Source organism: Symbiobacterium terraclitae (genome assembly GCF_017874315.1).
Classification (GTDB): Bacteria; Bacillota; Sulfobacillia; order Symbiobacteriales; family Symbiobacteriaceae; genus Symbiobacterium; species Symbiobacterium terraclitae.
Genome location: NZ_JAGGLG010000004.1, coordinates 1 through 56,689 on the forward strand (window position 1 = coordinate 1; position 56,689 = coordinate 56,689).

Annotated in this window: 53 protein-coding genes, 2 pseudogenes and 1 riboswitch; of the genes and pseudogenes, 11 read left to right on the forward strand and 44 right to left on the reverse strand. The window is 69.9% G+C overall.

The window, feature by feature from the left end; translation table 11 throughout:
• Positions 1-156: 156 nt before the first annotated feature.
• Positions 157-306: pseudogene (locus tag J2Z79_RS18260) on the forward strand (transposase); the annotation flags it as partial.
• Between the two features lie 150 nt (positions 307-456).
• Here J2Z79_RS18260 and glyS read toward each other — a convergent pair.
• The 6 genes from glyS to recO form a co-directional block, all read right to left on the reverse strand.
• Complete coding sequence (gene glyS, locus J2Z79_RS03295) at positions 457-2,559, reverse strand: glycine--tRNA ligase subunit beta (protein ID WP_209465434.1); 2,103 nt, start codon at positions 2,557-2,559, stop codon at positions 457-459.
• Positions 2,560-2,561: 2 nt separating this feature from the next.
• A complete protein-coding gene (gene glyQ, locus J2Z79_RS03300; RefSeq protein ID WP_209465435.1) occupies positions 2,562-3,503 on the reverse strand; it encodes a glycine--tRNA ligase subunit alpha in 942 nt (313 codons plus the stop codon).
• Positions 3,504-4,331: 828 nt separating this feature from the next.
• The gene (locus tag J2Z79_RS03305; RefSeq protein ID WP_209465436.1) at positions 4,332-5,228 is read right to left on the reverse strand and encodes an ABC transporter permease; all 897 of its coding nucleotides are present in this window, start codon (positions 5,226-5,228) and stop codon (positions 4,332-4,334) included.
• Complete coding sequence (locus J2Z79_RS03310; protein WP_209465437.1) at positions 5,225-6,217, reverse strand: ABC transporter permease subunit; 993 nt, start codon at positions 6,215-6,217, stop codon at positions 5,225-5,227. Before J2Z79_RS03310 ends, J2Z79_RS03305 begins: the two co-directional genes overlap by 4 nt.
• A 155-nt stretch (positions 6,218-6,372) precedes the next feature.
• Positions 6,373-6,666 carry a hypothetical protein gene (locus J2Z79_RS03315; protein ID WP_209465438.1) on the reverse strand — a complete coding sequence of 98 codons (294 nt, stop codon included), beginning with the start codon at positions 6,664-6,666 and terminating at the stop codon, positions 6,373-6,375.
• A gap of 45 nt (positions 6,667-6,711) precedes the next feature.
• Positions 6,712-7,467, reverse strand: a complete 756-nt coding sequence (gene recO / locus J2Z79_RS03320; RefSeq protein WP_209465439.1) for a DNA repair protein RecO — start codon at positions 7,465-7,467, stop codon at positions 6,712-6,714.
• A gap of 124 nt (positions 7,468-7,591) precedes the next feature.
• On the opposite strand from recO, the gene J2Z79_RS03325 reads away from it, so the two are divergent.
• A complete protein-coding gene (locus J2Z79_RS03325; RefSeq protein ID WP_209465440.1) occupies positions 7,592-8,686 on the forward strand; it encodes a hypothetical protein in 1,095 nt (364 codons plus the stop codon).
• A 141-nt stretch (positions 8,687-8,827) separates the two neighbouring features.
• Positions 8,828-9,889: a GGDEF domain-containing protein gene (locus J2Z79_RS19080; RefSeq protein ID WP_209465441.1), complete on the forward strand. Its 1,062-nt coding sequence runs from the start codon at positions 8,828-8,830 to the stop codon at positions 9,887-9,889.
• Between the two features lie 91 nt (positions 9,890-9,980).
• Here J2Z79_RS19080 and deoC read toward each other — a convergent pair whose 3' ends face one another.
• Positions 9,981-10,643, reverse strand: a complete 663-nt coding sequence (gene deoC, locus J2Z79_RS03335) for a deoxyribose-phosphate aldolase (RefSeq protein WP_209465580.1) — start codon at positions 10,641-10,643, stop codon at positions 9,981-9,983.
• Positions 10,644-10,884: 241 nt separating this feature from the next.
• Positions 10,885-11,029: riboswitch (cyclic di-AMP (ydaO/yuaA leader) on the forward strand.
• 52 nt (positions 11,030-11,081) lie between these two features.
• Between deoC and J2Z79_RS03340 the strand changes: the two genes are divergently transcribed.
• Positions 11,082-11,777, forward strand: coding sequence for a CAP domain-containing protein (locus tag J2Z79_RS03340; protein ID WP_209465442.1), 696 nt, complete (start codon positions 11,082-11,084; stop codon positions 11,775-11,777).
• A gap of 306 nt (positions 11,778-12,083) precedes the next feature.
• On the opposite strand, the gene lplA is transcribed toward J2Z79_RS03340, so the two are convergent.
• The 17 genes from lplA to J2Z79_RS03425 form a co-directional block, all read right to left on the reverse strand.
• The gene (gene lplA / locus J2Z79_RS03345; protein ID WP_209465443.1) at positions 12,084-13,067 is read right to left on the reverse strand and encodes a lipoate--protein ligase; all 984 of its coding nucleotides are present in this window, start codon (positions 13,065-13,067) and stop codon (positions 12,084-12,086) included.
• A gap of 106 nt (positions 13,068-13,173) precedes the next feature.
• On the reverse strand, positions 13,174-14,019 hold the full coding sequence (locus J2Z79_RS03350; RefSeq protein WP_209465444.1) for a protoheme IX farnesyltransferase: 846 nt from the start codon (positions 14,017-14,019) through the stop codon (positions 13,174-13,176).
• A gap of 6 nt (positions 14,020-14,025) precedes the next feature.
• A complete protein-coding gene (locus tag J2Z79_RS03355; RefSeq protein ID WP_209465445.1) occupies positions 14,026-14,940 on the reverse strand; it encodes a formylglycine-generating enzyme family protein in 915 nt (304 codons plus the stop codon).
• Positions 14,937-16,397, reverse strand: coding sequence for a hypothetical protein (locus J2Z79_RS03360; RefSeq protein ID WP_209465446.1), 1,461 nt, complete (start codon positions 16,395-16,397; stop codon positions 14,937-14,939). Before J2Z79_RS03360 ends, J2Z79_RS03355 begins: the two co-directional genes overlap by 4 nt.
• A gap of 4 nt (positions 16,398-16,401) precedes the next feature.
• Positions 16,402-17,034 (reverse strand): hypothetical protein, encoded by a 633-nt coding sequence (locus tag J2Z79_RS03365; protein ID WP_209465447.1) that lies wholly within the window; start codon positions 17,032-17,034, stop codon positions 16,402-16,404.
• Between the two features lie 108 nt (positions 17,035-17,142).
• Entirely contained in the window at positions 17,143-17,862 is a 720-nt protein-coding gene (locus tag J2Z79_RS03370) for a Crp/Fnr family transcriptional regulator (RefSeq protein ID WP_209465448.1), read from the reverse strand.
• Between the two features lie 135 nt (positions 17,863-17,997).
• Entirely contained in the window at positions 17,998-20,070 is a 2,073-nt protein-coding gene (locus J2Z79_RS03375) for an amylo-alpha-1,6-glucosidase (RefSeq protein ID WP_209465449.1), read from the reverse strand.
• Between the two features lie 78 nt (positions 20,071-20,148).
• Positions 20,149-22,314 carry a glucosidase family protein gene (locus tag J2Z79_RS03380; protein ID WP_209465450.1) on the reverse strand — a complete coding sequence of 722 codons (2,166 nt, stop codon included), beginning with the start codon at positions 22,312-22,314 and terminating at the stop codon, positions 20,149-20,151.
• Between the two features lie 20 nt (positions 22,315-22,334).
• Positions 22,335-23,165 carry a carbohydrate ABC transporter permease gene (locus J2Z79_RS03385; RefSeq protein ID WP_209465451.1) on the reverse strand — a complete coding sequence of 277 codons (831 nt, stop codon included), beginning with the start codon at positions 23,163-23,165 and terminating at the stop codon, positions 22,335-22,337.
• Positions 23,166-23,167: 2 nt separating this feature from the next.
• Positions 23,168-24,067: a carbohydrate ABC transporter permease gene (locus J2Z79_RS03390; RefSeq protein WP_342589407.1), complete on the reverse strand. Its 900-nt coding sequence runs from the start codon at positions 24,065-24,067 to the stop codon at positions 23,168-23,170.
• 66 nt (positions 24,068-24,133) lie between these two features.
• The gene (locus tag J2Z79_RS03395; RefSeq protein ID WP_209465582.1) at positions 24,134-25,351 is read right to left on the reverse strand and encodes an ABC transporter substrate-binding protein; all 1,218 of its coding nucleotides are present in this window, start codon (positions 25,349-25,351) and stop codon (positions 24,134-24,136) included.
• Positions 25,352-25,675: 324 nt separating this feature from the next.
• A complete protein-coding gene (locus tag J2Z79_RS03400; RefSeq protein WP_209465452.1) occupies positions 25,676-26,680 on the reverse strand; it encodes a LacI family DNA-binding transcriptional regulator in 1,005 nt (334 codons plus the stop codon).
• A 72-nt stretch (positions 26,681-26,752) separates the two neighbouring features.
• Positions 26,753-27,937, reverse strand: a complete 1,185-nt coding sequence (locus J2Z79_RS03405; protein WP_209465453.1) for an ROK family transcriptional regulator — start codon at positions 27,935-27,937, stop codon at positions 26,753-26,755.
• Between the two features lie 30 nt (positions 27,938-27,967).
• Entirely contained in the window at positions 27,968-28,915 is a 948-nt protein-coding gene (pfkB, locus tag J2Z79_RS03410) for a 1-phosphofructokinase (protein WP_209465454.1), read from the reverse strand.
• Positions 28,915-29,868 carry an ROK family protein gene (locus tag J2Z79_RS03415; protein ID WP_209465455.1) on the reverse strand — a complete coding sequence of 318 codons (954 nt, stop codon included), beginning with the start codon at positions 29,866-29,868 and terminating at the stop codon, positions 28,915-28,917. Before J2Z79_RS03415 ends, pfkB begins: the two co-directional genes overlap by 1 nt.
• Positions 29,868-30,941, reverse strand: coding sequence for a bifunctional phosphoglucose/phosphomannose isomerase (locus J2Z79_RS03420; protein WP_209465456.1), 1,074 nt, complete (start codon positions 30,939-30,941; stop codon positions 29,868-29,870). The genes J2Z79_RS03415 and J2Z79_RS03420 overlap by 1 nt, the downstream gene beginning before the upstream one ends.
• 39 nt (positions 30,942-30,980) lie before the next feature.
• Positions 30,981-31,826 (reverse strand): class II fructose-bisphosphate aldolase, encoded by an 846-nt coding sequence (locus tag J2Z79_RS03425; protein WP_425353530.1) that lies wholly within the window; start codon positions 31,824-31,826, stop codon positions 30,981-30,983.
• A 476-nt stretch (positions 31,827-32,302) separates the two neighbouring features.
• Here J2Z79_RS03425 and J2Z79_RS03430 point away from each other — a divergent pair, with 476 nt between their 5' ends.
• Positions 32,303-32,893, forward strand: a complete 591-nt coding sequence (locus J2Z79_RS03430) for a hypothetical protein (protein WP_209465458.1) — start codon at positions 32,303-32,305, stop codon at positions 32,891-32,893.
• Positions 32,894-32,948: 55 nt separating this feature from the next.
• Here the strand turns inward: J2Z79_RS03430 and J2Z79_RS03435 are convergent, their stop codons facing one another.
• Together J2Z79_RS03435 and J2Z79_RS03440 are read right to left on the reverse strand one after the other, a co-directional pair.
• Entirely contained in the window at positions 32,949-34,004 is a 1,056-nt protein-coding gene (locus J2Z79_RS03435) for an LLM class flavin-dependent oxidoreductase (protein WP_209465459.1), read from the reverse strand.
• Between the two features lie 34 nt (positions 34,005-34,038).
• Positions 34,039-34,365 carry a thioredoxin family protein gene (locus J2Z79_RS03440; protein ID WP_209465460.1) on the reverse strand — a complete coding sequence of 109 codons (327 nt, stop codon included), beginning with the start codon at positions 34,363-34,365 and terminating at the stop codon, positions 34,039-34,041.
• A 140-nt stretch (positions 34,366-34,505) separates the two neighbouring features.
• On the opposite strand from J2Z79_RS03440, the gene J2Z79_RS03445 reads away from it, so the two are divergent.
• From J2Z79_RS03445 to J2Z79_RS03460, 4 genes are all read left to right on the forward strand, one after another.
• Complete coding sequence (locus J2Z79_RS03445; protein ID WP_209465461.1) at positions 34,506-35,549, forward strand: LytTR family transcriptional regulator DNA-binding domain-containing protein; 1,044 nt, start codon at positions 34,506-34,508, stop codon at positions 35,547-35,549.
• Between the two features lie 165 nt (positions 35,550-35,714).
• Entirely contained in the window at positions 35,715-36,422 is a 708-nt protein-coding gene (locus J2Z79_RS03450; protein WP_209465462.1) for an ABC transporter ATP-binding protein, read from the forward strand.
• Entirely contained in the window at positions 36,422-37,114 is a 693-nt protein-coding gene (locus J2Z79_RS03455; protein WP_209465463.1) for an ABC transporter permease, read from the forward strand. The genes J2Z79_RS03450 and J2Z79_RS03455 overlap by 1 nt, the downstream gene beginning before the upstream one ends.
• A 27-nt stretch (positions 37,115-37,141) precedes the next feature.
• Positions 37,142-38,065, forward strand: a complete 924-nt coding sequence (locus J2Z79_RS03460; protein ID WP_209465464.1) for a hypothetical protein — start codon at positions 37,142-37,144, stop codon at positions 38,063-38,065.
• 80 nt (positions 38,066-38,145) lie between these two features.
• On the opposite strand, the gene J2Z79_RS03465 is transcribed toward J2Z79_RS03460, so the two are convergent.
• The 8 genes from J2Z79_RS03465 to J2Z79_RS03500 all read right to left on the reverse strand — a co-directional run bounded on the left by J2Z79_RS03465 (position 38,146) and on the right by J2Z79_RS03500 (position 46,086).
• A complete protein-coding gene (locus tag J2Z79_RS03465; protein WP_209465465.1) occupies positions 38,146-38,631 on the reverse strand; it encodes a ferritin in 486 nt (161 codons plus the stop codon).
• 104 nt (positions 38,632-38,735) lie between these two features.
• Positions 38,736-40,208 (reverse strand): hypothetical protein, encoded by a 1,473-nt coding sequence (locus J2Z79_RS03470; RefSeq protein WP_209465466.1) that lies wholly within the window; start codon positions 40,206-40,208, stop codon positions 38,736-38,738.
• Positions 40,209-40,342: 134 nt separating this feature from the next.
• Positions 40,343-40,738 (reverse strand): fluoride efflux transporter CrcB, encoded by a 396-nt coding sequence (crcB, locus tag J2Z79_RS03475; protein ID WP_209465467.1) that lies wholly within the window; start codon positions 40,736-40,738, stop codon positions 40,343-40,345.
• 41 nt (positions 40,739-40,779) lie between these two features.
• A complete protein-coding gene (locus J2Z79_RS03480) occupies positions 40,780-41,109 on the reverse strand; it encodes a fluoride efflux transporter FluC (RefSeq protein ID WP_209465468.1) in 330 nt (109 codons plus the stop codon).
• A gap of 16 nt (positions 41,110-41,125) precedes the next feature.
• Positions 41,126-42,175: an NADPH dehydrogenase NamA gene (gene namA, locus J2Z79_RS03485; protein WP_209465469.1), complete on the reverse strand. Its 1,050-nt coding sequence runs from the start codon at positions 42,173-42,175 to the stop codon at positions 41,126-41,128.
• Positions 42,176-42,263: 88 nt separating this feature from the next.
• Positions 42,264-43,625: a magnesium transporter gene (gene mgtE / locus J2Z79_RS03490; protein WP_209465470.1), complete on the reverse strand. Its 1,362-nt coding sequence runs from the start codon at positions 43,623-43,625 to the stop codon at positions 42,264-42,266.
• Between the two features lie 354 nt (positions 43,626-43,979).
• Positions 43,980-44,723: an alpha/beta fold hydrolase gene (locus J2Z79_RS03495; RefSeq protein WP_209465471.1), complete on the reverse strand. Its 744-nt coding sequence runs from the start codon at positions 44,721-44,723 to the stop codon at positions 43,980-43,982.
• A 67-nt stretch (positions 44,724-44,790) separates the two neighbouring features.
• Positions 44,791-46,086: a glycoside hydrolase family 18 protein gene (locus J2Z79_RS03500; RefSeq protein WP_209465472.1), complete on the reverse strand. Its 1,296-nt coding sequence runs from the start codon at positions 46,084-46,086 to the stop codon at positions 44,791-44,793.
• A 130-nt stretch (positions 46,087-46,216) separates the two neighbouring features.
• Between J2Z79_RS03500 and J2Z79_RS03505 the strand changes: the two genes are divergently transcribed.
• The gene (locus J2Z79_RS03505; RefSeq protein ID WP_209465473.1) at positions 46,217-46,732 is read left to right on the forward strand and encodes a hypothetical protein; all 516 of its coding nucleotides are present in this window, start codon (positions 46,217-46,219) and stop codon (positions 46,730-46,732) included.
• A gap of 41 nt (positions 46,733-46,773) precedes the next feature.
• Here the strand turns inward: J2Z79_RS03505 and era are convergent, their stop codons facing one another.
• The 8 genes from era to yqfC form a co-directional block, all read right to left on the reverse strand.
• A complete protein-coding gene (gene era, locus J2Z79_RS03510) occupies positions 46,774-47,724 on the reverse strand; it encodes a GTPase Era (RefSeq protein WP_209465474.1) in 951 nt (316 codons plus the stop codon).
• The gene (locus J2Z79_RS03515; protein WP_209465475.1) at positions 47,721-48,134 is read right to left on the reverse strand and encodes a cytidine deaminase; all 414 of its coding nucleotides are present in this window, start codon (positions 48,132-48,134) and stop codon (positions 47,721-47,723) included. The genes era and J2Z79_RS03515 overlap by 4 nt, the downstream gene beginning before the upstream one ends.
• A complete protein-coding gene (locus tag J2Z79_RS03520; protein WP_209465476.1) occupies positions 48,131-48,634 on the reverse strand; it encodes a diacylglycerol kinase family protein in 504 nt (167 codons plus the stop codon). The genes J2Z79_RS03515 and J2Z79_RS03520 overlap by 4 nt, the downstream gene beginning before the upstream one ends.
• The gene (gene ybeY / locus J2Z79_RS03525) at positions 48,631-49,101 is read right to left on the reverse strand and encodes an rRNA maturation RNase YbeY (protein ID WP_209465477.1); all 471 of its coding nucleotides are present in this window, start codon (positions 49,099-49,101) and stop codon (positions 48,631-48,633) included. Before ybeY ends, J2Z79_RS03520 begins: the two co-directional genes overlap by 4 nt.
• Complete coding sequence (locus J2Z79_RS03530) at positions 49,052-51,214, reverse strand: HD family phosphohydrolase (RefSeq protein ID WP_209465478.1); 2,163 nt, start codon at positions 51,212-51,214, stop codon at positions 49,052-49,054. The genes ybeY and J2Z79_RS03530 overlap by 50 nt, the downstream gene beginning before the upstream one ends.
• 134 nt (positions 51,215-51,348) lie before the next feature.
• Positions 51,349-52,368 (reverse strand): PhoH family protein, encoded by a 1,020-nt coding sequence (locus J2Z79_RS03535; RefSeq protein WP_209465479.1) that lies wholly within the window; start codon positions 52,366-52,368, stop codon positions 51,349-51,351.
• Between the two features lie 5 nt (positions 52,369-52,373).
• A complete protein-coding gene (yqfD, locus tag J2Z79_RS03540) occupies positions 52,374-53,627 on the reverse strand; it encodes a sporulation protein YqfD (protein WP_209465480.1) in 1,254 nt (417 codons plus the stop codon).
• A 1-nt stretch (position 53,628) separates the two neighbouring features.
• Entirely contained in the window at positions 53,629-53,925 is a 297-nt protein-coding gene (gene yqfC / locus J2Z79_RS03545) for a sporulation protein YqfC (RefSeq protein WP_209465481.1), read from the reverse strand.
• 242 nt (positions 53,926-54,167) lie between these two features.
• On the opposite strand from yqfC, the gene J2Z79_RS03550 reads away from it, so the two are divergent.
• On the forward strand, positions 54,168-55,757 hold the full coding sequence (locus J2Z79_RS03550; protein WP_209465482.1) for a CapA family protein: 1,590 nt from the start codon (positions 54,168-54,170) through the stop codon (positions 55,755-55,757).
• A 40-nt stretch (positions 55,758-55,797) separates the two neighbouring features.
• Here the strand turns inward: J2Z79_RS03550 and J2Z79_RS19250 are convergent.
• Together J2Z79_RS19250 and J2Z79_RS19255 are read right to left on the reverse strand one after the other, a co-directional pair.
• A pseudogene (locus J2Z79_RS19250) lies at positions 55,798-56,202 on the reverse strand (amino acid--tRNA ligase-related protein); the annotation flags it as partial.
• Complete coding sequence (locus tag J2Z79_RS19255; RefSeq protein WP_280953566.1) at positions 56,145-56,585, reverse strand: OB-fold nucleic acid binding domain-containing protein; 441 nt, start codon at positions 56,583-56,585, stop codon at positions 56,145-56,147. The gene J2Z79_RS19255 and the pseudogene J2Z79_RS19250, both read right to left, overlap by 58 nt.
• Positions 56,586-56,689 lie beyond the last annotated feature (104 nt).

Sequence of the window (56,689 nt, forward strand, 5' to 3'; positions counted from 1 at the left end):
ATACGCTCTACATGAGCCATCTCGATCTTCAATCCTTTCACCCCTGCAAACTGGAAATGCGGCACATCCCAGTTTACAGGTTTGGAAGTTCGAGGTGGCTCACTTTTGCGTGATCAAATGGCCCCCGAATGGCTCCCTTTTAGGTTATCAAACACAGTCGAGAGCGTGTTTGGACAGATCAAACAGAATCGGGGTTTCCGCCGTTTCCTCCTAAGGGGTCTGTCGAAGGTCACCCTTGAGGTGGGCTGGCTTGCCCTTGCCCACAATCTGCTCAAGAAGGCAGCCCTGGTTGCCCAGGCGAGCTAGAACAGCCAGCAGACCTCGTCAAACCAGCCAAAAACCTCGCAAGATGGTCGATTGACTACCTGAAAAACCCAATTCGAACGAAAAGGAACGGGGCCGTCCCAGCAGAGCAACCTGCTTTTGGGACGGCCCCTTCAGCGTCATCAGTTGGAATCAACCCGCCAGCTTGCTCAGGTCCGCCGGGGCGGAGAGCAGGCCGCCCAGGGCCTGGAGCAGGGCGTAGCGGTTGGCCCGCACCTTCTCGTCCTCCACGTTTACCCGCACGCTGTCGAGGAAGGCGTCCACCGGGGCCTTCAGGCGGGTGGCCAGGCGGTAGAACGCCCGGTACTCGCCCGCGTCCAGCGCCTGCTTCATCTCGGGCCTGAGGTCGACGAAGGCGCCGTAGAGGTCGCGCTCGGCGGCCTCGCTGAAGAGCCCGGGATCGATCTCGGCGCTTGCGGCCCCCGCCTCGCCGGCCTTGCCGGCCAGGTTGGCGACCCGCTTGAACGCCCCCGTGACGGCGGCGAACTCGGGCTCACCCATGACGGCCGCCAGCGCCTCTGCTCGGTTGACGGCGTCCGTCACGTCCCGGAAGCCGGCGGCCAGCACGGCGTCGATCACGTCGTAGCGCACCGCGCGCTGCTCCAGCAACACCTTCAGCCGGGCCCGGAAGAACTCCATCAGCTCGCCGTGGGTCTTCAGCGCCTCTTCACCGGAGAGGGCGTACTGCTCCACGGCCTGTGAGGCCAGCGCGGCCAGGTCGACCCTGATGCGGTTCTCCACCAGCGTCTGCACCACGCCCTGGGCGGCGCGCCGCAGAGCGAAGGGGTCCTGCGAGCCGGTGGGGATCATGCCGATGGAGAAGTAGCCCGCAAGGGTGTCCAGTTTGTCGGCCAGGGCGACCACGATGCCCGGCCGGGACCGGGGCAGGTCGTCGCCGGCGCCCCGGGGCAGGTAGTGCTCGTAGATCGCCTCGGCCACCGCGGGGTCGCCGCCCTCCTTGAGCAGGTACTGCTTGCCCATGTAGCCCTGCAGCTCGGGGAACTCGAAGACCATCCGGGTGGCCAGGTCGGCCTTGCAGAGCCAGGCCGCCCGCGCCGCCTGCTCCTGCTCGGTGGGCGTGAGTTCCAGCGCCTTGCCGATCGCCCGGGCCAGGGCGACCAGCCGCTCCACGCGCTGGAACTGCGTGCCGAGCTTCTCCTGGAAGACGGCCTCCTTCAGCTTGGCGTTGTAAGCCTCCAGCGGCTGCTTGCGGTCCTCGTCCCAGAAGAAGCGGGCATCCGACAGCCGGGCCGCCAGCACCTTCTCGTTGCCGGCCCGCACGATGTCGATATGGTCGAGCCCGCCGTTGCGCACGCCGATGAACCAGGGCAGGAGCTCCTCGGAGCCCTCTGCCTTGTAGACCGGGAAGTAGCGCTGGTTCTCCTTCATGGTGGTCACCAGCACCTCGGAGGGAACCTCCAGGTAGGCCGGCGCGAAGGAGCCGGTGAAGGCGGTGGGCTGCTCCACCAGCCAGGTGAGCTCCTCCAGCAGGTCCTCGTCGCGCCGCACGAAGCCGCCCACCCGGGCCGCCTCGGCCGTCACCTGCTGCCAGATCACCTGCTTGCGCACATGCTGGTCCACCATGACGTAAGCCCCGCCGACCTTGGCGAAGTAGTCGTCGGCGTCGTTCACCTTGACCGGCTCGGCCGGGCCCAGTACCCGGTGGCCCCGGGTGGTGTCCACGGTCTCGATGCCGTCCACGACAAAGGGCACGCGCCGGTCACCCAGCATGGCCAGGATCCACTTGATCGGCCGGGCGTAGCGGATCTCCCGGTCGGCCCAGCGCATCGCCTTGGGCCAGTGGATCGAGGTGACGAGCCCGGCCAGCAGCGGGGGCAGCACGGCGGTGACCGACTCGCCCTTGATCAGCTTGCGGGCGTAGAGGTACTCGCCGCCCTTCTCGTCGGGCCGGACTTGCAGGTCCTCCACCGCCACCCCCTGCCCCTCGGCGAACTTCCGGGCGGCGACGGTGGGATTGCCCTCGGCGTCGAAGGCGGCCTTCCTGGGCGGCCCCTTCACCTCCATCTCCACGTCGCGCTGCATGAGCGCCAGGTTCCTCACGTAGAGCACCAGGCGGCGCGGGGTGCCGAACACGTCGACGACTTCGTAGTCGAGGCGGGCCTCATCCAGGGCCTTAACGGCGTTTGCCTTCAGCTGCTCCAGCGCCGGCGCGCAGAAGCGGGCGGGAATCTCCTCGGTACCGATCTCAAGAATGAGGTTGCGGGTATCGGCCATGGCTACTTCACCCCCTCCGCGGACTGCTTTCCGGCGCCGTAGCGGGACTCCCAGGTAGGCCGCTCCCCCAGCGGCTTGAGCAGCGGGAAGCCCAGCGACTCCCGCATCTCGATGTAGGCCTTGGCGGCGGCCCGGGAGAGGTTGCGCACGCGGAGGATGTATCCCTGCCGCTCGCTGACGGCGATCGCGCCGCGGGCGTCCAGCAGGTTGAAGGTGTGCGAGCACTTCAGGATGTGGTCGTAGGCCGGGTAGACCAGCGGCGGATCGAGCGCGAGGAGCCGCTTGGCCTCGGCCTCGTGCATGCCGTAGAGCTGGAACAGCATCTGGGTGTCGGACTGCTCGAAGTTGTAGACCGAGTGCTCCCACTCCGACCGCTCGTACACGTCGCCGTAGCGGAGATCCTTGTTGTACATGATGTCCCAGACGTTGTCCACGCCCTGGATGTACGAGGCCAGCCGCTCCAAGCCCAGCGTGATCTCCACGGAGACCGGCTTGCACTCGAAGCCGCCCACCTGCTGGAAGTAGGTGAACTGGGTGATCTCCATGCCGTCGCACCAGACCTCCCAGCCCAGGCCCCAGGCGCCCTGGCTGGGAGCCTCCCAGTTGTCCTCGACGAACCGGATGTCGTGCTTCTTGGGGTCGATGCCGATGCGCTCGAGCATCTCCAGGTAGATCTCCTGGATGTTCTCCGGCGAGGGCTTCATGATCACCTGGTACTGGAAGTAGTGCTGCATGCGGTTGGGGTTCTGCGCGTACCGGCCGTCGGCCGGGCGGCGGCAGGGCTCGATGTAGGCCACGTTCCAGGGCTCAGGCCCCAGCGCCCGGAAGAAGGTGTTGGGGTTGAAGGTGCCCGCACCCTTCTCCACGTCGTAGGGATGCTGAATGATGCACCCCTGCTCGGCCCAGAACTTGTCGAGGGTCAGAACCAGGTCCTGAAAGTACATGCGCGATCCTCCTTCGAAGCGGGCGTCCGATGCGAAAAGGCTCTCGCCCCGGGCCACCCTTGATGTGGCCAGGGACGAGAGCCTCTGCGTGCTCCCGCGGTTCCACCCTGATTGGCGCCCCCACAGGGACACCCACCTCTGCCGTGATTCGCTTTCGCTCCCGGGCGCCGTTCCCCGCAGCCTGCCCACCCTGCTCGCACCAGACGCAGGGCTCTCTGCAGGAGCCCGCTGGCGGGTACTCCTCCCGTTCCTCGCTAGGACAAAACTCTAGCAACTCGGCGGGGTGGTGTCAAGGGGCGCCGGGCCCCCTGCCCGTAACAGCCTGAGCTGCGGCCCCGGGCAGGGCGGGCAAAGGCGCATTGCTGGCGCCCGTTCAAAGCTCCGCAGGAGGCTGGCGCGAGCGCAGCGGAGCGAGCACGCCCGGCCGACGAGGAGCATTACCGCTGCCGAGCGCCAGGGGCGCCGAGCCGCCCTGCCCGTAACAGCCTGAGCCGCGGCCCCGGGCAGGGCGGGCAAAGGCGCATTGCTGGCGCCAGTTCAAAGCTCCGCAGGAGGCCGGCGCGAGCGCAGCGGAGCGAGCACGCCCGGCCGACGAGGAGCATTACCGCTGCCGAGCGCCAGCGGCGCCGAGCCGCCCTGCCCGTAACAGCCTGAGCCGCGGCCCCGGGCAGGGCGGGCAAAGGCGCATTGCTGGCGCCAGTTCAAGGCTCCGCAGGAGGCCGGCGCGAGCGCAGCGGAGCGAGCACGCCCGGCCGACGAGGAGCATTACCGCTGGCGAGCGCCAGCGGCGCCGAGCCCCCTTGCCCCTGGAGGTCGCGCACGAGCCTCTCACCCCTGCCGCAGACCCCGCAGGCGGAAGCCCTCGGCCAGCAGGTGGAAGGCTGCGGCGGAGAGCCCCAGCGCCAGGCCGGGGTAGAAGGGAATCCAGGGCGTCCCCAGGATGTTGTACCGGTTCGCCCCCAGCATCTGCCCCCACTCGGGCAGGTACTCGATGATCCGCACCCAGCCGTCGCCGCGGACGGCCACCGTGCCGCCCACGTAGATGCCGAAGACCGCCAGCTGCCCCATCAGCAGGAGCACCCATGCCATCTCCGAGGAGATCATCACGGCCAGGTCGGCCCGCATCAGCGGCAGCACGTGGCGCAGCAGGATGCGCCCGGGCGTGGCACCCAGGGCGCGGGCCGCCTCCACGTGGGGCATGATCATGATCTCCTCGACCCGGCGGCGCACCTGTTCGGCCATGCGCGGGGCGCCGGAGAGGACCAGCATCGCCACGTAGGCCGCGAGCCAGCCCGCCTGCCCGGGGATCAGCCAGCGCAGGCCGCCCAGGGTCATGGCCACCAGCGCCAGCGCCGGAATGGAGCCGAAGCCGACCGCCAGGGTCTGCACCAGCCGGCCCGCCCGACCGCCGGCCCAGCCCGCCCGGAGCCCCGCCGGCAGGGCCACCGCCAGCCGCAGGAGGATCACGCCGGCCGCCAGCCCCAGCGTGTACCGGGCGCCGTAGACCACGCGCGCGAGCATGTCCCGCCCCACCATGTCTGAACCGAGCACGTAGCCGAACTCGCCGGGGGCGAAGGGCGCCAGGCGCAGCCGGCGGCCTTCCACCTGCATGTAGACGCCCACGTGCGGGTCCTCCAGGGTCACCAGCTCCGGCAGCACCAGCAGAAAGAGCAGCCCGGCGGTCAGCATGAGTCCCAGGATCAGGGGGAAGTTCAGCCGCCTCACGGCGTCCCCCCTCCCTTCAGCTGCGGGTTGGCCAGCGCCCGCAGGGTGACCGCCAGCCCGTCCATCACCAGGAACCAGGTGCAGAAGATCAGCCCGATGGTCGCGACCACGTGGGGCTGGCTGTAGCTGAGCCCTCGCATCAGCCCCGACCCGAGGCCGTAGTGGTTGGTGAGCACCTCCACGACCAGCTGGCTGGAGAGCGTGACGTTCAGCATGGCCGGCATGCCGTTCAGGGCCCGGGGCAGGGCGTTGCGCAGCGCGTGTTTCAGCACCACCCACACCTCGGGCACCCCCTTGGCCCGGGCGGTGCGGATGTACTCCTGGCGCATCGCTTCGTCCAGTGCGGTGGAGATCAGCCGCGCCGTATAGGCCATGGGGATGATGGAGAGCGCCACCAGCGGCAGCAGCCATCCCCGCTCGCCCCCCTGCACCCCGAGCACAGACCAGAGCCGCACGCCGAAGGTGCGGTAGGACCAGATGGTGAGCAGCTGCCCCAGGAGGATCAGGAGGAAGTCCGGCACCGAGACGCCCAGCACCGAGAGGCCCAGTGAGAAGGCGCGCCCGGCGCGGCTCCCCAGGACCAGGCAGCCCAGCAGCAGCCCGAGGACCACGCCCACGACGAGCGCCGCGGCGAACAGCTGGAAGGAGAGCCACCAGGTCTCCCGCAGCAGGGGCAGCAGCGGCAGGACGCGCTGGGCCGTGCCGTACCACTGGTCCACCGTCAGGGTGCCGCCCGCGAGGCCGGCCATGTAGTCCCTCAGCCCCTCGCCGTACGCTGCCAGGGACCACGAGTAGGCGAAGCCGCCGGCGTCGCCTTCAAGGGGTTCAATGCGGAACTTCTGGGTGGCGTCCGTGCGCACCTCGCCCAGGCTCCCGGGCGGGGAAGACGCCTCCGTCGCCACCACGCCCCGGGGCAGCATGGCCACCAGCACCACGATCGCGGCGGAGAGCAGCAGCAGCCCGAGGCGCAGGGCCCATCCCTTGAGCAAGTCAAACCATCTTCCCGACACTCAGATTCACCTGACTTCGCAGTCTCGGCAGGCCGAGAGGCCGCGTGCGTGGCCGCACGCGGCCGCCCCTCGTCCCGTTTGCGAATAGGACGAGGGGCGGAAGAATCTCGTTCGTGTCAACTTTACACCTGTGTTTAGATCGACTCGAGGTAGCGCACTACCCGCTGCACGACCGGTAGGTGCTCCTGGCGGCCGAACCGCCAGCCGCGGTCGAAGGCCGCCACCTTGCGCATGAGCCGGGTCCCGGGGATGGGGGCGTAGAGCACGAGCCGGGCGATGCGACCCCGCCCCTTGTAGAGCGTGTCGGGGTCGATGCCGTAGCTGACCGGCCCCCGCGTGAGGCGAACCTCCCAGCGGTACGGGCCGCACTCCCCCCGCAGCAGCCCGTCGCGCGTCCCCGCGTCCAGCAGCCGAACCCGTGCGAACATGACAGAATCCCTCCTGGGAGGGATTCTTGTCAACTGCGCAATGAATTAAACGCGCAGGGTATCGAGAAATTCCTTCGACTTCAGCCGCCGCTCGGTTCGCACCAGGATGTAGGCCGAGAGCGCCTGGTCGACCTCGGCGGCCACCTCGCCGCCGAGGCGCACCACATGGGCCCGGCGGATGTCGCCGTCCAGCAGCCGCTTCATGCTCTCCAGGGCGCCCAGCGAGAGCCGGACGGCCCCCTCGCCCTCGGCCGAGCAGGCGGGGCAGAGCACGCCGCCCAGCACCGGCGAGAAGCGCACGCTGCCGTTCTGCTGCACGGCCTCGGTGCCGCAGCCCACACAGGCGGTGAGGCTGGGCCGGAAGCCGAGCATGGAGAGCAGCTTCAGCTCGTAGGCCCGCAGGAGCGGTTCAGGGGGCAGGTCGGGCTCGTTGAAAAGGTGGAGGCTGGTCAGCAGCAGGAGGAAGGGCGCCTCGTGCCGCTGCCGCTCGGGCAGCAGGGCGTCCATCAGCTCGCAGGCGTAGGTGGCATAGGCCATGCGCACCAGGTCCTCCCGCAGCTGGCGAAAGGACTCCACGATCTCCGCCTGGCTCAGCGTGTCGAGGCTCCTGCCGGAGAAGAGCTGGGCCCGCAGCCGGGAGAAGAGCTGGGTCGCCGCCGCGAGGCGGCTGCGGGGCCGCCGGGCTCCCCGGGCCACCGCCTCCACCTTCCCCTCCTCGCGGGTGAGCAGGACGACGATCTTGTCCGCCTCCTGGAAGTTCCGTACCCGAATGACGATCCCGTCGACGTTGTAGAGTGCCAAGTCGCCACCTCCGCCGTTCTGCCCTCATCATAACACAGGGCGGCCGTGTGACACCTGTCACTTCGCACGCTGGTTCAGGTGGGGATACTGAGAACAGGTCTCAATGCGATCGGAGGCGATTTCCATGTCCTCATCCCCGCGCCTCAACCCCGGCCGCTACCCGCTGCTGATGCTGGGCATCCTCACCCTGCTGGCCGCCATGTGGGCCGGCATCCTGCGCATCGGGCTGACGCTGCCGCCCCTCACCCCCACGCTCTCGGGCGCCCACGGCCCGCTGATGATCGCCGGCTTCCTCGGCACCGTGATCGGGCTGGAGCGGGCCGTGGCGATGGGCCGGCCCTGGATGTTCGCCGCCCCCGCCCTGGCGCTCGCCGGCGGCCTCCTCCTCATCTTCGGTGCGCCCCCGTGGGTCGGCGCCCTGAGCATCGTGCTCAGCAGCGCCGTGCTGATCCTGCTCTTCACCCAGATCCTGCGGGTGCAGCCCACGCTGTTTAACTACGTGCTCACCTTGGCGGCGGTGGTCTGGCTGGGCGGGAACCTGCTCTGGCTCCTCGGCCGCCCCATCCCGCAGGTGGTGCCCGCCTGGGCGGGCTTCCTCATCCTGACCATCGCCGGCGAGCGGCTGGAACTGACGCGGCTGCTGCAGATCTCGCGCGCCGGCACCGTCGCCTTCTTCGGCGTGCTCGCCGTGCTCGTGGCCGGCATCTTCACCGCCCCCTGGGACTACGGCCTCGGCTGGCGCATCGCCGGGCTCGGCATGGCGGCCCTCTCGCTCTGGCTGCTGCAGAACGACATCGCCCGCAGGACCGTCAGGACCCAGGGGCTGACCCGCTTCATCGCCATCTGCATGCTGCTGGGCTACTTCTGGCTGATGGCGGGCGGGGCGATTGCCGTGTGGCGCGGCTTCCTCTACGGCGGACCCTACGACGCGGCGCTGCACGCGGTCTTCCTCGGATTCGTGTTCAGCATGATCTTCGGGCACGCACCGGTGATCTTCCCCGCGGTGCTGGGGGTGCGCATGAACTTCTCCCCCTGGTTCTACAGCCATCTCGTGCTCCTGCACGTCTCCGTGGTGCTCCGGGTCGGCGGCGGGCTCGTGGAGTGGCTGCCGGTGCGGCAGTGGGCGGTCATCCTCAACGTCGCGACGCTGCTGCTGTTCCTGGCCAACACGGTGCGCTCGCTCCGCCGGCGGGCGGACGGGGCCATCCGGCCCTCCTGACCCCGCCATTTTGTCGAATCCTGCGTACACAGGTGGTTGCGGATTGAGTAACGTCGTGCTATAAGAAAAGATGAAGAAAATCGTGCGGAGGTGGGTGAACCACCTCCCAAGCGCGTCGCGGCTGCCGAGGGGGGTGCCAACGTGGAGCGCGACACCCGGTTGGACGGGCTGAGGCGGCAGTTCCTGCTGCTCACCCTCCCCATCGCCGCAGTGGCCGGGTTTTCGGAATGGCTGCTCCTCCGGCGGAACGGCGAACCCGCTCCCCCTCTGCTGCTGGTGGCCGCGATCGCGTCGCTGGCGCTGGCCCTGCTGCTCTGGCGGCGGCGGCGCAGCCTGCGCTTTGTCGAGGCCGCCGTGGCGACGGGCGTCGCTGCGGCGCTATTTGTATTGCTCTACAACGCCCTGTTCGCCCCGGAGGACGTGGCCGCCGGGCGTTTCGCCCGCCTCGCCCCATGGGGCTCGGTCTCCCTGGCCGCAGTCCTCCTCCCGCTGGGCAGCCACCGGGCCACCTGGGCGGCCAGCGGCATCTACACCGGCCTGCTGGTCATCGGCGCGGCCTACCTCGTGCGGACGGGGCAGAGCGGCGTCCGGCCCGCCCTGCTGGAGCCGCTGATCCAGTTCTACCTCTCCAACGCGGTACTCCTCTGCCTGCTCTACTCCTGGGCGGAGATGCGCAAGCAGTACGACCGCACGCGCCACCTCGCCCGGTCCATGGCCGACCTGGCCCACACCGACCCGCTCCTGGGCATCCCCAACCGGCGGCAGATGCAGGCCTACATCCAGCGGGAGATCCGGGAGGCCGAGGAGGGCATGGAGCCGGCCACCATGATCATGTTCGACGTGGACCGGTTCAAGCAGGTCAACGACACGTACGGCCACGAGACGGGCGACCTGGTGCTGCGCGCGGTCACCGCCGCGGTGCGCCAGACCCTGCGGTCGACCGACCGGGTGGGCCGCTGGGGCGGCGACGAGTTCATCGTGCTGGTACACGTGAGCGAGCTCTCCCAGGCCTACCAGTTGGCGCAGCGGCTCGGCGACGCGGTGCACCAGAAGCTGAGCGACCGCTTCCTGCAGGTGACCATCAGCCTGGGCGTGGCCCCGTACCACCCGGGCGACACCGTGGCGTCCTGGGTCCGCCGGGCGGACCAGGCGCTGCTGGGCGCCAAGGAGTCCGGGCGCAACCGGGTCGTGGTGGGCTCCTGAGGCGGTCCTGCGGCAGACAGGCGAAAGAAGAAAGCCATCGCGGCGGCGGAGCGCTGCTCCCCACGCCCGATGGCTTTTCCGCGTTGGAAGGCTACTCCGCGAGCCCGGCCAGGATGGCGACCCCGGCGCTGGCACCGATTCGGTTGGCCCCCGCCTCCACCATGGCCAGCGCCGTGGCCAGGTCGCGCACGCCGCCCGAGGCCTTCACGCCCATCGCCGGGCCGACGGTTCGCCGCATCAGGGCGACGTCCGCCACCGTGGCGCCGCCGTGGCCGAAGCCGGTCGACGTCTTGACGAAGTCTGCCCCCGCCTCCTGCGCCAGGCGGCAGGCCGTCACCTTCTCCTCGTCGGTCAGCAGCCCGGTCTCGATGATCACCTTTACGCGCGCCTCTCCGGAGACGGCCTCCACCACCGCGCGGATGTCGCTGAGCACCACGTCGTGCTGGCCGGACTTCAGCGCGCCGATGTTGATCACCATGTCGACCTCGCGGGCGCCGCGGGCCACGGCGTCCTCTGCCTCCACAGCCTTGATCTCGCTGCGGTTGGCCCCCAGCGGAAAGCCGATGACGGTGCAGACCAGCACGTCGGTACCGCTGAGCAGGTCCCGGCAGAGCGGGACCCAGTGCGGGTTGACGCAGACGGACATGAAGCCGTGCTCCCGGGCCTCGGCGCAGAGCGTGCGAATCTGCGCCTCAGTGGCGTCGGGTCTCAGCATCGTGTGATCGATCAGCTTGGCCAGTTGCGCGCGCGTCATGCGCGTGACGTCCATGACAACAACCTCCTCGTGGCGGGGCCGCAGAGCTCGTCGGTAGTCTTCCCGCGCTCATGGCGGGGTGGCTCCGGGTGTAGCATTCGGTGACGACTGGATGTTCACCTGCCAGTGCGCTGGAAGCGGCGTCGCCCTCTGCCCGGCCTGGCAACCGGCTGGCGCTGCTGCCACAGATTATACATGGACGTATACACTTATAGACGTTAAGCTTAGACACGCATCGCGATTGCCACACGCGCTGAATTCCGCAGTGCGGAAGCGGGGGACCCAATTTTCCTTGGGGCTAAGCGCAGCCAGTCAACGGCTGCCCGGGCGACACTCCTGCCGTCCGCGTCCGTCAGCTAACCCCGCAAGCGTAGCAGGGGGAGACATCCTCCTCCGTGTCTGTGGCAGTCAGACACACTCAGCAAGGAGGAGTTACGCATGAAGTTCTTCAAGGGCCTTGCCATCGCGCTGGCCGTCGCCGCAGCCTCGCTCACGATGGCCGCGCCGGCCTCGGCCGCGACCACCTACACCTATACCTACACCATCAAGGTGCCCGCCCGCACCGACCTGGCCAGCGTGCTGAGCTGGTACTTCCCGAAGCTGAACGTGAAGTGGTACACGCCGAAGACCACCGCCCAGACGACCCAGGCGAAGCAGCCGCAGACGACGGTCAGCCAGCCCACGCAGCAGCAGCCCAAGCAGCAGATGCAGCAGCAGACCCAGCCGCAGACCACCGCTGCCGTGAGCGGCCTCACCGCCACCGAGCAGCAGATGCTGAACCTGGTCAACCAGGAGCGGGCCAAGGCCGGCCTGAAGCCGCTGCAGGCCGACCTGCAGCTGACCAAGCTGGCCCGGATGAAGAGCCAGGACATGATCAACCGCAACTACTTCAGCCACAACTCGCCGACCTACGGCTCGCCGTTTGACATGATGAAGGCGTATGGCGTGACCTACCGGACCGCTGGCGAGAACATCGCCGGCAACCAGTCGGTCCAGGCGGCGCACAACGCCCTGATGAACTCGCCGGGCCACCGGGCCAACATCCTGAACGCCCAGTACACCCACATCGGCATCGGCATCGTCGAGGGCGGCCCGTACGGCATGATGTTCACGCAGATGTTCGTGGGCCGGTAACACGAATGCCAAGGAGGCACTTCAACGCGAAGTGCCTCCTTCTTGCTGTGGGCAGGCAGGGCTTTTCGGCGCGCCCCATCTGCGTGCGGCGCCCCTCGCAAGGTGGGGCGACGCCTATTTCAAGAGACAGAGGCAAGCGCTCGCTGTATGGGTGATCCCGAACATGAGGCCCGGGACGACCGAGACATCGTTCCCCAGCCAGAGTCCCACGGTGACGAAGAACACAGAGGGCAACACGGCCATCATGCCGCCGGCCTCGGCCCAGGGCACGGCGCTGGTCCCGTCGCAGTCGTTGATGCCCTTGCGTCAGCCCTTGAGCAGCCCGGCCAGGTCCCGGGCGGTGAGCCCCTGGATGTACCAGCCGACGTTCAGCCGTTCGAGAGCTTCCTCCAGGTTGTCGTCCAGCGGCAGGCCCACCAGGGCGGCCTCCAGCTCGGACAGCTCCCCGCTGCCGAAGAAGTCGCCGTAGATCTTCACGGCCTTGATCCGCCCCGCCTCCGCCTGGAGGTGGACGGTAACCGTCCCGGCGTCGAACCGCTGCTCCCGCCGCATGTCGTAGGCGGGCGAGGCGCCGTAGTTCCACTCCCAGGTGGCGTACTTCGCATCCCGGAGGCGCCGCACCTCCGCCAGCTGCTCCGGCGTCAGTTCCATCGGCTCCAGCCCCTCGGCCTGCAGGATGTACCCCTTGAGCAGGCGCTTGAACTCCTCCATGGTGACGGGCCGGGGAGCGTGGGCGTTGATGGTGGTGACGCGGCTGCGCACGGACTTCACGCCCTTGGACTGGAACTTGGCCTCCTTCACCCTGAGGGCGTTCGACACCACCTCGATGTTGGAGTCCAGCATGATGCAGCCGTGGTGCAGGATGCGCCCGTGCCGCACGTACTGGGCGTTGCCGGAGAACTTCTTCCCGTCGATGGTGAGGTCGTTTCGACCGGTGAACTCGGCCTTCACGCCGATCTGCTCCAGCGTCTTGATCACCGGCACGGTGAAGACGGCGAAATTGAAGTCCGGCGCGGCGTCCTTATCCACGATGAAGGTGTAGTTCAGGTTCCCGGAGTCGTGGTAGACGGCCCCGCCGCCCGACAGCCGCCGGACGACGCGGATGCCGTGCTCCTCCACGTACTGCTGGTTGATCTCCTCGTAGGTGTTCTGGTGCCGGCCCACCACGATGGTGTTCTCGTTCTGCCAGAGGATGAAGTACGACCGGGAACGGTCCAGTTTCTCAAACACGTACTCCTCGAAGGCCAGGTTGAAGTAGGGGTCGGTGCTGCCCGTCTCCAGGTAGATCATGCCGCTGAGCTCCTCTCACGTCAGTGACGCCGATTTCAGCCCATCCTTTCAGACGCCCAGGCCGCCGCGGGCGATGCTGCCCGCCGAGGGCCTGCCCAAAGCGAGCCTACAGCAGCATCAGGGCCATGGCCGACACCATGTAGACCGAGGCGAACTTGAACAGCCGCAGGTTCACCTGCACCGACGGCCGGATCAGGGCGTTGGCGCCCAGCCCCACCAGGACCATCGCCAGCGCCGAGGCCACAGCCACGGCCCCGAGGTGCTCGGCCAGCTGCCAGGTGACGCCCGTCATGACGGCGGCAGCCAGCACGGTGGAGAGGCTGATGGCCACCTGCGTCGTCCTGAGGCCGTAGACGTTGGGGAAGACCGGCACGCCCGCCGCGGCGTAGTCCGCGGCGTACTTGATGCTGAAGGTCATGATGTGCGTGGGGATCCAGAGCAGCACCGCCAGGGCCAGCAGCAGGCCGATGACCTCCACCTGCCCGGTGGCCAGCGCGCGGCCCGCCAGGACGGGCATGCCGCCGGAGAGCCCGCCCCAGATCACCGACCAGGGCGTGCGCCGCTTCAGCCAGACGGTGTAGACTACGAGGTCCAGCAGCCACCCGGCCAGCACCACGAGGCCGTAGCGCAGGTCCAGCGCGAGGGCCCAGCCGAGGCCGGCGGCGCTCATGGCGCCGCCCAGCAGCACGGCCTCCCAGGGGCGCAGCCGTCCGGCGGCCAGCGGGCGGTGGCGGGTGCGGGGCATCACGGCGTCGATATCCCGGTCGTAGACCATGTTGAGCACGGTGGTGCCGGAAATCGCGAGGAAGAGGCTGCCCAGCAGCCCGCCGTACAGGGCAGGGCCCCCGCCCCCCTTCAGGCCGCTGGCGTAGCCCACCAGGCCGGTGAAGAGCAGGAGGAACGTCTGCTTGCACTTGATCAGCGACCAGAGATCACGCACCTTCTGGAGCATGCCGCCTCAACTCCCTTCCGGAGAGCGCACGCAGCGGAAGCCTACGCTGGGGCTGACGTACTCCGGCTCCGCGCTGTTGCGGCTCCAGACGCGCAGGTCGTAGCCGTAGCTCGCCTTACTGCCGCCGCGCAGGAAGCGGTAGTGCGTCATGGGGTAGACGTCCGCCGTCCACTGGGCCACGTTGCCGGCCATGTCGTAGAGGCCGTACGGGCTGGCGGAGTCCTCCGTCTGGAACTCCCCGTAGCGCCGGCCGTTGTAGAACCCGACCGGCGTGGTGTCGCTGTACCCCTCGCGGGTCTCGAACGGGTCGCGGCTGTGGTCGTAGTTGGCCCGCTCCGGGGCGATGCCGTCGCCCCAGGGGTAGGGCCGGCCGTCCGTGCCGCGGGCGGCCTTCTCCCACTCCGCCTCGGTGGGCAGCCGGCCGCCGGCGGCCTCGCAGTAGGCCCTCGCGCCGAACCAGCTGACCATCGTCGCGGGGTGGTTCTCATACCCGGCCTTCACGACCAGGGTGCCGCCCTCCAGCCTGATGCGGCTGGCCGGGTCGTCCAGGACGATGTGAAGGTAGTCGCCCGCCGGGTACTCCTTCTCGTGCTTGGCACCCGAGAAGGCATCTCCGGGGTAGGGTCCCATCACGGCGCCGCCCTCCAGCCGGACCGTGCCGGCCTTCAGCGCCTCCTCCAGGTAGCGGGCGTACTGGGCGTTGGTCACGGGGGTCACCATGATCTCGTACTCGGCGACGTCGACCCCGGCCTCGTCCCGCCCCATCCCGAAGGGACCGGCGGGAATGCGAACCCAGGCCTCGGGGTCAGCGCCGGCGTCGACGTAGAGGGCGAGCCCGGGCGGTGCGGAGGGCTCGCTGTCGCAGGCCGCCAGCAGCGCCGCCGCCAGCAGCAGGGCCACCCATCCGGCTTGCCGTCTCATCGCTGCACCACCTCCTCATCGGCCTCAGCCGCCCAGCGTCCGTTCCGGCGGAACAGGTCCGCCAGGCGCCAGATCAGGAAGAGCGCCAGCGCAACCAGCACGGCCCCGAGGCCGAAGTCGATGGCCAGCATGAGCCAGTTCACCATCACCTGCTGCCCGTACTCGGTGACGAACAGCCGCTTGATCGCGAAGAGGGTGGCACCGGCAAAGGCCACGTCGGAGGCCAGGATCAGCACCCAGCCGAACCACCGGCGGGCCCGGCCCTGCAGCCCCATCATGTCGGCGAAGTAGCAGAGCAGGATCGTGGCCGTGAGGGCCGACAGGGAGTGCCAGTGGCCGGTGAGGGCGATCCGCTCCTCCCGGTGCGGCCACACCCGGAAGATCTCGTCGAGCTTGACGGCCATGAAGATGCCCACGCCGCTGACGACGAAGTTCATGTAGACCATCTGCCAGAGGGAGCCGAACCGGAGCGGGTCGCGGAGCAGGGCTGCCAGCTTCTGACCGAAGGTGGGCCGCCTCGACCCGGCCGTGCCCTCCCGGATCAGGCGGCCCCAGCCGTAGATCACCAGGAAGAGCGCCGCGAGCATTACGAAGACCGAGCCGACGTAGATGATCGTGTGCGCGTGCGGCGTGGCCACCACCGACCAGGCGCCCAGGGTGATCACCGCAGTGCCGAGGATCATCAGCGGCATGGCGATCTTGTGCAGGATGCCCCTGAAGTCGAACCACCGGCCGATGAGCAGCGCCGTGGCGATGCAGATCAGGGTGAGCATGATGTGCAGGTGGCCGATGACCGCCTTCTGCAGCAGGTCCTTGACCGGCTCCCGCACCAGGTCCTCGGCCAGGAACGACTGGAAGCCGTTGCCGAAGAAGGCCCCGGAGATGCCGCCCAGCGCCGCCGACCCCAGGGTGGAGACCGTCATCACGAAGAAGGCGACCCGCTCCAGGTCCACGCCGCCCGGGGTGCGGGCGTAGGCCGGGTCCGGCTGCCGCCAGGACCGGCCCCAGGGCCACAGCGCCACCGCCAGCATGCACCCCGCCCAGAAGATCAGCCCCTGCCCCACCAGGAACAGGCCGTGGAACACCCAGTTCTGCCCGAAGTAGCCGAAGATGAGCCCGGAGAACATGGCGAGCATGTAGCCCGCCGTGATCGTGGCGTTGATGTTCGCCCGCTGCTGCACCCGCATGGGAATGGCGTGCGTCATCAGGTAGACCAGCACGGCCACCACGGCGAAGGCGATGGCGTGGTAGAGGCTGATGATCCGCCCCTCCCGCTCCGCCTCCACAAGCTTCATCCCCAGCGTGCGCACCACGAAGTCCTTCACGCCCCATTCGACCATCGGACCGGACAGGCTGCTCCAGATGGCCGTGACCAGGGCGACCAGGCCGATGGCCAGAAGCACCAGCCCCCGCGTGGAGGTGAACAGGTAGCGGAACCGGTCCGCGATCGACCGCATGGCCTCAGCTCCTCCCGGAAGGCGTACCGCTGCCCAGGAAGCCGGCGGCGAAACTGGCCGTCATCGCCAGCAGCAGCGGCGCCAGGATGAGGAAGATGGTGTCGGCGGACAGGATCGGCTTGCCGGCCTTCAGGAAGGCGAGGGCGATGCCGCCGACGCCGATCAGGGCCCCGCCGACGCCGACCCAGGCGAACCGGCCGGGGGCCCGGCGCTGCGCGGCGAGCCAGAGGGGCAGACCGAAGATGATGAGTCCGGCCACGCCGTGGACGACGATCAGGGTGGCGATGGCCAGCGGACGGGGGCCGGCAAAGCGGGTGACGGCCAGGGCCAGCAAGCCGACCACGGCGAAGAGGTCGTAGGTGCGGGCCTGGACGGGGGCGTACTCGGCGACCAGTCCCGCCGACAGGGTGACGGGGATCAGGCTCGCCACCACCACGACCAGGGGATGCGACAGGACCCCGTAACCGAGGGCGATGAGCAGAAGGCCCGAGACGAGGAGCACGGCGAAGGACGTGATGTAGGAGAGAGCGGATCGGGACGGACGAGTGCCTGAACGCAGGTCCTGCGTGAACCGCCAGATCATGTAGAGGGCGGTGAGGCCGGTCACGAGCAGCGTGGCCTTGTCAAACCAGGTCATCGCGATCCCTCCTGCTGAAGAACTGGTCGGCAGACAGCAGAGCCGGCTGCCACCTCCAGTGTGGCAGCCGGCTCTCGGCAGATTGTTGATCGAAGTCAGTTCGGGTAACTATTTTGAATCTAGACCTTCGGCGATGGCGTGTAGTCCACAAGGATCACAGAGGGCGATGCGATTCCGGCCGTGGTCTGCGATCAGCCCTTCCGTGCGGAACTCGCCCAGCACCCGCACCACCGTCTCCGTGGCCAGGCCCACCATCGAGGCGATCTCGCTGCGGGAGAGCGTAATGACGGACTCGCCTTCGGCCGTGCACTCCGTGGCGGAGAGCAGGACCTGCGCGATGGCGCTGCGGGCCGGGAGCATGGAGAGGCCGTGGAGCCTGTTGTAGGCCAGGCGGACCTCCTCGGCCATGCCCGTCAGCAGGGCGTAGAGGATGGCGGGGTCCTGCTCGGCCAGCCGCTGGCCGTGCTGGCGGGGCACGAAGCAGACGTCCGCGCCGCGCCGGCCCGCCCGGGCCGTTGCCCAGTGCACCGCCCTGGCGCCGAGGCCCGACATGCCGCAGACACTGCCCGCAGGCGCCAGCCGCACGATCTGCTCCCGCCCGGCCAGGTCGACCACGTACTCGAGCACCTGCCCGCGGCCCACCAGCCACCAGCCCTGAGCCGAGTCCCCCTGGCGGTAGAGGATCTCCCCCGGCGCCAGGCGCCGCGCCACCCCGTGCTCGCGCAGCAGGGCGATCTGGGCCTGGAGCGCGCGCCAGCACATGGGGGCGCCGCGCTCGCGCACCGGGCACGTGGCGCACTGCCGAACCGGAGCCCGTTCCGTGCTCACTGCCATATCACCTGCGACTTTCCCGGGCCACCACCTTTACTTCCCTTGTAGCCAAGCGCGGGGATGACGTCAATCCGCCCACCGTACGGGGCCATTCGGCCTATGTGCGGGCCGGGAAGGCCCGGTCCGGCGGGGCTACCGGGAGGCGGAGACGACCCGGACGGGCCGCTCGCCCGACACGTCGGCCCGGACTCCCTCCGGAGTCACCTCCAGGTTGACCCGGGCACCGCCGACGCGCAGCCCCCGCACCGTCACCCGTCCCAGCCACGGGGGCAGGGTCGGGCGCAGCCGCAGCAGCCCGGCCCCGGCGTCGGGGTCGAGGCCGAGGATCGCCTGCATCAGCGCCACGGGCGCCGCTGCCGCCCAGGCCTGGGGCGAGCAGGCCACGGGGTAGTCGACGGGGACGCCCACGTCCCGGGAGTACCCGCAGAACAGCTCGGGCAGGCGGTAGTGGGCGAAGTGCGAGGCCGCGTCCACCAGGCCGGTGATCACCTGGTTGGCCTCCCGGTCGAACCCGTACCGCTTCAGCCCCAGCACGCAGAGCGAGTTGTCGTGGGGCCAGACCGAGCCGTTGTGGTAGCTCATGGGGCTGTAGGTCGGCTCCGCGGCGCTCAGCGTGCGGATGCCCCACCCGCTGAACATGTCCGGGGCCACGAGCCGCGCGGCCACGGACGCGGCGCGGGCTTCGTCCACGATGCCCGACCAGAGGCAGTGGCCGATGTCGGACGAGACGGTGGCCACCTGCCGCTTCTCCCCGTCCAAAGCGATGGCGTAGTACTGCCTCTCCGGCATCCAGAAGGCGCTGTTGAACCGCGCCTTCAGGTCCGCCGCATCCCGGGCCAGCCGGCGGGCGAGATCAGCCTCGCCCAGCGCCTGCAGGACCGGCGCCAGCCGGCGCTTGGCGTCGAAGACGTAGCCCTGCACCTCGGAGACCGCGACGGGGCTGGCCGCCGGCTTGCCGTCCGGGTGGCACAGGGAGTCCGGCGAGTCCTTCCAGGACTGGACCTGGAGGCCCCGTCCGGGGTCGGCCCGGAACTCGAGGAAGCCGTCGCCGTCCACGTCGCCGTACCGGTCGAGCCAGTTGAGAGCCTCCCGCACGCTGGGCAGCAGCTCCCGCACCAGGTCCAGGTCCCCGGTCCAGGCGTGGTAGTCGCAGAGCAGCACCAGGAAGAGGGCGGTGGCGTCCACCGAGCCGTAGTAGCGGCCGTAGGGGACCTCCCCCAGGTTCGCCATCTCGCCGTGGCGCATCTCGTGCAGGATCTTGCCCGGCTCCTCGGCCCGGAACGGGTCGACCTGCCGCCCCTGCAGGGCGGCCAGGGTCCGGAGCGTGCCACGGGCGAACTCGGGGTTCAGCGGGAGGGCCTGGATGGCCGTGATGATCGAGTCGCGCCCGAACGGCACCGCGTACCACGGGATGCCCGCGACCGGGAACAGCCCCTGCCCCTGGTCGGCCGCCAGTAGCCGCAGGTCGCTCACCGAGCGGGCCAGGATCCGGTTGAGAAGGGGGTTGTCCGTGTCGATGGCCGTGCAGGCCTCCGCCCAGTCGGCGTACTCCTGCCGCAGGGCCTCGAGGGCCTGGTCGAACCCGCGGCAGGCCGGAAACGCCCCGTTCTCCGCGGGCAGGACGGCGACGTCGAGCGCGGCCGTCCCCCGCGGCGGCAGGGAGAGGTCCCACGAGGCCTGCGAGACGGCCAGGGCGTCGGGGGGCGTCAGGAAGAGCACCCGGGTCTGGCGCAGGACGCCGTCGCGGCCCCGGTAGCCCAGGGTGACGGAGCCCCCCTCCCGCCGCGGCTCCTCAGGCACGCCCCGGTCGGCCGGCGGAACCCCCCGAACCTGGAACAGGTCGGCGAAGTCGGCCTCGAAGCGCAGGTCGAGCCGCACGGAAACGGGCGCGAACTCCAAGTTGGTGACGGTGATCCGCTCGTACAGCACGCCCGCGCGGATGACCCGCTGCCGCTCCAGCCCCAGCCCGGCCCGGCTGAAGATCTGGCGGCTGACGCCGGCCTGGAGGAAGACCCGCTGGACGTAGTTCTCCGCGGCGGTCCCCCCCAGCAGTCCGGGCCGCTGGCCGTCCACGCGCAGCTCGAAGCGGCTCAGGTAGCGGGTGTCGCGGAAGAACAGCCCCAGCGGCCCGTCTTCTGGCGCGATGTCTCCCCATCGGTTTGATACTTGGAAGAGGTCGCCCTCACGGGTGACAAGGTACTCCATGAACCGTTTCCTCCTTGTGGATCCGGGGACCCGCCGGCCGGCGGATCCCCGGGCTCCGTCTCTCACGCGCTGCGGTGGTCAGGGCGCCGCATGCCGGACGCGGACGCCCTCGGCCTCCACGGCCCACCCCTCCTCCTGGGAGGCCACCGTGAGGACCGCGCCGTCCCAGGACAGGTCGAACCGGTTGGTGCCCACCCGCACGCCCTTGAGGCTCGCCCGCGTCCAGCCCGCGGGGAAGCAGGGCCTGAGCAGCAGCCTCCGCTCGTGGGCCCGGGGGCGCAGGCCGAAGACCTGGGACACCACCGGCCAGGCGATGCCGTAGCCGGACCACGCCTGGACGAAGCAGCCGCCGTCGGGCAGGATCTCCGGGACCGCCCCGGGCATGTGCCGCTCCAGGGTCTCCGCCAGCGACCGCACGCGGGCCAGCGCCTGGTCGGGGCGGCCGTAGTTCAGCTCCGCCACCGCCAGGACTCCCGTGTTGATGCTCATGGCGGCGGCCTGTTCGATTCCGTTCAGGTACATGCCCCAGGGGCCGGTGAACTCGTCCGACTCCGCGCGCGCAAGCAGCCGGGCCGCCCGGTGGGGCGGCGTCAGTCCGGCCTCCAGCGGCGTGATGACGATCCAGTTCTTCAGGAGCCAGGGCCGCCGGACGTCCTGCTCCGGGTCCGCCTCGGCCCGGGCGAGCAAGTGGCCGTACGCCTCCCGGACGCCGGGGCGCGCGTGGTCGACGTACTGGGACCGGGTGGAGAGGTCCAGCAGCTCGCGCAGCCTGGAGGCGATCTCCCTGGGCGTCGCCAGCAGATCGCCGTACATGCCCTCCTCCTCGATCCAGAAGGCGGCCTCCAGGCGGCGGCAGACGGCGCCGGCCAGCTGGCGGCTGCGGGCGGCCACGTCAAGGTCCCCCAGCACGTCCGCCATGCCGGCCAGGGCCTCCAGCGCCTCCGCCGTGTACGCGGCGACGTCGATCATCTGCAGGTCGAGCCCCGCGACCTCCATGATGCCGCTGCCGTGGGGCAGCACCTCCCCCGGGGCGCACCGCTCCCCCATCACCCAGCCCAGCAGGCCCTGCCGGCAGAACGGGTAGTTTCGCCGGAGGAACTCGGTGTCGCCGGTCCAGAGGAAGGTCTGCCACACGGCCTTCACGAACTGCGGCGTCTCCTGGGTGTTGCCGGGGTGGAACACGTGGCCCCGGGTAGTCGCCTCGTGGATCACCCGGCCGCTTTCGCCATTGGCCTGCTGGCTGATCCGCCGCAGGGCGTCCAGGGTCTCGGCGGCGACCTCGTGCTGGCCCAGCGCCAGGCACCCGAGCACGGCGTAGGCGCTGTCGCAGCCGAAGAGCCAGACGTAATCGGGCGCGCCCGCGCCCAGGGCACGCCCCAGCCCGGGCATGTCGCGCACCATCCAGTCGTAGTTGCACTTAATCCAGTCCCAGGCGCGCGCGATCGCAGCGTCGGGGACCTCCAGCGCGCTGCTGGCGAGCAGCCGCTCGTACCGCTCCGCCTTGCTGGCCCAGAGCGCGTCCGGGTCGGCCGAGGCGCGGCCGAAGGCGGCCCGGGCCGTCGCCTCCCCGGCGTCGGACCCGGCGACCACGAACTCGATCACGGCCTCGGCCTCGGCCGTCAGGGGCAGTTCGTAGTCCAGCGCCACGGAGACGCCCTGCCCCCGGGTCTGCTCCGGCCCCCACAGGTCGGCGCCGCACGCGGAGCCCACCGGCACGAGGCCCCTGGCCCCCACGACGACGGACCACGGGTTGTGCTCGTCCCGGATCACCCAGGCCTGCAGCTCCGGGTCAAACTCGGCCTGGTCGCCGCCGTCCTGCAGCCCCGACCGCTCCGACAGCCAGACGCCCTGCAGGTCGCTGCGGGCGAGGAAGCGGAGCTGCACCGTGCGGTCGCTGGCCGCCCGCAGCGTGTAGCGCACGATCAGCGCAGGCTCGCCGTCGGGCACGAACTGCCGCCGCACGATTTGCAGGTCGCCGAGCTCGTAGTCGTGCGCGCTCCAGAAGGCCCCGCTGGAGAACCGGGCGGCGTCGGTCAGCCAGACGCCGTCCACGCGGAGCCAGAAGCCGTCCAGCAGCTTAACGGGGTGGGCCCAGAGCCCGCCCATCTCCCCGGGGACGTGCCACCCCAGGTCGGGGAAGGCGCCGTTCTGCGCCCCGATCAGGTAGGCGCGGTCGCCGGCGGTGATATAGCCGTGGGTCAGGTCCGTCTGCTTCGTCAGCGAGAGCGACTCGCTCCGCGCCATGCCGCAATGCCTCCCGCGCCCTATCCCTTCATGCCGGTGATGGTGATGCCCTTGATGAACCACCGGTTCAGGATGAGGTAGATGATGATGACGGGGATGGTGAGGAACATCGATCCGGCAAGCACCTGGTTCCAGAAGCTGTAGTACTCGTTCTTGAAGGTCTGCAGGCCAACGGTGAGGGTGTACATCTCCCGGCTGCGGGCGATCAGGTTCGGCCAGAGGAAGTTGTTCCAGTCGCCCAGGAAGTTGAAGATGATCTGGGCCGCCAGCGCCGGCTTGGTGAGCGGCAGGACGACCCGCCAGAAGATGCCGAACCGGCTCAGCCCGTCGATCTGCGCGGCCTCCTCCAGCTCGACCGGGATGGTCGAGAAGAACTGCCGCATCAGGAAGATGCCGAAGGCGCTGACGGTGAAGGGCACGATCAGACCGTAGTAGCTGTCCAGCCAGCCCAGCTTGCTGAGGATCAGGTACTGCGGGATCAGGATGACGGCGGCCGGGATCATCATCGTGGCCAGGATGGCCCAGAAGACGAGTTCCCGCCCCGGGAACCGGATGCGCGCCAGCGCATAGCCCGCCAGGGAGTTGAAGAAGACCTTGGCCAGCGTGCCCAACCCGGCCACAACCACGCTGTTGAAGACCCACCGGCCGAAGTCCCCGCTCTTCAGGATGTACTTGAAGTTCTCCAGGGTCGGCTCCGGCGGGAGGCCCCAGTTCTTGAAGAGGAGGTGCACGTGCTGGGTCTTGGTGAGCGCGGTGGAAACCGACAGGAGGAACGGCCCTACCGTGATCAGGGCGTACCCGATCAGGAGCACGTACAGCACCGCACGCACGGACCGGCTTGAGATCTCCATGGCTAGTACTGCACCTCCTCGCCGAACCACCGCTTCTGGATGTACGTCAGCGCCAGAATCACCACGAAGAGGATCGTCGCCAGGGCGGAGGCGTAGCCCATGCGGAAGTACCCGCCGAAGGCGTTCTTATACACGTAGAGCACCACCGTCATGGTCGCGTCGGCGGGCCCGCCCTGCCCGTTGGTCATGAGGTAGGGCTGGTCGAACAGCTGCAGCGTGCCGATGACGGACATGATGGAGACGAAGAGCGTCGTGGGACGGAGCAGCGGCAGGGTGATGTAGCGGAGCCGCTGCCAGTAGGTCGCGCCGTCGACCATCGCCGCCTCGTAGTAAGAGTCCGGGATGTCGTTCAGGCCGGCTGTGAAGAGCACCATGTACTGCCCCACCGTGGACCAGACGTTCATCATCATGATAGAGAGCAGAGCGGTCCTGGCGTTCTCCATCCAGCTGACCGGCGGAATGCCGAACCAGCCCAGGATGTGGTTCAGGAGGCCCGTTTTGGAGTAGATGTAGAGGAACATGATGGAGACGACGACGGACGAGGTCACCGTGGGGATGAAATACGCCACCCGGAAGAAGTTCTGGCCGCGGACGCCGGTGGTCACCATCAGCGCCAGGATCAGCGCGATCACCATCTGGGTCGGCACCACCCCGGCCGCGTAGATGACGACGTTGGTGAACGCCTTCTTGAACACGGGATCCCGGAACGCCTCGAGGTAATTGCCGAGCCCGATGAACCGCGCCGTCTCGGGCGACAGGATGTCGTAGTCGAAGAAGCTCAGGTAGATGGCGTACAGCACGGGACCGATGACGAACGTTCCCAGGATCACGATCGCCGGCACCAGGAACAGGTAGGCCGTGGCGATCTCCTGCACCTTCTGGGACCTCAGCCGGCTGAGCACAGGCTCCCCCCCTGTACCGCGAATGGGGCCGACACGAGCGCCGGCCCCATTCGCTCCCGTACGCGTTTACTTCTTGATGACCTCTTCGAACTTGGCCTGTACCCGATCCAGTTCGGACTTCGGATCCTTGCCGTTGAGGATCATGTTCTCCAGCGCCTTGCCGAACTCGTCGACGTAGGGCGCCTGGTTGGCCGTGTACTGGAAGGGCTGGGCGTACTTGACGCCGGCGATCAGGGCAGCGCGGTCATCCTTGCCCTCGAAGAAGGGATCGCTGGCCACGGCCGTGCGGGAGGGCAGCTCGAGGCCGAGCTGGACCATCTGCCGCTGCGCCTCGTCGCTGGTGAGGTAGTCGACCAGCTTGAAGGCCTCAGCCGGATGCTTGGAACTCTTGGACACGGCGTAGGCCACGGTGAAGACGAAGTTGGACTTGCCCGCGGGGCCCGCCGGCAGCTCGGCCACGCCGTACTCCACGTTCGGGTACTCGGCGAGGAACGGGATCATCCAGTGGCCCTCCAGGACCATGGCCGCCTTCTCCTGGGCGAAGGCGTCGCCCGCCCAGCCGGCGCCCAGGCCCGCCGGGGTGTCGGCCACCTTGTCCTTGGTGATCAGGCCGGTATAGAACTCGGCTGCCGCGACGGCCTCCGGGCTGTTGAAGTAAGCCTCGGTCTTCGCCTCGTTGAACAGCTGGCCGCCGGCCATGTAGATGAACGGCACGAAGCGGGCGTGGTCGGCGGAGAGCGACAGGCCCTTCACGTCGCCCTTGGTGAGCGCCCGGGCGGCCTCACGGAGCTCATCCCAGGTGGTGGGAACCGCGACGCCGGCCTCGTCCAGCATCTTCTTGTTGTAGAACAGGCCGAGGGTGCTGTAGCCCTTGGGCAGGCCGTAGGTCTTCCCATCCCACTGGAAGCCCTTCAGCAGCGACGGCTCGAACTCGGCCAGGTTCACGCCTTCCGCCTTGATGTACTCGTCGAGCGGGATGGCCAGACCCTTGTTGATCCAGTCAGGCGCCCAGAACACGTCCACGTAGAACACGTCGGCGATGGTATTGGCCACGGCGTCGGCCTGGATCTTCTTGTCGTAGTCAGCGTTGACGACCTCGTACTTGACGGTGAGTTGGGATACTTCTCGGAGAAGCCCTCCAACAGCTTGTTGACGATCTCGGTCTCGGCAGGCGAGGACGCCCAGCCGGTCAGCCGCAGCGTCACCTGCTCTGCGGGAGCGGGGGCCTGGGCGCTCGTGTCGGAGCTGGAACTGGAGCTGGAGCTGGTGCTGCTGCCGCCCGATTGCTGCTCAGGCCCAGAGGAGGGCTGCTTGGCCCCGCCGCAGGCGGAAAGCGCCAGAGCGGCCGTCAGCAGGACAGACAGGATTCCGAGCAATCTCTTCTTCATGCTCTCTCCCCCTGTGATGGTGGTAATTTAACCGTTTCAAGAGGAGCCCGCATAAAAGACCCGCGTACGCGGACCCTTGTGAACCGGTTAAATTCAGACAACAAGTCATTCGCCGTCCTGGTCGATCCTTCCTGCCGGCGCGGCACAGGTTAGGCAAAAAAAGTGCGCGCCACACCCGAAGAACCTCCCCCCCATGGCACGAAAGTCGGGCGCGGCCGGTTCACTCCGCCCCGCGTGCGGCGCTGGAGCCGCGCACGAGCAGCGTGGGCTGGATCAGCTCGCCATGGCTCCCGGTTTCCGGGTTGGCGACGACCTTCAGCAGCAGCTCCGCCACCTTGCGCCCGATGTCGTACACGGGCTGTCGGACGGTGGTCAGCGGCGGGTCCGTGTAAGCCGAGAGGGGCGTGCCGTCGAAGCCCACCAGGGCGACGTCGTCGGGCACCCGCAGCCCCCGCTCCTTGATGGCGCGCAGGGCGCCGGTGGCCATGATGTCCGACGCGGCCATGATGGCAGTCGGCGGCTCCGGCTGACCGAGCAGCGCGGCAGCGGCCGTGTAGCCGCTCTCCTCGGATAGGTCGCCCGCGTGCACCAGCGCGGGGTCGAAGGGCAGGTCGTGCAGATCCAGGGCCTCCCGGTACCCCGCCATCCGGAACTGGGCGAACATGTACTTGAGCGGGGCACTGATGAAGCCGATGCGCCTGTGGCCGAGGCCGACCAGGTGCTCGACGGCCATGCGCACCCCGGCCGCGTTGTCCACGTCGATCCAGTAGTCCACCGGCTGGTGACAGCGTCCGAACAGCACGAAGGGGATGGACCGCTTCTGGAGCCACTCCACCCGGGGATCCAGCGCCTGGGACTCGAGCACGACCACCCCGCCGAGGCGCCTGCGCAGGAGTTCGCGGGGGAGGTCGTCCGCGTTGTTGCCCGGGTGGAGCAGCAGAAGCCCGACGTGGTGCTCTGCGGTCACGTCCATCACGCCGCTGATCAACTCCAGCAGGAACGGGTCCGCGTGACGGGGAGCGGGCATCAGCAGCCCGACGATGTCCGCCTGCCGGCGCGCGAGGCCCTGTGCCCAGCTGTTCGGATGGTAGTCCAGCTCGCGGATGGATGCGAGCACCCTCTCCCGCGTCTCGGGCGAAACCCGCGGGTCGTTGTTCAGCACGTAGGAGACGGTGGCCACCGACACCCCCGCGTGACGTGCAACTTGCCTGATGGTGACAGCCAAGGCCTCACCCCCTGAGTCGTTTTTCCCCCGATACTTCACCATCCGGGCGCGCAGACCCTCCCGCCGCGCGGTCTAGTGCCGCCCCATCCAGCCGAGCACCGCCGGCACGGCGCCGCCCCGGAAGAAGCGCTCCAGCACCAGCGCCGCCGCGCCGACGGCTGCGGCATCATCCCCCAGGGCCACGGGGTGCACCGGCACCACAGCTCGCTGGTCCAGCGCATGCGCGGCGATGGCCCGGCGCAGCGGGGCCAGCAGGTGCTCGCCCGCCCGGGCCACGCCGCCGCCGATCAGCACCAGCTCCGGATCAAGGGTCTTGGCCAGATTGGCGATCGCCACCCCCACGTGCGTGCCGGCGTCGGCGAGGGCCTGCAGCGCCCGCGCGTCGCCGGCCTCCGCCGCCCGCGCCACGGCGGTGGCGCTCTCCATCCCCGCCCGCCGCGCGATGGCCGGCCCGGAGGCCACGGTCTCGAGGCAGCCCCGGCTGCCGCAGTGGCACAGGGGCCCGTTCAGGTCGACGGTGAAGTGGCCGATCTCGCCCGCCAGCGCCCGCCCGCCCCGAAAGAGGCTGCCGTCCAGGACGATGCCGGCGCCGATGCCCGTGCCGACCCGCACGCAGACGAAGTTCTGCACGCCCCGGCCCGCCCCGAACCAGAGCTCGCCCAGCGCCATGCAGCGCACGTCGTTGTCGGCCACGACCGGCAGCTCCAGCCGCTCTGCCAGCATGGCGGCGAACGGCACGTCCCGCCAGCCGAAGTGGGGGGCGAACCGCATGACGCCCCCGGCGTGGTCCACCAAGCCGTGGAGCGCCGCGCCCGCGCCGATCACCCGCCGGGGCCGCACCTCCGCCACGACGCGCTGCACTGCGGCCGCGATCCCGTCGGCCACCTCGCCCGGCTGCGCGCCGGACCGCACGGCGAACTCCGCCCGCCCGCGCACGGCCCCGCCCAGGTCCACCGCCAGCACCTGTGCGCGGGTAATGGAGAGCAGGACGCCGATCGCCACGCCCCATTCCGCGTTGAGGGAGAGCGGCACCGCACGGCGGCCGGCGGAGGCCGCGGGCAGGCCCTCCCCCTCCAGCAGCAGCCCGTCGGCCAGGAGCGCCGCCGTGATGGCCCCGACGGTGGGGGGCGTCAGGCCGGTGATCCGGGCGAGCTCGCTGCGGGCGAGGCTGCCGTGGCGGCGCAGGGCGTCGAGGATCTGGTACTGGTTCAGCTCCTTCAGCAGGCGCGCGTTGCCGGGCACGAACCGCCGCTCCACGTCACCACCTCCTCGGGAAAGCCGGTTCCGTCACAGCCGCTCCACCCGGATCTCCGCCGCCAGCCGCTCCACGTCGGCCGGGTGGACCTCCGCCACGCCCGGCGTCAGGGCGTTGGCGGTGCCGCAGGCCACGGCCAGTCGCAGCGCCCCCTCCGGCGCGTCGCCCCGCACCAGGGCGCAGGCCAGCCCGGCCACCGCTGAGTCGCCTGAACCGACACTGTTATCCGCCCGCACCTGCGGCGGCACGGCCCGCCAGGCGCCGCCCGAGCCCTCCGGCCCGACCAGGAGCGCCCCGTCTGCCCCCAGGGAGACCAGCACCCATTCCGGCCCGGCCTCCCGCATGCGGCGGGCCGCCGCCAGCACGTCGGCCTCCGCCGCGAGCGCCTGGCCCGCCCAGTCGGCCAGCTCGGCCCGGTTGGGCTTCACCAGGTATGGCCGGGCGGACAGGGCCTCGCGCAGGGGCTGCCCGCTGCTGTCCAGGATCACCCTGACCTGCCGGGTGCGGGCCCGCTCGATGAGGTAGCGGTAGATCCCCGCATCGACGCCAGGGGGCACGGAGCCCGAGATGACAACGAGGTCGGCCCCGCCCAGCAGGCGGTCGAAGCGCGCCTTGAAGCGGTCCGCGTCCTCGGGCCCCAGCTCCGGCCCCCGCTCCCGGAGCTCGGTGACGACGCCGCTCCCGGGGTCGGTGATGGCGAAGCAGGTCCGGCTCTCGCCGGCCACCTCCACGTACTCGGGCACCACGCCGCAGCGGCGGAGCTCGTCCTGGATGAACCGGCCGGCCGCGCCGCCGGCGAAGCCCGTCGCCACGGTGCGCCTGCCGAGGCGCGCCAGCACTCGGGCCACGTTGTTCCCCTTCCCGCCGGCCACGCGCCGCACCGCCGTCGCCACGTTGATCGCGCCGGCGGCAAAGCCGGGCACGGTGTAGGCCACGTCCACGGCCGCATTCAGGGTCACCGTCAGCACGTAGCGCTCCATCAGGCGACCACCAGCCCTTCCACCAGGGTTGCGGCGCCCACGACCGCGGCCTCGTCGCCCAGCTCGGCCGGCACCAGCTCCACGTGGTCCCGGATGGGCGACATCAGACGCTCCCGGGCCGCCCGGCGGGCGGGCTCCAGCAGCAGGTCGCCGGCGAGCGAGACCCCGCCGCCCACGATCACCGCCTCCGGGCCCAGCAGGTTGTAGTAGGCCGCGACGCCCAGCCCGAAGTCCGCGCCGATCTCCTCCCACAGCTGCTGTGCCAGCCGGTCCCCCGCCCGGGCCGCCTCGGCCAGGGTCCGGGCGGAGACCTCCTCCGCCGGCAGCGACCGCAGGACCGAGGGCTCACTCCGGTCCGCCAGGGCCTCCAGCGCCCGCCGGCGGATGGCCGGGCCCGAGCAGAGGGCCTCCAGGCAGCCGGTGGCCCCGCAGCCACAGCGGGGGCCGCCGTCCGCCCGGATGGGGATGTGGCCGAACTCGCCCGCGGTGCCGTAGGGGCCCCGGTACAGCTGCCGGTCGAAGACGATGCCGCCGCCGATGCCGGTGCCGATGGCCGTGAAAAGGAACGAGCGGTACCGGCGGCCGGCGCCGAAGTGGAGCTCGCCGAGTGCGCCCACCCGCACGTCGTTGTCCATCACCACCGGCAGGCCGAAGCGCTGCCGGAAGGGGGTCAGCACGTCGACGTTCCGCCAGCCTTCGAAATTGGGCGAGATGATGGAGATCCCGGCCTCCCGGTCCATGGTGCCGGTGATGCCGAGGCCGATGCCCAGCACCGGGCCGGGCGACCTGGCCAGGAGCTCGGCCACCATCTCCTGCATGGCCGCGAGGACCACAGTGGGCCCTTCACTGGCCGGCGTCGGCCGCCTGAGGATGGCCAGCTTGCGCCCCGCGCTGTCCACCACGGCGCCGGCGATCGAGGTGCCGCCCAGGTCGATGCCGATGGCCAGCCGCATCACTGGCCGACCTTCTTCTTGAACAGGTCGATGATCGCCACCGGGGTGGGGTCGACCCCCTTGGCGATGGCCATGTAGCAGGAGACGAAGTCGCCCAGCACCACCAGCGAGAGCATCCGGGCCAGCAGCGACTCGCCGCGGCTCTCCACCTCCACGCAGGCGCCGGCCCGCTCGGCCAGGATCTCGCGAGTGGCGGTCCAGCGCTTCACCATCTGCGCCGACTCGCCGGCCTGGTCCCGCAGCAGCACGAACGCCAGCTGCCGCATCAGCTCCGGCTGCATGTCCCAGCCCACCGCCTCGTCGTGGTGCAGGTGGGGAATGGTGTTCCAGAACGCCATGTACTTGGAGTTCTCGCCCAGCTGGTTCTTCCAGCGCCAGGCCACGGCGTCGAAGTGGTCGGCGAAGCCGTAGACCACCGGGATCCGGTCGGCGATCCGCTGCGTCACCTGCTTGGCCAGGTTCCGCTCCACCGGCGATTCGGGCCCGTACTCCCGGGCGAGCTCGGCCATCAGGGCGATGGACTCATCCAGGGCCTGCGACTGGTCGCCGCAGAGCCCCCAGCGCTCCAGCATGACCAGGATGGGCGCGAAGATGTAGCCGATGGCCACCCGCGGCATCAGGCCGCCGGGCACATCGAGGTACGGTGCCCCGAGCCGGGTGGCAGTCTCCTTCAGGCGGCCGCCGGCGCCCATGGCCACCAGCGTCGCCCCGGTGCGGGCGGCCTGTTCGAACGACGAGTTGATCTCCTCCGTCTTGCCGGAGTGGCTCACGGCGATGACCACGGAGTGTTCGTCCACGAAGCCGGGGCAGTTGTAGCCCTGCACCACGTGGATCGGGACCCTGCCCTCCCCGAACAGGTAGCTGCGCAGCAGGTTGCCGCTGGCGGCCGAGCCGCCGCCGGTGCCGAGGATGACGACCTCATGCGTGTCGGCGGGCAGGGGCGGCAGGTTGAACGCGCGGGCCAGTGCGATGCCCTCCCGGAACTGCTCCGGGTAACCCATCTGGAGTGCGAGCATGGAAAGGGTGTCGGCAGCCGTGATGGCAGCCGCGTCCTGCAGATCGATCCTGGCCATTCGGGTCTCCTCCTTCGCGATTTGCGTCCTGCAGACTGGTTACGCCTTGCCGTTTGCGCCCACCATGCGGATCTTGGCCCGCACGACCTCCTGCACCGCCTGCATGACGGGCGTCAGGAGCGCCCTGGGGTCGAACTCGTCGGGCCGGTCGGCCAAAGACTGACGCAGGGCCTGCGCCCACGCCCACTTGGCCTCGGTGGAGATGTTCACCTTGCGGATGCCCAGCTGGATGGCCCGCTGCACCTCCTCGTCGGGCACGCCGGACCCGCCGTGCAGCACCAGCGGCACGCCCGCGGCCTGCCGGATCGCGGCGATCCGGTCGTGGGCGAGCTTCGGCTCCCACCGGTAGAACCCGTGGACCGTGCCCACGGCGACGGCGAGGGCGTCCACCCCCGTCTCGGCGACGAACCGGGCGGCCTCCGCGGGGTCCGTCAGCGCGGCCTCAGCCTCCGAGACGGCGATCTCCTCCTCCTGGCCGGCCACCCGTCCCAACTCGGCCTCCACCGAGACGCCGCAGGCGTGTGCCAGCTCCACGACCTTGCGGGTCGCGGCGATGTTCTCCTCGAGGGGGAGGCGGGAGGCGTCGATCATCACGGACGTGAACCCGGCCTGGATCGCCCGCACGGCCACCGCGTAGGAGGCGCCGTGGTCCTGGTGGAGCACGACGGGCACAGGCGACACCCGCGCCAGGTGGCCGGCGAAGACCCGCACGTTGTCGTAGCCGCAGAACTTCAGGGTGCCCTCGGTGAACTGCAGAATGATGGGCGACCGCTCCTCCGCGGCCACCTGGAGCACCGCCGGCAGGACCTCCAGCGTGTGCACGTTGATCGCCGGAACAGCGTAGCCCCCGGCCTCGGCCTGGGCCAGAACCTCTCTCAGCGTCACGAGCGCCAAGGTGATCATCCTCTCTCCGGGCTGCGACCCATTAGTAAGTTAGTCTAATTAATTTGCTGCGACGAGGCGGATTCCTTCCGCCGTCCCCGTGCGGTGCGCGCACCAGTATCGCCGAGCCGCCCTGCCCGCAGCAGCCTGAGCCGCGGCCGGGGCAGGGCGGGCGAAAGCGCGTGGCTGGCCCAGCGGCGCCGAGCCGCCCTACCCGCAGCACGCTGGCGCATAAGCGTCTGGGCGGTGGCCTCGGGCAGGGCGAGCGAAGGCGCGTTGCTGGCGCCAGCGGCGCCGAGCCGCCCTGCCCGCAGCACGCTGGCGCATAAGCGTCTGGGCAGTGGCCTCGGGCAGGGCGAGCGAAGGCGCATTGCTGGCGCCAGCGGCGCCGAGCCGCCCCGCCCGAGAGCTGGCGCCAGCAGCACGCCGGGCGATTTTGGGGAAACTGCACTGTAGCACGAACCCCGAGGAGGTTGCCAATGCACAGGAAAGTTGTCGTCGCCCTGCTTCTCGCACTGGCCCTCGCCGCCGCCGGCCACCGGCCGGCACTCGCCGGGGGAGGCGCCGCGGCCGTACCCGACCATCCGTCCTCCCACGGCCGCCGCGGGGCACCCGCCGACCGGTACACCGACCCCTTCGCCTACTGCGCGGCGGTGGGCACCGTCGACCAGCCGGACGGGCGGTGGGCCGGTCCCCCGGTGCCGGATGCGGTGGTCGAGGGGCTGATCCGCGCCGCCGGAATCCCGGCGGACACGTCCCGGGAGCAGCTCGCCCGCACGACCTTCTGGCGCTGCATGGGGGGCAGGGTCTACGCCTGCTTCGTGGGTGCAAACCTGCCCTGCCAGGCGAAGGCCGACACCCGCCGGACCCCCTCCCCCGCCATGCGGCAGTACTGCCGGCAGAACCCCGGCGCCGACGCGATCCCGGCCGTGGTCACCGGGAGGGAGACGGTCTACGCCTGGCGCTGCACCGGCAAACGGCCCACGATCGTACGCCAGGTCGCCTACCCCGACGCCCGGGGCTTCCTGCGGAACATCTGGTACGAGATCCGGCCCGGGCAGCGCGGCTGACGCGTCAGGCACCGGCCAGCCCCCGCTGCGCCGGTGCCTCATCGTCTTGTGATCCCTATTGTCCGCCGCCCGGCTTGCCCTGCCTCCGGGCGACCTCCCGCCGCACCACCGGCGCCACCTGCGTGCCGAAGAGCTCGATCGCCCGCAGGACCCGGTCGTGGGGCAGGCTGCCGACGGTCAGCTGCAGCAGGAACCGCTGGTGGCCGAAGATCTCGTGCTGGAAGAGGATCTTCTCCGCCACCTCCTGCGGGCTGCCGACGAAGTCCGCACCCCTCAGGCTGCGCGCCTGCTCGAACTGGGCGCGGGTCATCGGCGGCCAGCCCCGCTCCCGGCCGAGCTGGTCCATCACGGCCTTGAAGGCCGGGAAGGCGAGGTCGGCGGCGTCCTGCGACCGGTCGGCGATGAAGCCGTGGGAGTTGATGCTCAGTGCCGGAGGCACGTGCCCGTTGGCCTCCGCAGCCCTGCGGTGCAGCTCGGCCAGCGGCTTGAACCGCTCCGGAAGCCCGCCGATGATCGCCAGGGCCATCGGCAGGCCAAGCGCCCCGGCCCTGACGGCGGAGTACTGCGTCCCGCCCACGGCCACCCAGATCGGCAGCCGCTCCTGCACCGGGCGCGGATAGACGCCCTGCCCCTGCAGGCTCGGCCGGAACTGGCCCTCCCACGTCACCCGCTCCGACTCCCGCAGCCTGAGCAGCAGGTCCAGCTTCTCGGCGAAGAGGGCGTCGTAGTGGTCCAGGTCGTAGCCGAAGAGCGGGAACGACTCGATGAAGGAGCCCCGCCCCACCATGATCTCGGCCCGGCCGCCGGAGAGGAGGTCAACCGTGGCGAACTGCTGGAAGACCCGGACCGGGTCGTCGGAGCTGAGCACCGTGACCGCGCTGGTGAGGCGGATCCGCTTCGTCCTGAGCGCTGCCGCGGCCAGGATCGTAGCCGGCGACGAGGCCACGTACTCGGGCCGGTGGTGCTCGCCGATGCCGAACACGTCGAGCCCCACCTGATCGGCCAGCTCGATCTCCTCCATCAGGTTGCGCATCCGCTCCTCGGGGCTGATGCGCACGCCGGTTACCGGGTCGGGCGTCGTCTCCACGAAGGTGTAGATTCCCAGTTCCAAGCCCTCATCCCCTGTCCATGCCCCGTCTGCCCGGTCAGGGCGCCACAGCCACCTGCTTCGCCACGAAGTCCTCCACCTGCTTCACCGTCTTGGCGTCCCGGCTGTAGAGCCTGTCGGCCAGCTCGCCGTTCCGGAAGACCAGGAGCGACGGGATGCCCCGCACGTCGAAGCGCTCGGCCAGGTCGGGGCTGACCTCGGTATCGACCACGGCGAAGGCGAACTGCGGAAAGCGCTCGGGGAACGCCGCGTAGGCGTCCTTGATCCGCCTGCAGTCGGGGCACCAGTCGGCGGTGAAGTTGACGATCAGGTTCGCGTGCTCGCGGAGGGCCGCATCGAAGGAGTCCCAGGTCAGTCTCTGCATGGGTATGTACCTCCTGCACCCGTAGTATGACCGGCCACGGGGATGTTGTCCTGCTCTAGAGACGCATGCATACCCCGGTGCGGTATGGGTGTCTGCACACGCAGGAAACGGGAAGGGGAGGGCGAACAGTTGGGCTGGTGATGACATTGACCATTCTGCTGGAGATCTCCGACCTCCACCACCCGCACGGACTGCACGGCATCTCGCTGACCCTGGCAGCCGGCGAGGCGGTGGCCCTGGTAGGCAGCCAGGGAAACGGGAAGGCGCCCCTGCTTCAGCTGCTCACAGGCGTCGGGCGCCCCTCCCGCGGGCACCTCCGCATATGCGGGCATGCGCCGGGCTCCCCCGCGGCGTCAGCCCGGCTGGGCGTGGCCGGACCTGCATGGGGGCTCAACCCGGCGCACACCGTGTCTGAGACGCTGGCGTTGTATGCGAGCCTCTGGTCGCTGCCCCCGGAGAGGGCCGCTGAAGCGGTTGCCAGCCTGGAGCTGACCGCGCTGCGGAACCGCCTTGTGGCCGACCTGACGCCCGGTGAGGCTGCGCGGCTCCGCCTGGCCCGTGCCCTGCTCCACGATCCGGCGCTGCTCGTTCTCGATGAACCGATGGGCGACGTCGATCTGGAGAGTGCGGAGATCATCGAGGGCGCCATCAGCGCCGCTGCCGATCGGGGAATGGGTGTGCTGATCACCACCTTCGGGCACCCGCGCACGCTTCGCCTGGCCAGCCGCATCCACTACCTCGAGAACGGGCGGTTCGTGGAGCCCCAGCCCATGGCGCACGCCGAGCCCGGCGAGCCTGGCTCCCGGCCCGGCGCGCCCGGATCGCCAACTGCGGACGCCCGACACGCGCAGCCACGGGTGGAACAGATCGCGGCCCGGAGGGACGAGCGCGTGATGCTCTTCTCGCCGGACGAGATCCTGTACGCCTACGCCCAGGAGAAGAGCGTCTACCTGCACACCCGCGAGGGGGATTGGACGGCCTCCTTCACGCTGTCCGAGCTGGAAGAGCGGCTGGCCGTCCACGGCTTCTACCGGGCCCACCGGGGTTACCTGGTCAACCTCGCTCACGTGCGTGAGATCGCCGCCTGGACCCGCAGCAGCTTTTCACTGCGCCTGAAGGACGGGTCCGAGGTTCCGCTCAGCAAGCATCGGGTCGCGGAGTTGAAGGCTCTGCTGCGCTGGTGAGGGGATTCGGACGGCACCCGCCCGTCTGACGGCGGACCCAGTCGGGCTCTCCGACGCACCACTCGTCCTCACGCACGCACCAGTCGTCGTCGCCCTGCCCCCGCCGTCGCTGAAAGGATGAAGCACCAAGGCCCCCATGGGAGAATGGGGCCGAGGTGAGTGACCGTGATCCTGCTCAGTGGCGTAACCAAGTGCTACGGCTCCATCACCGCGCTCGCAGACCTGAACCTGGAAATTCGCGCAGGCGAGACCTTCGGACTGCTGGGCCCCAACGGCGCCGGGAAGACCACGACCCTGCGGCTGGTCGCCGGGCTGGCCCGGCCCACCCGCGGGCGGGTGCGCGTGGCAGGGCTCGACCCATGGCAGAACGCCCAGACCATTCGCCGGCAGATGGGGGTGGTGTTGGACGGCGGGCTGCTCTACGACGGGCTGACCGTTCTGGAGAACCTCCTCCTCTTCGCCGGGCTGTTTGGCGCTCCGCCCAGCGCGGCCCGCGAGGCGCTGGAACAGATGGGCGTGGCCGACCTGCAGGACCGGCTCGCCGGCCAGCTCTCCAAGGGCCAGCGGCAGCGGGTGGCCCTGGCCCGGGCCGTTCTGCACGGCCCCCGCCTCCTCTACCTGGACGAGCCCACCTCGGGCCTCGATCCGATGGCTGCGGACGAACTGCACGGGCTCATCCGCCACCTCCGCAGCAAGGGGGTCACCATCCTCCTGAGCAGCCACGACATGGCCGAGGTGGAGGCGCTCTGCGACCGGGTCTGCCTCCTCAGCCGGGGCCGCATGCTCGCCTGTGAGACGCCGGCCAGGCTTAAGGAGCAGCACGGCCCTTCTCTGACCGATGCATTCATCCAGTTGACAAGGGGGGCACGGTGATGCGGTTCTTCAGCTTGGTGCGGGGCGAGTTCTGGGCGCTGAAGCGAAACAGGCGCCTGGCCGTGTTCATCCTGGTCATGCTGGGCATGGCGGCCGTGTATGCCCTCGACGCGCAGGACAGCGCCACCTTCCTCCCGGTCGTGCTGGTCGTCGCCATCTACAGCAGCGTCTGGCAGATGACGGTCACCTCCCTGGTGGAGGAGAAGGAGCGCCGGACCCTGGAGGCGCTGCTGGTTACCCCGGCCCGGCCGCTGGAGATCATCGGTGCGAAGGCCGCAGTCGGGGTCCTCCTTGCCGCGCTCATGTCCGCGCTGATCCTCCTGGTCTTCCGGCAGCCGCCGCAGTCACCGCTGGTTCTCCTGTCCGGATTGGCGCTGGCCATCGGCTTCGCCACAGCCTCCGGCGCCCTCATCGGCATCGTCGCCCGCGACATGAAGACCTCGTCGCTCTACCGGACGCCGCTGCTGGCCGTGCTGGTGGGCGGAACCATCATCCCCTGGCACGAGTCCGGCTGGGCCATCGCCGAGGTCATGCGCTGGCTGCCCGCCCGACCGGTTCAGGAGCTGATCTGGGGCGGCTGGACGGGGGCACCGGTGCCGCTGGCGCAGGACGCGGCCGTCATGCTGGCCTACACCGTGCTCCTGCTGGCGGTCGGGGCCCGGATTCTCAGACAGCAGGCCACCAGCCGCTGAGGACCTCTTCCGAAAGGGTGATGATCCGTGCTCCACGTCGTCTACGATCCCGCTGATCCCACGGCCTGGTACCCCAACTTCCTGTCGGGTCTCCGGAAGGGGCTGGACGAGGCCGGGGTGCCGTACGAGTTCCGGACCCGCATGCCCGAGCACCCCCGCGGCCCGGTCTTCTTCACCCGCTACACCGTGCAGAAGCAGCTGCTGGAGGCCCCGGAGCCCCCGGAGCACGTGATCGTCCACGAGCACGACATCTGGAACCCCTTCACCAACGCCTACGACCCCGCCGACCTGTGGATCTACAGCCACCCGTCGCTCGCCGCGATCTTCGTCACCAACCCCTCCATGGTGCCCTGGGGCGAGCGCTACCTGCCCGCCGGCTCGCGGGCCCGGGTAGTCGCCGCCGGCTTCCCCTACGACCACACCCTGATCAACCGGGTGATCGCCGAACTGCGTCCCGGCCCCGACCGGGAGCGGCTGGTGGTCTTCCCCGGGCGGCTCAACGAGTTCTACCAGCCCTACCTCTCGGTGCGGATGGCCTTCGAGCTGATGGACCGGGGGTACCGGGTCTTCATCGCCTCGCCCATCGACCCGCTCTCCTACTACCCGGTGGACCTCTGGCGGCAGATGGGCATCGAGGTGGGACGGCTGCCCCACGAGGAGTACTACCGGCTGCTGACCCGGGCCCAGGCCGCCATCTCCACCACCACGGGCGGCAGCCTCACCCTGGCCCTCTACGAGGCGCACCTGCTGGGGGCCACGCCCATCGCACCGGAGGGGCGCCCGGACCTGCCCCCCTGGACGGAGGTCTACCACCCCCGCTACGACGCCCTGAACCCCCGGCAGGCCATCGAGATGGTCGAACAGCGCACCCCGGTTGCGGTGGACCGCCGCTGGTTCGACATCGGCCACTACGTCGAGCACCTGCTGGCCGTGGTCGGACCATGGCTCTAGAAAAAACGGGTCGGGCTGCCCCGCAGTCAATCCCACGACGACTGCGGAACAGCCCGACCTTTCGCTCATGCTGTTGAACGTTACTCGCGGCGCCCCAGCTGGCTGTCGAGGAAGAGCAGGGCGCTCTTACTCTCGCCGGCCATGCGGAGCTTCTGGAGGATCTCGTCGGCGCTCTTCTCCTCCTCCACCTGCTCCTCGATGAACCACTGGAGCAGCGGCAGGGAGGCGTAGTCCTTCTCCTCCACCGCCAGGGCGTAGAGCTTGTGGATCGAGGCGGTCACCTTCTGCTCGTGCGCCAGCACGGTCTCGAAGACGGCCAGCGGCGAGGCGTAGTCGCAGACAGGCTCGGGGATCGCCTGCAGCGCCACCCGGCCGCCGCGGTCGTTCACGTGGCCGTAGATCTTCATCGCGTGCTCCAGCTCTTCCTTCGCCTGCAGCTCCAACCAGTGCGCCATGCCCGGGAAACTGGCCGACTCGCAGTACGCCGCCATGCCGAGGTAGGTATAGGCGGAGCTGAGTTCAAGCTTGATCTGCTCGTTCAGTGCCGCTTCCATGGCCTTGTTCACTGAAATCGCCTCCTTGGTCGGACCGGGTTGATGGTCCGTCGTTCTACAGTTTCCCCGTTGGTCGGCAACCCTCCTGCCCGATCGAAGGAAACTTCTTCATGCATTCACTCCTCGTCCGGCGCTGCATCCAGCAAGGCGTGGCCGGTGAGGAAGAGGCCGATCAGCCCGGCGGCACCGGGCAGTACACCCCAGAGCAGGTGCGGCGCGGTCCGGATGAGGGGCAGCGCGTCGCCGGCCAGGCGGCCCAGCGACTCCAGGGGCGCCCCGAGGCCGAAGCCGAGGAAGCTCAGGGTGAACTCGGTCAGCAGGATCTGGGCGAGGGTGAGGGTCAGGAGCCCCAGCAGGGCAGGCCACTGCTGCCGGGGCGCGGCGCCGAACCTGCGGAACGCCCAGGCGGCCGCCGGGACGGAGGCCAGGCCCAGGGCGAGCATGAAGGCGAAGATGCTTGAACGCGGGGTCAGCGCGCCGGTCAGCAGTCCGGGCAGGGTCATCCCGGCCAGCAGCGGTCCGAGCAGCCCGGGAACGGCTACCCGCGGCGCGAGCAGCGTGCGGCCCCGCTTCCCCGCCGCCAGCCCGATCCCGGCCACCACGGCCCCGCCGAGGGCGGCGACGGCCAAGGCCCCGCCGGCGACGGCAAGCGAGGTGCGTGCGGCTTCCCCGATGCGGGAGAGCAGGTCGCGGCCCAGCTGGTCCGTCCCCAGGACGAGCCCCTCGCTGCCCGGCGGCAGCAGCCGGGCCTGCAGGTTCGCGGGCGCGACCCCGGGTGCGCCGCCCGGCAGCGCAGCCGCAAACAGCACCAGCACGAGCAGGACGCCAACGGCCAGCCAGCCCCGGGACGGCCGGCCTGCGGCCCGCCGGGTCCCGGCCGCCGTCACCAGCAGGTCGCCCGCCAGGTGGCCCGCGAGGCCGCAGCCGACCAGCGCCCACAGGCCGGCCTGGAGCACGGGGAAGTCCCGGTTTGCAGAAGCCCCTGCCACCTGGCCCAAGAGGCCGGCGCCGGGGCCGCGCGCCACGAACCAGGCTGCCATCGTGAGCACCAGGATGTTGCCCGTCTGCTGCAGGATGCGGCCCAGCACGGCCGCAAGCGCGCGCGCCGGCGACAGGGGAAGGCCGTCCTCGCGGGCGCCGGCCAGGCCATCGCGGACAGCCCTGGCGAGCCAGCCGACCAGCACCACCGTCAGGGCCCCATTGGCCGCCGCCGAGAGCGAAACGCCGCCCAGGGGGCCCGACATCACCAGCCAGACACCCAGGATGCCGGCCGCGTAGGCCGGAACCCCCATAAGGGCCACCGCAGGCGCCTGCAGCACCCGGTCGACAGGGCTTTCCGGCCGCAGGCCGGCGGGAACGCCCAGCAGCAACGCGGCGGGCAGCGCGTACAGCACCGCAGCGGCCGCATTCCCCAGGGTGGCCGCCAGGGCGGGCCGAAGCACCACGAGTACGGGCTGCCCGGTCTTGAGGGAGACGCCGCCGGCCGGGAGATCGCCGGGTACGCCCACCCGCAGGAGCCAGAGCAGCAGGGCAGCGGCGAGCAGGCCGAGGCAGAACCGGGAAAACCGCTCAGCGTAAGTTGATCGCATGGAACTCCTCCCTCCGCTCCACCGGGGTGAAAAAAGGGCTCTGTGTACACGACTCCGCAAACACGAAAAAAGGTTGGGAGAGTTTGCTCCCAACCTTAATGTCGGCATGTCTAAACATAATCCTGATGCCCTGCTCAGGGCGCCCGGCGTCCAGCCGTCCGGGCCAGCCTGTGGCCGGCCCAGACAGCGGACAGCCCCAGAGCCAGGCTCAGGCCCACGTTGACCGCGGCGAAACCCCAGCGGCCGGCCTCCAGGAGAACCACCGTCTCCACCGACCAGGTGGAAAAGGTGGTGAACGAGCCGACGAAACCTGCGGTCACAGGCAGCCGCCATTGCTCCGGCAGACGCCCCCGCTCGATGCCGTACCCGACCACGAAGCCGAGCAGCATGGAGCCGAGGAGGTTGATGATCAGCGTGGGCAGGGGAAAGGCGGAGGGCAGGCGCGTCGCCAGCCAGTTGCCGAGCACGTAGCGGGCCAAGGCGCCCTGGGCGCCTGCCGCAGCAACGCCGACCACGGAGAGCCTGCTCATCGCCCCCACCCCAGGGCCAGGCCCGCCCACGCAGCCATGAGTCACAACCCGGTGCTCAGCGCGCTGTTCATCATGGCAGATCTGCGGTCACCCCTCCGCAGGGCCTGGTACAGGTCCAGCTGCCAGGTGGAGAACGTCGTAAACGCGCCGAGAAAGCCCGCCCCGAGCACGGCCTTGACGTCAGGCGCGAGAGAGCCGGGGCCCGAAGCAAGCCCGGTGAGCAGCCCGAGCAGAAACGAGCCGGTGACGTTGACGGCGAGGGTGCCCCAGGGAAGATCCCGACGGCCGTGCCGGCCATCGATCCATCTGCCGACAAGAAGGCGGGCGACCGCACCAGCGGCGCCCGCCGCGCCTATCCACACCCAGTTCACCACAGGGCCTCCTGCATCACCGCGGGAACTTGCCCCGCACGTAGGGCGCAGGCCACTCCATCTCTTGACCCAGCCGGTGGGCGGCCGCCAGCGGGAAGTACGGGTTGCGCAGCAGCTCCCGGCCCAGCAGCACCACGTCCGCCTGCCCGCTGCGGAGGATGGCGTCGGCCTGCTCCGGCACCGTGATCAGCCCTACCGCACCGGTGGGGATGCCGGCCTCCCGCCGGATGCGCTCGGCGAAGGCCACCTGGTAGCCCGGGCCGATGGCGGGGATCCGCTGCCGGGGCGAGTTGCCGCCCGTGGAGACGTCCACCAGGTCCACGCCCCACTCCTTCATCCAGCGGGCCAGCTCCACCGACTCGGCGATGTCCCAGCCCCCCTCCACCCAGTCCGTGGCGGAGATGCGGACCCAGACCGGCCGGTCGGCGGGGAAGGCCGCGCGCACGGCCTCGAACACCCGCTTCAGGAGGCGGGCGCGGTTCTCCAGCGTCCCGCCGTACTCGTCGGTCCGCCGGTTGGTCAGCGGCGAGAGGGTTTCGTGCAGCAGGTAGCCGTGAGCGGCGTGGATCTCTACTGAATCGCAGCCCAGCTCTCCCGCCCGCCGGGCCGCTGCGCCGAAGGCGGCAACCACCCGGTCGATGCCGGCGCGGTCCAGCTCCTGCGGCGTCACCCAGTCCTCGTCGAAGGGGACTGCGCTGGGCGCCACGGCCGGTTCCGGCCCCCTGCCCTTGTGGAAGGTCCAGGCCTTCCGGCCGGCGTGGGCCAGCTGGATGGAGAAGGCGGCGCCCCGCTCGTGCACGAAGCGGGCGATACGGGCCAGGGCCTCGGCCTGCGCGTCGTTCCAGATGCCGAGGTCGCCCTCGGAGATGCGGCCCCGGGGCTCCACGGCGGTGGCCTCCGTGATGATGAGGCCGACCCCGCCCATCGCACGGGTGCCGTAGTGGACGAGGTGCCAGTCGGTCGCCACCCCGTCCGTCCCGGCGACGTACATGCACATCGGCGACATGACGATGCGGTTGCGCAGCGTGAGCGACCGCTGGCTCAGCGGCTCGAACAGGTGGGGCATCAGCACGACCTCCTTTAGCTGCTCCGGGGCGGATACTCCCTCAGGGGTATGACGACCGGCGCCTGCCCACAGGTGCGCCGGATCCTCTCTAGAGCACCGCTCCCAGTATGAGCGCGGCGATGGAGAAGTAGACGAGCATCGAGGTCGTGTCGGTGATGGTGGCGATGAACGGGCCCGAGGCCACCGCCGGGTCGAGCCCGAGGCGCTGGATGATCACCGGCACCAGCGATCCCGCGGCCTTGGCCAGCATGAGGTTGATCGCGATCGACAGCCCGACGATCAGGCCGATCCAGGGCGAGTGGTTCCACACCATGGCCGTGACGCCCAGCACCAGCCCGCAGATCGCGCCGATCACGATGCCGATGCGGGCCTCGCGCCAGACGACCCGGCCGACCTGGTCCCGCTCCATCTCCCCGGTGGCCAGGCCGCGCACCACCACCGTGAGCGCCTGGGTCGCGGCGTTGCCCGCCCCGCCGGCCATGGTGGTGATGAAGATCGCCAGCGCCGTCACCCGGTCCATCAGCGGTGTGAAGCCCTCGATCACCTTGCCCGAGACCAGGCTGAGGAAGAGCAGCCCGAGGAGCCAGGGCAGGCGCGCCCGGATCGCCGGCCAGATGGGGCCCTCCAGGTCCAGCTGCTGTTCGGCGTCCGACACGCCGCCGGCGCGGAAGATGTCCTCGGTGGCCTCCTCCTCCAGCACGTCGATGACGTCGTCGACCGTGACGATGCCCCGCAGGACATCCTGGTCGTCCACGACGGGAACGGCCAGCAGGTTGTACTTCTGCACCGTCCGGGCGACCTCTTCCTGGTCGTCGTTCACGTGCACCGAGACCACGTTGGTGCGCATGATGCTCCGGATCTCGGCGTCGGGCTGCGCCACGATCAGCTCCCGCAGCGAGAGCACCCCGACCAGCCGCCCCTGCTCGTCGACCACGTACACGTAGTACGCCGTCTCCGCAGAGGGGGCCGCCCGCCGCAGCTCGTCGATGGCGTCCGCCGCTGTGCGCTGGGCGCCGATGGCCACGAACTCGGTGGTCATGATGCCGCCGGCCGTGTCCTCGGGGAAGGTCATCAGCTCCCGGACGTCCGTGGCGTCCTCCTGAGTCATCAGCTGCAGGAGGGACCCGGCGTCCTCGGGCTCCAGCTCGGCGAAGAGGTCGGCGGCGTCGTCGGCCGACATCTCATCCAGGATCGCCTTGGCCTTCTCCGGGGGCAGCGCGGTCACGATGGCCGCCTGCTCCTCCAGCTCCAGCTCGGCGATGGCCTCGGCCGCCGTCGGGCCGGACATGAGCTGTACCACGGCCGCCCGCTGCTCGTCCTCCAGTTCCTCCAGCAGCTCGGCGAGGTCCGCAGGGTGGAGTTCATCGAGCAGCGTGCGGAGTTCGTCTTCGCGGTGCTGCTGCAACATGACGATGGTCTGGTCCAGGATGCCGATCAGTTCCTGGTTCACTGGCCTCGCCTCCCTTTCGTCGGTGGTGGGCCGCCTCCCCGGAAAAGAGAAGACGGCCATGCGGAGGCCCGCACAGCCGTGGTGAATCGCAGGAACAGCCACCCGAGGCGAAGCCTACCGTCGACGCGCGACAGTAAGCCTCACCTTGTGCGACGGTTCGCGGCGGTGGGCTGTGAACACGGAGGGGCCTCCTACAGGGTTCCGCAAACTGCACGATTCCAGACTTGGCCCGGCGTCCATATCCAGCACCACCTCCTCCATCGCGCCACCAGGAAAGGCGCCCCATGCGCAGGGCGCCTCTTGATCGAAACGTCCTCCTGTATTGTAAACACGTGGACGGGCGGATGCAACCACTCAGCACAACAGTTTCCCTATGAAGTCTTTTACTGCCACGCGGGTCTCCTCCCGGTAGAGCAGTTCCGGGTGGCCCGCCCGGGGCACCAGCCGGAAGCTGCCACCGGGCGCCAGCCGGGCCAGCTCCCGCCCCTGTTCCAGCGGCACCATCTGGTCCCTGTCGCCCTGCACCACCAGGAGGGGGATGGGCAGGGCGGCCAGCGCCGCTGAGTCGAAGCCAGGCCAGGTGGCCAGCAGTTCGCCCAGCGCGGCCGCCAGCGACTCCCAGGGGGTGGCGACGTGCTTCTCCGCCAGCTGCCGCGCCCAGAGCGGCGAGCGCTGCCGGATGGATTCCGGGGCGAAGGTGGCCCTGGCGCCGGCGGCGGGGCGGATGCGGGAGGCCAGCACCGCCAGCCCCGCTGCCCGGCCCCGCAGACCCAGCTCGATCCCGACGATGCCGCCCAGGCTGTAACCCACCACCAGGGGCGCGCCGAGCCCGAGCCGGTCGATCAGCGTCTCGACAGCATCCGCCATCCCGCCGATGGACAGGGCCTTCAACCCGCCGCCGGGCAGTTCGGAGCGCCCGTGGCCAGGCAGGTCCGGCCGCACGAGCCGCACGCCCAGGGGCTCCAGCACCTCCACCAGGGGTGCCATCGACTCGTGGGTCTGCAGGGCGGCGTGCAGCAGCAGGACCGGCCGGGCGGCGGCCGGTCCGGACTCGGCGTAGAACAGGGGGCCGCCGTTCGGTGCGGCAATCAGGGGCATGGGCTTCCGCTCCTTCAGCGTGTGCTCATCACCCCTTTAGTCTCCCGGAATGTCCGTTCAGCAACCGTTACCCCGCGGCGCGCTTGGCCACGGTGAAGTTGTCCTCGAGCAGCAGCCAGTTCTGCGGGAACGCCAGGCCCAGCTTCCAGTAGCTGATGCCCCGCAGGCCCATCTCCCGCAGCAGGTCGAACTTGGCCTGGATGGAGCGGGCGTCCTCGAACCAGACCTCGTGGGTGCGGCCCTGCTCGTCGACGTACCGGTAGAACGGCGCCTGGGCCCTGGGGTCGAACTCGATGGCCACGCCGCGCTGCGCGGCCTGGCGGATGGCCTGCTGCGGGCTGATGGCCCGGGCGAACTCGCCCCCGGGCCGGTAGGGCAGGGTCCAATCGTAGCCGTAGAGGTTCTGCCCCATCATGATCTTCTCGCGCGGGATCTGGGTGACGGCGAAGTCCAGCACCCGGCGCACCTGGTCGATGGGCGACACGGCCATGGGCGGGCCGCCGCTGTAGCCCCACTCGTAGGTCATCAGCACGACGAAGTCTACGGTCCGGCCGTGAAAGGCGTAGTCGTGCGCCTCGTACCACTGGCCCACCTGCGTGGCGCTCTGCTTCGGCGCCAGGGCGGTGGAGATGAGCGCCCCCTCGGCGTGGATGAGGTCGGCGGCGCGCTGCAGGAACCGGTTGTACGCCTCCCGGTCCTGCGGCCGCAGGAACTCGAAATCGAAGTGGACGTCCCGGAAGCCCATCTCGCGGATGAGCCGCCGGATGTCCTGCAGCAGCCGGTCCTGGACCGCCTGGTCGTTGAGGATCGCCTGGCCCAGCTCGGCGCTGAAGCCCCCCTCCTCCAGGTTGGTCACGACCAGCATCGGCACGGCGCCGCCCTCCCGGGCGATCTCCAGCAGGCCGTCGAGCGGCGGCGCCTGGAGCGTGCCGTCCCGCTGCACCCGGTAGCTGAAGGGGGCGAGGTAGGTGAGGTGGGGCACAGCCTCCCGGGACGCCGCGATCAGGTTGGCGCTCACGCTCTCGCCGAAGGGCTCCACGTAGGCGTTGGCCTCCTTGCGGGGACGGGGGCCCGGGGGTATGTACAGCCTGAGGCCTACGGGAAGGGGGGCGTTGAGGGGGATGCCGTTGATCCGGGCCAGCTCGGCGGGTGCCACGCCGAAGCGCTGGCCGATGGACCAGAGGGAGTCGCCGGGCTGGACCCAGTAGTACCGGCCGGTGATGGGGATGACGAGGGCCTGCCCGACCACCAGGTAGGGCAGGTCGCGCAGCTGGTTGGCCTCGATGATGGTCTCGGGCGTCACGCTGTAGGTGCGGGCGATGCTGTAGAGCGACTGCCCCGGTTCGACCACGTGAATCTGCATCGCGCTCAGCCTCCCATGGGGCATTCCAGATAGGATCATGGTATGCCGGGAAGGAGCGCGGGGAACCGGCGTAACCAGCCGGCCGACCGCTTCGTTCGTAAAGGTGAAGGCAACCTGGGAGGACGCTGACATGCGCATGAAACAGCTCGTTGTGTTGGCGCTGCTGGCAGCGCTGGCGGCCAGCTGCACGCCGGGCAGAGACGGACAGGCCGTTCCGGACGGCACCGGTACAGGGGCAAGCCAGAAGGACGCCGCCGACGCCCCGTCGCCACAGAACCGGAAAGCCGGAACAGCAGAGGAGAAGGCGCCGGCCGGACCTGGCGCCGGGTTTGGGGTCGCGCGCTCCCCGGAGGCGGTCGAGCACATCGTGTACAACTCCACCATGGAGATTCCGGGACCCGGGTATTACGCGGTGGACCTCACGACGGGCAGGGTGGAGACCTGGCGGCTGAAGGACCAGGGCCGCGTCATCCGCTGCCTGCCCGGCGGCACCCGGCTGGCCATCGCCGACCTGTTCAATGCGCCGGAGAAGCTGAACCGGGCGTGGATCTGCGACGACCAGCACTGCTGGGCGTGGGTCCGCACGGAGGAAGGCGAGACCGGGTGGGTCTCGCTCTCGACGGGCAGCGTTGTGTGGGCGCACTGAGAGAAGCGGACCCGGGAGCAATGGCTCCCGGGTCCTCAGCTTTACTCCTCCCGGTACCCCAGGCTCCGGAGCACGGACTCCTTGTTCCGCCAGTCCTCCTTCACCTTCACAAACAGCTCCAGGAAGATCTTCGAGCCCAGCATCTCCTCGATGTCCTGCCGCGCCCGGGCGCCGATCTCCCTCAGCATCGCCCCGCGCTTGCCGATGATGATCCCCTTCTGGCTGTCGCGCTCCACGTAGATCGAGGCGCCCACATAGACGGTGCCGGACTCCCGGCGCTGGAGCTGCTCCACCTCCACCGCCACCGAGTGGGGAACCTCCTCCCGGGTGAGCTGGAGGATCTTCTCGCGGATGAACTCGGCGATCACGAACCGCTCGGGCTGGTCCGTCACCATGCCCTCGGGGTAGTACTGCGGCCCCTCCTCCATCTGCTCGACGATCAGGTCCAGCAGCCGGTCGACGTTCTTGTGCTCCAGGGCCGACACCGGCACGATGTCCAGCCACTCGATGGGCTTGGAGCCGGGCCTGGGCTCCGGGTGGCGGACGGCCGGGTCGCCCAGCGCCTTGTAGGCGTCGAGCACGGCGTACCAGTCGCCCCGCTTCACCTTGTCCATCTTGTTGACCACGAGGATCGTCTTCCGGCCGGAGTTGGCCACCACCTCGGCCACGTAGCGGTCGCCCTCGCCCGGCTCGGGCACGGAGCCGTCCACGACGAAGAGCACCACGTCCACCTCGGGGATGGTGCCGATGGCCACCCGGTTCATGTACTCCCCGAGCTTGTGGTGCGGCTTGTGGATGCCCGGGGTGTCCAGGAAGACCACCTGCGCCCCCGGGCGGTTGTAGACGCCCAGGATGCGGTTGCGGGTCGTCTGCGGCTTGTCAGACATGATGGCCAGCTTGGCCTCGATGAAGGCGTTCAGCAGGGTGGACTTGCCGACGTTGGGCCGGCCCACGATGGAGCAGAAGCCGGAGCGGAACGGTTCCTGGCTCATGCGTCGCCCTCCCTGGTGGCCGGCACGTCGCCGGGCGTGAACGCCCCCGGCAGCAGCTCCCGCACGGAGGTGACCACCGTGTCGCCCTTCATGTTGGTCAGGATCACCCGGGCGTCGGGCCCGAACTCGCTCATCACCTGCCGGCAGGCGCCGCAGGGGCTGCAGGGGCCCTCGGTGTCACCGACGACGGCGATCGCGGTGAAGCGGCGGCGCCCGTCGCTGACCATCTTGAAGATCGCCGTCCGCTCGGCGCAGTTCGTCAGCCCGAAGCTGGCGTTCTCGATGTTGCAGCCGGTGTACAGCCTGCCGTCTTCGGCCAGCAGCGCCGCCCCCACCGGGAAGTGAGAGTAGGGTACGTAGGCCTGCTCGCGCGCCAGGCGTGCGGCCGCAATCAGCTCGGCATCGGTCATGGGGTATCCCTCCTCTGGCTTTGGCGCCGGGCCCCGCCCAGGAGCCCCAGCAGCCCCGTGATGACGGGCGGCAGGACGAACAGCGGCCGGCCGGCCAGCAGGGCCAGGACTGCCTGGACGCTCTGGCCGAGCCGCCGCTCCACTCCAAACAACACCACCGCGGCGAAGGCGGCGTGCAGGGCCGTCAGGAGCACCGCGCCGGAGGCCACCTGCTTCGCAGCGGCGGCCAGCGGGTGCCGGCGGTCGCCGGCCGCCAGGTCGACGGCGCGCTCCACCGCCGTGTTGACCAGCTCCGCCGCCAGCACCAGGGCAATGGTCGCGCCCAGGTAGGCCACCTCCCACCCGCGCAGCGAGACCGCGCAGCCGGCCACCCCGGCGCAGGCGGCCGCAAACACGTGGAAGCGCAGGTTCGGCTCCTCCCGGTAAGCCACGAAAAGCCCCAGCGCCGCATCGCGAAAGCGCGGGAGAACCCCCGAATGCCGGAAGGGCCGGCCGCTCATCGGCTCAGCCCCAGGCCTCCGAGGATCTCCTCGGTCTTGGCCATCATGGCCGCCTCCTCATCGGGCGTCTGGTGATCCCAACCCAGCAGGTGGAGCATGCCGTGCGCCGTGAGGAAGCCCAGCTCGCGCTCGAAGGAGTGGCCGTAGTCCGCCGCCTGAGCAAGGCAGCGCTCCAGCGAGATGACGATGTCGCCCAGGGGAAGGGGCTCGCCCTCGGGCAGGTCGCCCATCTCCTCCCCCTCCAGCTGCGAGAACGACAGCACGTCGGTGGGGCTGGCGAGGCCCCGGTGGTCCCGGTTCAGATCGGTGATGGCCTCGTCGTCCACCAGCGTGATCGATACCGAGACGTTGGGGCCCAGGTGAGCCCCGGCCAGCTCGAGGGCCCGCTCAGCGACCCTTTGAATCAACGCCTCGTGGTCAGGCGCGAGGTCCACTTTCTCCTGTTCGTTGCTGATCCAGATCTCCATGCTTCACTGCCTCCTCGGCCTCGCCCGGCGCGGGCGATCCACCCTCCTGCCCCTGCGACTGCCCGGCGTTCGCCGCCTGCTTCTGCTGGCCGGGGTAGTCGATGCGGGCGTGGTGGACGCCGCTCAACACCTTCACGAACACCTTGGCGATCGTGTCCAGGTCCTTCAGGGTCAGGTCGCAGTTGTCCAGCTGACCCTGCTGGAGCCGGTCGTTGATGATCTTGCGCACCTGCTGCTCGATCTGGTCGTGCGACAGGTGGCTCTTCTGGCGCATGGCCCGCACCGAGGCCTCGCAGCCGTCGGCCAGCATGCAGATGGCGGTCTCCCGCCGGCGGGGCTTGGGCCCCTCGTAGCGGAAGTCCTCCTCCAGCACATACTCGGACTGGCCGCTCTTCGAGGCCATGTAGTAGAAGTAGCTGACCAGCGTGGTGCCGTGGTGCTCGGGGATGAAGTCGATGATCTCCTGGGGCAGGCCGGCCTCCCGGGCCAGCTCGACCCCTTCTTTCACGTGGCTGGTGATGATCATCGCCGACAGGCTCGGCGGCAGCTTGTCGTGGGGGTTCTCGCCGCCGAACTGGTTCTCCACGAAGAACGCCGGGCGCTTGATCTTGCCGATGTCGTGGTAGTATGCCCCGACCCGGGCGAGCACCGGGTCTGCTCCGATCGCCTCAGCCGCCGCCTCGCACAGGTTGGCCACCAGGATGGTGTGGTGGTAGGAGCCCGGCGCCTCCACCATCAGCCGCTTCAGCAGCGGGTGGTTGGGGTTGGAGAGCTCCAGGAGCTTCAGCGGCGTCACGATGCCGAAGAGCGTCTCAAAGAAGGGCAGGGCGCCGGTGGCGAGGATCGCCACCAGCAGGCCGTTGATCGCGCCCAGGGCGACGTCCCGCCAGACCCCCCAGTCGAGCAGGGGCGCCGACTCCAGCAGGTACAGGGCCAGGATGGCCAGCGCGTTGACGATGCCCACCACGAGCCCGGCGCGGTAGAGGTCGTTGCGGCTCTCCACGCGGGCGACGGCGTAGACGCCGGCCACCGAGCCCAGCACCGCCACGGCCACGCCGCCCACGTCCGTTGCCGTGGTGAACAGGCCGAGCAGCACGGCGATGATCACGGACTGGAGGAGGGCCACCCGGGAGTCCAGCAGGATCGCCGCCAGGACGGCGTTGAGCGCCACCGGCATCAGATAGGCGGCCCCGTCGCCGAGCTGCACGGAGAAGAGGCTCATCGCCAGCGAGAGGAAGAGCGTGATGAACCCGATCAGCCCCAGCAGCAGCAGCTTGGAGTCCCGCTCCAGAAGCTCCGGGCGGAAGCGGCTGATGGAGAGCGCCATCACGCCCACCACCACCAGCGCGATCAGGGCAGACCCCGCCCAGCTGAAGTAGCTGGCCTGCTGCCCCACGAGGCCCAGCTCGACGAGGGCCTCGTACTGGTCCTGGGTGATGGGCTTGTCGGCCTCAATGATCAGCTCGCCCGGCTGCCACCAGACCTCCGGCACCTCCTGGGCGGCGCGCTGCATCAGCCAGTCGGTCTGCTCCTGGTCCTCGACCATGTTGGCCTCGATGCGGCTCTTCACCAACTCGCGGACGAACTGGGTGAGCGCCGGGTCGCCGAGGTCGAGGGTGAAGGGTGCCGCGCCGCTCTCGATGCCCCCCTTGATGCGGGTGACGTCGCGCGGGTAGACATCCTCGCCCAGCGCCGTCTGGAGCAGCGCCAAAGCCTGAGCCTCCGCGGCATCAACCAAGGCGTCGTCCACCGTCAGCAGGGCGGCGTACGTCTCGGGGGGCAGCACGGAGAGCCGGATCCGGTCGGCCAGGTCCTGCGTCCGGGAGGCGGCGTCGACGTCGGTAAGGCCCCGCACGCGGCGGATCTCGGTGAAGATCCAGTTGACGTGCTGCTGGGCGCTCTCCAGCACCGCGAGCTCCCGCTTGTAGACGGGGCTGACGTTGGCCGCGGCGGCCGCCCGCCGCTCGTCGGTGAGGATGCGGTTGTACACGGGCCGCGGAGCGCGCACGCTCCGCGGGGCGATGTCGCCCACCTGCACGTCGAGACGCTTCGGGGAGGACAGGTTCCCCAGCGCCAGAGTCAGGAGCGCGAAGAAGAGAACCCCCCAGACCACCTTGCGTACTCGGGAGTTCTTCCAGCGATTCTGTCGGGTCAGGTTCTCCACACGTTCACGGATCTGTTGCCATATACGCATAGATCTGATGTGGGAGGGTCTGGCTTTACCGTCCCCCTACCTCCCATCTCTGTCTAGGTCTCCGCCCCACCCGGCTGACCGGCCCGGGGCCGAGGCGGAAGCAAGCCAGTCCCACCGCCCCCTGCGGCCTCGTAGGCCTTGATGATCAGCTGGACGAGGTCGTTGCGCACCACATCGCGTTCGGTCAGGTAATAGAAGCTGATGCCCGGGACGTTGCGCAGGATCCGCTGAACCTCGACGAGGCCCGAACGGGTCCCCTCGGGCAGGTCGATCTGCGTGACGTCGCCGGTCACGACGATGCGGGAACCGAAGCCCATGCGCGTGAGGAACATCTTCATCTGCTCGGGCGTGGTGTTCTGCGCCTCGTCGAGGATGATGAACGAATCGTCCAGCGTGCGGCCCCGCATGAAGGCGAGGGGGGCCACCTCGATGACGCCCCGGTCCAGCAGCCGCTCGTACGTCTCTGAACCCATGATGTCGAATAAGGCGTCGTAGAGCGGGCGCAGATAGGGGTCGACCTTCTGCTGCATGTCGCCGGGCAGGAAGCCGAGCTTCTCACCCGCCTCCACGGCCGGGCGGGTGAGGATGATGCGGGCGACCTCCTTGGCCTTGAAGGCCGCCACGGCCACGGCCATCGCCAGGTAGGTCTTCCCGGTGCCCGCCGGCCCGATGCCGAAGGTGACGCCGCTGCGGCGGATGGCGTCGACGTACTCCTTCTGCCCCAGGGTCTTGGGCCGGATCTGCTTGCCCCGATACGTCGTGACGATCACGTCGGTGAACGCCTCGGCCAGCGGCTTCTCGTCCCCCTCGCTGGCCAGGCGGACCGCATAGCGCACGTCGCGTTCCGTCACCCGTCCCCCCCGGTCCTGGATGGCGGTCAGCCGCTCGAACAGCCGCATCACGCGGCCGACCTCCGCCTCCGGTCCCTTCACGATCACCTCGTTGCCCCTGGGCACGAGCAGTACGTTAAAGCTCTCTTCAATATGTCGCAGATGCGAGTCGTTCAACCCGAACAGCTCGCGCGCCCTGGCGTTGTCTGCAATCAGTACCCGCCGTTCCAGGGTCTCATCCAACCCGGTCACCTGCCCATGGTTATCATCGGCCCCTCCAGGGGGGCGGAGACCTCTTCGATCGTCTCGACCGTGACCAGGATTCCGGCATAACCGCCTTCCTGCTGAACGACTCTGGCCTGGAGCGGGGTGGCGATGCGGTCGTTCGGCCCCAGCATCCAGGCCAGGCGGCGCTCCATGGCGGCGCGCGCCCGCTCCGTCAGCACGTCCACCGGCACCGGCTCGGCCCGTGTCGTGACCTCCGCGACCTCACGAATCACGAGTTCGACAGGTGGCTTCCAATTCCTCCACTCGCCCGGGGAGATGGTCCGGGTGGAGACCTCGTAGTCCGCGTACGGAACGGGTCCGCGCCCGCGAAGTATTATGGACCGGCCGTTCCAGTTCAAAACCCACTGGGCGTACCGCCTGCCGGTTGGCTCCTTCACCTCTTCCACCAGCGGGTACTCATAATACTGCTGGTAGGCCACCCGTGCGCGCACGGTGGCCTGGGCGACGACGGTGCGCGCCAGATCCTCCCGGGGCGGCAGCGGCATGCCCGGGATGACGGCCGGCCGGCCGCCGGCCCAGTAGCGCAGGGCGCACTCCACCAGCATGTCGCCGGCCTGCACCACGTCCCCCTTCTTCACCAGCGGCTCCCCCTGGAAGGGGATCACCTGCTCCACGACGCCGGACTTCCGGGCGACCAGGTGGACGCAGAGCGCCTGATCCGGCGGGGTTACCGCGCCCTTCTCCACCACCTCGATCACGGCACGGGTCCCGTCGACCCGGACCACCGCCCAGGAGATCTCCTCGACCTTCGCCTTCAGGTGCTGCTCCACCTGGTCGGGGTCGACCCGGGCCTTCCAGGCGCCGCGGCGCAGCCCCGCCTCCGCCGCCACCGCCAGCACGGCCCGCGGGTCGAGGAAGCCGGGGCCGCTGATGCGCACGTCCACCACCCAGAGGTGGCTCCCCGCCCAGACCAGCACGGCCAGGCCGCCGACGGCGCCCGCCAGGAGGAAGGGCCGCCGCCGCACCCGCCGCGCCAGGAACGGCAGCCCCCGCCGCTCCCGGACGCGCACCCGGCAGCGGCTGGCCCGCGCGATGGGACGGAGGTGGAAGAAGTCAGGGAGCATCATGGTCGCCTGCATGCGTTCGGGCCACCGGCGCACGTCCCACAGCCGGATGTCCGCCTCCAGGCAGAGGTTGAGGAACTGCTCGACCGCACCGCCCGACACTTCGATGCGGAGCGTGCCCAGGGCGTACCGCAGAATCCGCCGCAGCATGTCACGCCCCGCCCCCTTCCGGCGGGACGTACCGCAGCCCGCTGATCCGCCCGTGCAGCACCACCTGGTCCGGCGACAGGTAGCCGATGCGCAGGTCGTCGCCGTCGATGGCCATCCGCCCGTCGTGCACCTTCACCACCACCCGGTCGGGCCGGTACTCCACCAGCCCCCGGTGGTTCTCCACCACCAGCTCGGCGCTGCCGATCAGGGTCGCCCGGGGCACGTCCAACACCACGTCGCCCGGCAGCTCCAGGAGCGCGACCAGCCGCTCCCTCAGCCTGCTCCGCCGCTGCTGCAAGGGGCCACCCCCTCCCTCCGCGATGGCACGTCCACCTGGAGGGTATGCGGACAGGGGGGCGGGGTAGAAGTGGGCTGTGGGGCCCGGCGGCGGGGGATTCCCTGGCGACGGGCGGGCGCACCGGCCGGCACCCGCAAGGGATCGGGGATGTGGACGCCAAATGGTGAAAGCAGCCCCGGGTCACAATAGAAGGGGATAGGCCATCATCGGGACGAATCTCTCCCGAGAAGGGAGGTCCCCCCATGAGAACGCACAGATCGGTCAGGCTGCTGCCGGCAGTCCTGGCCGTGCTGATGATCCTCGCCGCATGCAGCCGGGCTCCTGCACCTCGGACCAGCCCGGACGACGGCCGGCAGGACGGGGGCACTGCCAACGGCTCCGGTTTCGGCGCGCTGGTCCTGGCCGCGCCCCCGGACCTGCCGCTGCCCGCCCTGGGCGGCGTGGAGGTTCTCCGCACCGACCAGCCGGCGGCGGCGCTGGCGCGGGGCGAAGCCGACGCGGCCGTGGTGGACGGCGAGCCGCCCCCCGTTTACGCCTCCTTCCCGTTGACGGCCCGGGAGCACGTCATCCTGCAGGGCTGGCTGGACGAGCCGATGGCGCTGACCCTGGACGAGGCCCGCGCCCTGCTCCCCACCCTCGGATCGCCCGGCGAGCCGGGCCGCGGCGCCCTGGCGGCGGGCCGGCTGGCCGACCTGCACCCGGGCTGGCGGGCGGTGCCGGTGGACGGCGTCGTCCCGACCCCGCAGACCGTACGGTCCGGCGAGTACCCGCTGGCGGACCGGCTGTTCCTGGCCTACCGGCCCGAGGCGGCCGACCGGGTGGCGCCGCTCAGGGAGCCGCTGCAGACGGGCCTGGACAACGGCGCGGGCGGATCGAGTCAGGCCGGACAGGCCGGCGGCATTCAGGGCGACTGGATCTCGCTCTCGGTGGCCGGCGACCTCATGCTCGCCCGGGGCGTCGCCCGGGCCATGCGGGAGAACGGCACGCTCTACCCCATCCTGAAGGTGATGGACCACCTCTCGGCTGCGGACCTGGCCTTCGCCAACCTGGAGTCGCCCATCGGCGTGAAGGGCAGCCCGCTGCCGGGCAAGCAGATCTGGTTCCGGGCGGCGCCGGAGGCCGTCGAGGTGCTGAAGGCGGCAGGGCTGGACGGGGTGACGGTGGCCAACAACCACATCATGGACTACGACGAGGAGAACTTCCTGGAGACGCTGGACCTGCTGGCGGAGGCCGGCATCCCCTGGACCGGCGGCGGCCGGAACCTGGCTGAGGCCCGCCGGCCGCTGGTGCTGGAGGCCAGGGGCGTCCGCGTCGCCTTCCTGGGCTACAGCGAGTTCGCCGACCTCTTCTTCGACTGGGACTACCCGCGCAGCTTCGCCGCGACCGAGGACCGCCCGGGCGTGCCGGCCATCCGGGAGGACTGGCTGGCGGAGGACATCCGGGCGGCGCGCGCGGTGGCCGACGTGGTGGCCGTCGCCCTCCACTGGGGGGTGGAGTTCACCAACTACCCCATCGAGGAGCAGCAGAGGCTGGCCCGGTACATGGTGGACCAGGGCGCGGACCTGGTGCTGGGCTACCACCCCCACGCCATCCAGGGGTTCGAGATCTATGGCGGCAGGGTGATCGCCTACAGCCTGGGCAACTTCGTCATGGACCGGCAGGACACCGACCTGGCCCGGGAGTCGATGATCCTGGACTTCCTGGTCGGCCCGGACGGCGTGAAGCAGGTGGAGGTCCGCCCGGTCTGGATCGAGGCCGAGCAGCCCTACCTGCTGGAGGGCGATGAGGCCGCGCGGCTGCGGGCGAAGATGCAGGAGATCTCAGGCTGGTAACCGGGCGGCACGGGCATCCGGCAGACACCACACGCGGGCACTAAGGCATCCCGTCCGCGGCCCCGCCCTCCGGCTCCGCTTCGCCGCGATCACGCTGATCCTCCGGCCGTTCCCGCAGCGTAGGAAACAGGATGACGTCCCGGATGGACGGCGCCCCGGTCAGGAGCATGACCAGCCGGTCCACGCCGATGCCCAGCCCGCCGGTAGGCGGCAGGCCCACCTCCAGGGCGGCCAGGAAGTCCTCGTCCATCGGATGGGCCTCCTCGTCGCCGGCCCGCCGCTGGGCGAGCTGCGCCTCGAACCGACTGCGCTGGTCCTCGGCGTCGTTCAGCTCGGAGAAGGCGTTGGCCAGCTCCCGCCCCTGGACGTAGAGCTCGAACCGCTCGGTCAGGCGGGGGTCACGGGGATCGCGCTTGGCCAGGGGTGAGGTCTCCACCGGGTGCCCGGTGTCAACTCGCCGGTTCGGGTGCGCATCAGCCGGCCCTCGGCGCCGACGATGTCGCCCAGGTCCAGCTGCTCCCAGATCAGGCGCGAGGCGTCGCCGAGCTCGGGAAGGCGCAGGTAGATCTGCAGGCGGCCCGAGCCGTCCTGCAGGTGGGCGAAGCCCGCCTTGCCGTGGGACCGCTGGCTGACGACCCGGCCGGCGATCCGCACGGGGACGGAGGTGGCATCCAGCTCGTCAGCTGTGGCCGCCCCGTACGCCCGGATCAGGTCTCCCACCAGGCGGCGGTCGGCGAACCGGCCGCCGAAGGGGTCCACCCCGGCTTGCCGCAGGGCCGCGATCTTGGCCCGGCGTGCCTCCTGCAGCTGCTCTTCGCGCGATTGCATCGTTGAAACCCTCCTATACAGAAAAATGACAAGGCCTCCGTCCCTGCGCAGGGACGGAGGCCTTTGCTCCGCGGTACCACCCAACTTGGCCGCCTGAGACGCGG

Coding starts and splice junctions, on each gene's coding strand:
- glyS (WP_209465434.1), bottom strand. CDS start 2,559: ATGGCCGATACCCGCAACCTCATTCTTGAGATCGGTACCGAGGAGATT.
- glyQ (WP_209465435.1), bottom strand. CDS start 3,503: ATGTACTTTCAGGACCTGGTTCTGACCCTCGACAAGTTCTGGGCCGAG.
- J2Z79_RS03315 (WP_209465438.1), bottom strand. CDS start 6,666: ATGTTCGCACGGGTTCGGCTGCTGGACGCGGGGACGCGCGACGGGCTG.
- J2Z79_RS03325 (WP_209465440.1), top strand. CDS start 7,592: ATGTCCTCATCCCCGCGCCTCAACCCCGGCCGCTACCCGCTGCTGATG.
- deoC (WP_209465580.1), bottom strand. CDS start 10,643: ATGACGCGCGCGCAACTGGCCAAGCTGATCGATCACACGATGCTGAGA.
- J2Z79_RS03340 (WP_209465442.1), top strand. CDS start 11,082: ATGAAGTTCTTCAAGGGCCTTGCCATCGCGCTGGCCGTCGCCGCAGCC.
- lplA (WP_209465443.1), bottom strand. CDS start 13,067: ATGATCTACCTGGAGACGGGCAGCACCGACCCCTACTTCAACCTGGCC.
- J2Z79_RS03350 (WP_209465444.1), bottom strand. CDS start 14,019: ATGCTCCAGAAGGTGCGTGATCTCTGGTCGCTGATCAAGTGCAAGCAG.
- J2Z79_RS03355 (WP_209465445.1), bottom strand. CDS start 14,940: ATGAGACGGCAAGCCGGATGGGTGGCCCTGCTGCTGGCGGCGGCGCTG.
- J2Z79_RS03360 (WP_209465446.1), bottom strand. CDS start 16,397: ATGCGGTCGATCGCGGACCGGTTCCGCTACCTGTTCACCTCCACGCGG.
- J2Z79_RS03365 (WP_209465447.1), bottom strand. CDS start 17,034: ATGACCTGGTTTGACAAGGCCACGCTGCTCGTGACCGGCCTCACCGCC.
- J2Z79_RS03375 (WP_209465449.1), bottom strand. CDS start 20,070: ATGGAGTACCTTGTCACCCGTGAGGGCGACCTCTTCCAAGTATCAAAC.
- J2Z79_RS03380 (WP_209465450.1), bottom strand. CDS start 22,314: ATGGCGCGGAGCGAGTCGCTCTCGCTGACGAAGCAGACGGACCTGACC.
- J2Z79_RS03385 (WP_209465451.1), bottom strand. CDS start 23,165: ATGGAGATCTCAAGCCGGTCCGTGCGTGCGGTGCTGTACGTGCTCCTG.
- pfkB (WP_209465454.1), bottom strand. CDS start 28,915: ATGGAGCGCTACGTGCTGACGGTGACCCTGAATGCGGCCGTGGACGTG.
- J2Z79_RS03415 (WP_209465455.1), bottom strand. CDS start 29,868: ATGCGGCTGGCCATCGGCATCGACCTGGGCGGCACCTCGATCGCCGGC.
- J2Z79_RS03420 (WP_209465456.1), bottom strand. CDS start 30,941: ATGGCCAGGATCGATCTGCAGGACGCGGCTGCCATCACGGCTGCCGAC.
- J2Z79_RS03430 (WP_209465458.1), top strand. CDS start 32,303: ATGCACAGGAAAGTTGTCGTCGCCCTGCTTCTCGCACTGGCCCTCGCC.
- J2Z79_RS03440 (WP_209465460.1), bottom strand. CDS start 34,365: ATGCAGAGACTGACCTGGGACTCCTTCGATGCGGCCCTCCGCGAGCAC.
- J2Z79_RS03445 (WP_209465461.1), top strand. CDS start 34,506: ATGACATTGACCATTCTGCTGGAGATCTCCGACCTCCACCACCCGCAC.
- J2Z79_RS03455 (WP_209465463.1), top strand. CDS start 36,422: ATGCGGTTCTTCAGCTTGGTGCGGGGCGAGTTCTGGGCGCTGAAGCGA.
- J2Z79_RS03470 (WP_209465466.1), bottom strand. CDS start 40,208: ATGCGATCAACTTACGCTGAGCGGTTTTCCCGGTTCTGCCTCGGCCTG.
- crcB (WP_209465467.1), bottom strand. CDS start 40,738: ATGAGCAGGCTCTCCGTGGTCGGCGTTGCTGCGGCAGGCGCCCAGGGC.
- namA (WP_209465469.1), bottom strand. CDS start 42,175: ATGCCCCACCTGTTCGAGCCGCTGAGCCAGCGGTCGCTCACGCTGCGC.
- J2Z79_RS03495 (WP_209465471.1), bottom strand. CDS start 44,723: ATGCCCCTGATTGCCGCACCGAACGGCGGCCCCCTGTTCTACGCCGAG.
- J2Z79_RS03500 (WP_209465472.1), bottom strand. CDS start 46,086: ATGCAGATTCACGTGGTCGAACCGGGGCAGTCGCTCTACAGCATCGCC.
- J2Z79_RS03505 (WP_209465473.1), top strand. CDS start 46,217: ATGCGCATGAAACAGCTCGTTGTGTTGGCGCTGCTGGCAGCGCTGGCG.
- era (WP_209465474.1), bottom strand. CDS start 47,724: ATGAGCCAGGAACCGTTCCGCTCCGGCTTCTGCTCCATCGTGGGCCGG.
- J2Z79_RS03515 (WP_209465475.1), bottom strand. CDS start 48,134: ATGACCGATGCCGAGCTGATTGCGGCCGCACGCCTGGCGCGCGAGCAG.
- J2Z79_RS03520 (WP_209465476.1), bottom strand. CDS start 48,634: ATGAGCGGCCGGCCCTTCCGGCATTCGGGGGTTCTCCCGCGCTTTCGC.
- ybeY (WP_209465477.1), bottom strand. CDS start 49,101: ATGGAGATCTGGATCAGCAACGAACAGGAGAAAGTGGACCTCGCGCCT.
- yqfD (WP_209465480.1), bottom strand. CDS start 53,627: ATGCTGCGGCGGATTCTGCGGTACGCCCTGGGCACGCTCCGCATCGAA.
- J2Z79_RS03550 (WP_209465482.1), top strand. CDS start 54,168: ATGAGAACGCACAGATCGGTCAGGCTGCTGCCGGCAGTCCTGGCCGTG.
- J2Z79_RS19255 (WP_280953566.1), bottom strand. CDS start 56,585: ATGCAATCGCGCGAAGAGCAGCTGCAGGAGGCACGCCGGGCCAAGATC.